The 57,671-nt window shown below is 44.7% G+C and carries 54 protein-coding genes (2 of these 54 cut by a window edge); 37 read left to right on the forward strand and 17 right to left on the reverse strand.

Annotation, left to right across the window (positions count from 1 at the left end; translation table 11 throughout):
• Both G6N79_RS00265 and ispG read left to right on the forward strand, forming a co-directional pair.
• Window positions 1–583: the 3' portion of a LiaI-LiaF-like domain-containing protein gene (locus tag G6N79_RS00265; protein WP_103907642.1), read on the forward strand. 329 nt of this gene lie to the left of the window's left edge; the window shows 583 of its 912 coding nt (coding positions 330–912); its start codon lies beyond the left edge, outside the window; the stop codon is at window positions 581–583.
• A 29-nt stretch (window positions 584–612) separates the two neighbouring features.
• Window positions 613–2,619, forward strand: a complete 2,007-nt coding sequence (gene ispG, locus G6N79_RS00270; protein ID WP_103907643.1) for a (E)-4-hydroxy-3-methylbut-2-enyl-diphosphate synthase — start codon at window positions 613–615, stop codon at window positions 2,617–2,619.
• 87 nt (window positions 2,620–2,706) lie between these two features.
• Here the strand turns inward: ispG and G6N79_RS00275 are convergent, their stop codons facing one another.
• A complete protein-coding gene (locus G6N79_RS00275; RefSeq protein ID WP_103907644.1) occupies window positions 2,707–3,492 on the reverse strand; it encodes an META domain-containing protein in 786 nt (261 codons plus the stop codon).
• Between the two features lie 240 nt (window positions 3,493–3,732).
• Here G6N79_RS00275 and G6N79_RS00280 point away from each other — a divergent pair, with 240 nt between their 5' ends.
• The 10 genes from G6N79_RS00280 (at window position 3,733) to G6N79_RS00325 (ending at window position 14,394) form a co-directional block, all read left to right on the forward strand.
• Entirely contained in the window at window positions 3,733–4,806 is a 1,074-nt protein-coding gene (locus G6N79_RS00280) for a complex I subunit 1/NuoH family protein (protein WP_103907645.1), read from the forward strand.
• Between the two features lies 1 nt (window position 4,807).
• Window positions 4,808–5,371: a 4Fe-4S binding protein gene (locus tag G6N79_RS00285; protein WP_103907646.1), complete on the forward strand. Its 564-nt coding sequence runs from the start codon at window positions 4,808–4,810 to the stop codon at window positions 5,369–5,371.
• Window positions 5,371–5,913 carry an NADH-quinone oxidoreductase subunit J family protein gene (locus G6N79_RS00290; RefSeq protein ID WP_103907647.1) on the forward strand — a complete coding sequence of 181 codons (543 nt, stop codon included), beginning with the start codon at window positions 5,371–5,373 and terminating at the stop codon, window positions 5,911–5,913. The genes G6N79_RS00285 and G6N79_RS00290 overlap by 1 nt, the downstream gene beginning before the upstream one ends.
• Window positions 5,910–6,215, forward strand: coding sequence for an NADH-quinone oxidoreductase subunit NuoK (nuoK, locus tag G6N79_RS00295; protein ID WP_103907648.1), 306 nt, complete (start codon window positions 5,910–5,912; stop codon window positions 6,213–6,215). Before G6N79_RS00290 ends, nuoK begins: the two co-directional genes overlap by 4 nt.
• 11 nt (window positions 6,216–6,226) lie before the next feature.
• Window positions 6,227–8,218, forward strand: a complete 1,992-nt coding sequence (gene nuoL, locus G6N79_RS00300) for an NADH-quinone oxidoreductase subunit L (protein WP_234993273.1) — start codon at window positions 6,227–6,229, stop codon at window positions 8,216–8,218.
• Between the two features lies 1 nt (window position 8,219).
• On the forward strand, window positions 8,220–9,824 hold the full coding sequence (locus G6N79_RS00305) for a complex I subunit 4 family protein (RefSeq protein ID WP_103907650.1): 1,605 nt from the start codon (window positions 8,220–8,222) through the stop codon (window positions 9,822–9,824).
• A 9-nt stretch (window positions 9,825–9,833) separates the two neighbouring features.
• Window positions 9,834–11,333, forward strand: a complete 1,500-nt coding sequence (locus G6N79_RS00310; protein WP_103907651.1) for an NADH-quinone oxidoreductase subunit N — start codon at window positions 9,834–9,836, stop codon at window positions 11,331–11,333.
• 134 nt (window positions 11,334–11,467) lie between these two features.
• Complete coding sequence (locus G6N79_RS00315; protein WP_103907652.1) at window positions 11,468–12,073, forward strand: DUF4254 domain-containing protein; 606 nt, start codon at window positions 11,468–11,470, stop codon at window positions 12,071–12,073.
• Window positions 12,074–12,075: 2 nt separating this feature from the next.
• On the forward strand, window positions 12,076–13,101 hold the full coding sequence (locus G6N79_RS00320; protein ID WP_103907653.1) for a glycosyltransferase family 9 protein: 1,026 nt from the start codon (window positions 12,076–12,078) through the stop codon (window positions 13,099–13,101).
• A gap of 45 nt (window positions 13,102–13,146) precedes the next feature.
• Window positions 13,147–14,394 (forward strand): glycosyltransferase, encoded by a 1,248-nt coding sequence (locus tag G6N79_RS00325; protein WP_103907654.1) that lies wholly within the window; start codon window positions 13,147–13,149, stop codon window positions 14,392–14,394.
• Here G6N79_RS00325 and G6N79_RS00330 read toward each other — a convergent pair.
• Complete coding sequence (locus G6N79_RS00330; protein WP_103907655.1) at window positions 14,391–15,215, reverse strand: glycosyltransferase family 2 protein; 825 nt, start codon at window positions 15,213–15,215, stop codon at window positions 14,391–14,393. The two genes, G6N79_RS00325 and G6N79_RS00330, sit on opposite strands and share 4 nt — an antisense overlap.
• A 107-nt stretch (window positions 15,216–15,322) precedes the next feature.
• Here G6N79_RS00330 and G6N79_RS00335 point away from each other — a divergent pair, with 107 nt between their 5' ends.
• Together G6N79_RS00335 and G6N79_RS00340 are read left to right on the forward strand one after the other, a co-directional pair.
• Window positions 15,323–16,132 carry a glycosyltransferase family 2 protein gene (locus tag G6N79_RS00335; RefSeq protein WP_103907656.1) on the forward strand — a complete coding sequence of 270 codons (810 nt, stop codon included), beginning with the start codon at window positions 15,323–15,325 and terminating at the stop codon, window positions 16,130–16,132.
• 1 nt (window position 16,133) lies between these two features.
• Window positions 16,134–16,952, forward strand: a complete 819-nt coding sequence (locus G6N79_RS00340) for a glycosyltransferase family 2 protein (protein ID WP_103907657.1) — start codon at window positions 16,134–16,136, stop codon at window positions 16,950–16,952.
• Here the strand turns inward: G6N79_RS00340 and G6N79_RS00345 are convergent, their stop codons facing one another.
• Both G6N79_RS00345 and G6N79_RS00350 read right to left on the reverse strand, forming a co-directional pair.
• Window positions 16,953–17,615, reverse strand: a complete 663-nt coding sequence (locus tag G6N79_RS00345) for a glycosyltransferase (RefSeq protein WP_103907658.1) — start codon at window positions 17,613–17,615, stop codon at window positions 16,953–16,955.
• 1 nt (window position 17,616) lies between these two features.
• Window positions 17,617–18,810 carry a glycosyltransferase family 2 protein gene (locus tag G6N79_RS00350; RefSeq protein WP_103907659.1) on the reverse strand — a complete coding sequence of 398 codons (1,194 nt, stop codon included), beginning with the start codon at window positions 18,808–18,810 and terminating at the stop codon, window positions 17,617–17,619.
• A gap of 132 nt (window positions 18,811–18,942) precedes the next feature.
• Here G6N79_RS00350 and G6N79_RS00355 point away from each other — a divergent pair, with 132 nt between their 5' ends.
• From G6N79_RS00355 to G6N79_RS00370, 4 genes are all read left to right on the forward strand, one after another.
• Window positions 18,943–19,428 (forward strand): SixA phosphatase family protein, encoded by a 486-nt coding sequence (locus G6N79_RS00355; RefSeq protein ID WP_103907705.1) that lies wholly within the window; start codon window positions 18,943–18,945, stop codon window positions 19,426–19,428.
• 20 nt (window positions 19,429–19,448) lie between these two features.
• The gene (locus G6N79_RS00360) at window positions 19,449–21,473 is read left to right on the forward strand and encodes a thioredoxin domain-containing protein (RefSeq protein WP_103907660.1); all 2,025 of its coding nucleotides are present in this window, start codon (window positions 19,449–19,451) and stop codon (window positions 21,471–21,473) included.
• A gap of 5 nt (window positions 21,474–21,478) precedes the next feature.
• Entirely contained in the window at window positions 21,479–21,979 is a 501-nt protein-coding gene (locus G6N79_RS00365) for an FKBP-type peptidyl-prolyl cis-trans isomerase (RefSeq protein ID WP_103907661.1), read from the forward strand.
• Window positions 21,980–22,184: 205 nt separating this feature from the next.
• A complete protein-coding gene (locus G6N79_RS00370; RefSeq protein ID WP_103907662.1) occupies window positions 22,185–23,660 on the forward strand; it encodes a sulfatase family protein in 1,476 nt (491 codons plus the stop codon).
• Between the two features lie 33 nt (window positions 23,661–23,693).
• On the opposite strand, the gene mnmC2 is transcribed toward G6N79_RS00370, so the two are convergent.
• Window positions 23,694–24,359 carry a tRNA (5-methylaminomethyl-2-thiouridine)(34)-methyltransferase MnmC2 gene (gene mnmC2, locus G6N79_RS00375; protein ID WP_103907663.1) on the reverse strand — a complete coding sequence of 222 codons (666 nt, stop codon included), beginning with the start codon at window positions 24,357–24,359 and terminating at the stop codon, window positions 23,694–23,696.
• 61 nt (window positions 24,360–24,420) lie between these two features.
• Between mnmC2 and G6N79_RS00380 the strand changes: the two genes are divergently transcribed.
• The 5 genes from G6N79_RS00380 (at window position 24,421) to G6N79_RS00400 (ending at window position 31,341) form a co-directional block, all read left to right on the forward strand.
• Window positions 24,421–25,653, forward strand: a complete 1,233-nt coding sequence (locus G6N79_RS00380) for a dicarboxylate/amino acid:cation symporter (RefSeq protein ID WP_103907664.1) — start codon at window positions 24,421–24,423, stop codon at window positions 25,651–25,653.
• Window positions 25,654–25,919: 266 nt separating this feature from the next.
• Window positions 25,920–26,339: a cytochrome c maturation protein CcmE domain-containing protein gene (locus tag G6N79_RS00385; protein WP_103907665.1), complete on the forward strand. Its 420-nt coding sequence runs from the start codon at window positions 25,920–25,922 to the stop codon at window positions 26,337–26,339.
• 20 nt (window positions 26,340–26,359) lie between these two features.
• The gene (gene ccsA / locus G6N79_RS00390; RefSeq protein ID WP_103907666.1) at window positions 26,360–28,834 is read left to right on the forward strand and encodes a cytochrome c biogenesis protein CcsA; all 2,475 of its coding nucleotides are present in this window, start codon (window positions 26,360–26,362) and stop codon (window positions 28,832–28,834) included.
• On the forward strand, window positions 28,831–29,610 hold the full coding sequence (locus G6N79_RS00395) for a Rossmann-like and DUF2520 domain-containing protein (protein WP_103907667.1): 780 nt from the start codon (window positions 28,831–28,833) through the stop codon (window positions 29,608–29,610). The genes ccsA and G6N79_RS00395 overlap by 4 nt, the downstream gene beginning before the upstream one ends.
• Window positions 29,611–29,787: 177 nt before the next feature.
• A complete protein-coding gene (locus tag G6N79_RS00400; protein ID WP_103907668.1) occupies window positions 29,788–31,341 on the forward strand; it encodes an FMN-binding glutamate synthase family protein in 1,554 nt (517 codons plus the stop codon).
• A 6-nt stretch (window positions 31,342–31,347) separates the two neighbouring features.
• Here G6N79_RS00400 and G6N79_RS00405 read toward each other — a convergent pair whose 3' ends face one another.
• Window positions 31,348–31,788, reverse strand: coding sequence for a MarR family winged helix-turn-helix transcriptional regulator (locus tag G6N79_RS00405; protein ID WP_103907669.1), 441 nt, complete (start codon window positions 31,786–31,788; stop codon window positions 31,348–31,350).
• Window positions 31,789–31,910: 122 nt separating this feature from the next.
• Here G6N79_RS00405 and G6N79_RS00410 point away from each other — a divergent pair, with 122 nt between their 5' ends.
• Window positions 31,911–32,354, forward strand: coding sequence for a hypothetical protein (locus G6N79_RS00410; RefSeq protein WP_103907670.1), 444 nt, complete (start codon window positions 31,911–31,913; stop codon window positions 32,352–32,354).
• Between the two features lie 650 nt (window positions 32,355–33,004).
• Here G6N79_RS00410 and G6N79_RS00415 read toward each other — a convergent pair.
• Complete coding sequence (locus G6N79_RS00415) at window positions 33,005–33,787, reverse strand: amidohydrolase (RefSeq protein ID WP_103907671.1); 783 nt, start codon at window positions 33,785–33,787, stop codon at window positions 33,005–33,007.
• Between the two features lie 64 nt (window positions 33,788–33,851).
• Complete coding sequence (locus tag G6N79_RS00420; RefSeq protein ID WP_234993274.1) at window positions 33,852–34,847, reverse strand: polyprenyl synthetase family protein; 996 nt, start codon at window positions 34,845–34,847, stop codon at window positions 33,852–33,854.
• Window positions 34,848–34,936: 89 nt separating this feature from the next.
• On the opposite strand from G6N79_RS00420, the gene G6N79_RS00425 reads away from it, so the two are divergent.
• Together G6N79_RS00425 and G6N79_RS00430 are read left to right on the forward strand one after the other, a co-directional pair.
• Window positions 34,937–36,100: a glycosyltransferase family 4 protein gene (locus tag G6N79_RS00425; protein WP_146060670.1), complete on the forward strand. Its 1,164-nt coding sequence runs from the start codon at window positions 34,937–34,939 to the stop codon at window positions 36,098–36,100.
• Window positions 36,100–36,429, forward strand: a complete 330-nt coding sequence (locus tag G6N79_RS00430) for a metal-sulfur cluster assembly factor (RefSeq protein WP_103907674.1) — start codon at window positions 36,100–36,102, stop codon at window positions 36,427–36,429. The genes G6N79_RS00425 and G6N79_RS00430 overlap by 1 nt, the downstream gene beginning before the upstream one ends.
• 3 nt (window positions 36,430–36,432) lie before the next feature.
• Here the strand turns inward: G6N79_RS00430 and uvrC are convergent, their stop codons facing one another.
• Window positions 36,433–38,241, reverse strand: a complete 1,809-nt coding sequence (uvrC, locus tag G6N79_RS00435) for an excinuclease ABC subunit UvrC (protein WP_103907675.1) — start codon at window positions 38,239–38,241, stop codon at window positions 36,433–36,435.
• A gap of 65 nt (window positions 38,242–38,306) precedes the next feature.
• Window positions 38,307–40,571, reverse strand: coding sequence for a penicillin-binding protein 1A (locus tag G6N79_RS00440; RefSeq protein ID WP_103907676.1), 2,265 nt, complete (start codon window positions 40,569–40,571; stop codon window positions 38,307–38,309).
• Between the two features lie 217 nt (window positions 40,572–40,788).
• Here G6N79_RS00440 and G6N79_RS00445 point away from each other — a divergent pair, with 217 nt between their 5' ends.
• Window positions 40,789–42,009, forward strand: a complete 1,221-nt coding sequence (locus G6N79_RS00445; protein WP_103907677.1) for a TCR/Tet family MFS transporter — start codon at window positions 40,789–40,791, stop codon at window positions 42,007–42,009.
• Here the strand turns inward: G6N79_RS00445 and ispF are convergent.
• Both ispF and G6N79_RS00455 read right to left on the reverse strand, forming a co-directional pair.
• On the reverse strand, window positions 42,006–42,485 hold the full coding sequence (ispF, locus tag G6N79_RS00450; protein ID WP_103907678.1) for a 2-C-methyl-D-erythritol 2,4-cyclodiphosphate synthase: 480 nt from the start codon (window positions 42,483–42,485) through the stop codon (window positions 42,006–42,008). The genes G6N79_RS00445 and ispF overlap by 4 nt on opposite strands.
• Before the next feature lie 169 nt (window positions 42,486–42,654).
• Window positions 42,655–43,476: a glycogen/starch synthase gene (locus G6N79_RS00455; RefSeq protein WP_103907679.1), complete on the reverse strand. Its 822-nt coding sequence runs from the start codon at window positions 43,474–43,476 to the stop codon at window positions 42,655–42,657.
• Between the two features lie 149 nt (window positions 43,477–43,625).
• Here G6N79_RS00455 and panC point away from each other — a divergent pair, with 149 nt between their 5' ends.
• From panC to G6N79_RS00485, 6 genes are all read left to right on the forward strand, one after another.
• A complete protein-coding gene (gene panC / locus G6N79_RS00460; RefSeq protein ID WP_103907706.1) occupies window positions 43,626–44,474 on the forward strand; it encodes a pantoate--beta-alanine ligase in 849 nt (282 codons plus the stop codon).
• A gap of 44 nt (window positions 44,475–44,518) precedes the next feature.
• Complete coding sequence (gene panD / locus G6N79_RS00465) at window positions 44,519–44,866, forward strand: aspartate 1-decarboxylase (protein WP_103907680.1); 348 nt, start codon at window positions 44,519–44,521, stop codon at window positions 44,864–44,866.
• 69 nt (window positions 44,867–44,935) lie between these two features.
• Window positions 44,936–45,307, forward strand: coding sequence for a hypothetical protein (locus tag G6N79_RS00470; protein ID WP_103907681.1), 372 nt, complete (start codon window positions 44,936–44,938; stop codon window positions 45,305–45,307).
• 111 nt (window positions 45,308–45,418) lie between these two features.
• The gene (locus tag G6N79_RS00475) at window positions 45,419–47,764 is read left to right on the forward strand and encodes a TonB-dependent receptor (protein WP_103907682.1); all 2,346 of its coding nucleotides are present in this window, start codon (window positions 45,419–45,421) and stop codon (window positions 47,762–47,764) included.
• A 65-nt stretch (window positions 47,765–47,829) separates the two neighbouring features.
• Entirely contained in the window at window positions 47,830–48,237 is a 408-nt protein-coding gene (locus G6N79_RS00480; protein WP_160003809.1) for a thioredoxin family protein, read from the forward strand.
• 74 nt (window positions 48,238–48,311) lie between these two features.
• Window positions 48,312–48,917, forward strand: coding sequence for an FKBP-type peptidyl-prolyl cis-trans isomerase (locus tag G6N79_RS00485; protein ID WP_146060671.1), 606 nt, complete (start codon window positions 48,312–48,314; stop codon window positions 48,915–48,917).
• Between the two features lie 73 nt (window positions 48,918–48,990).
• Here the strand turns inward: G6N79_RS00485 and gldB are convergent, their stop codons facing one another.
• A complete protein-coding gene (gldB, locus tag G6N79_RS00490; RefSeq protein WP_103907685.1) occupies window positions 48,991–50,016 on the reverse strand; it encodes a gliding motility lipoprotein GldB in 1,026 nt (341 codons plus the stop codon).
• A gap of 58 nt (window positions 50,017–50,074) precedes the next feature.
• On the opposite strand from gldB, the gene G6N79_RS00495 reads away from it, so the two are divergent.
• Both G6N79_RS00495 and G6N79_RS00500 read left to right on the forward strand, forming a co-directional pair.
• Entirely contained in the window at window positions 50,075–51,715 is a 1,641-nt protein-coding gene (locus tag G6N79_RS00495) for an NAD+ synthase (protein WP_103907686.1), read from the forward strand.
• Between the two features lie 50 nt (window positions 51,716–51,765).
• Entirely contained in the window at window positions 51,766–52,329 is a 564-nt protein-coding gene (locus G6N79_RS00500; RefSeq protein ID WP_103907707.1) for a DUF4136 domain-containing protein, read from the forward strand.
• A 138-nt stretch (window positions 52,330–52,467) separates the two neighbouring features.
• Here G6N79_RS00500 and G6N79_RS00505 read toward each other — a convergent pair whose 3' ends face one another.
• Window positions 52,468–52,929 carry a GNAT family N-acetyltransferase gene (locus tag G6N79_RS00505; protein WP_103907687.1) on the reverse strand — a complete coding sequence of 154 codons (462 nt, stop codon included), beginning with the start codon at window positions 52,927–52,929 and terminating at the stop codon, window positions 52,468–52,470.
• A gap of 223 nt (window positions 52,930–53,152) precedes the next feature.
• On the opposite strand from G6N79_RS00505, the gene catB reads away from it, so the two are divergent.
• Window positions 53,153–53,797, forward strand: coding sequence for a type B chloramphenicol O-acetyltransferase (gene catB, locus G6N79_RS00510; RefSeq protein ID WP_103907688.1), 645 nt, complete (start codon window positions 53,153–53,155; stop codon window positions 53,795–53,797).
• Window positions 53,798–53,896: 99 nt separating this feature from the next.
• On the opposite strand, the gene G6N79_RS00515 is transcribed toward catB, so the two are convergent.
• The 3 genes from G6N79_RS00515 to G6N79_RS00525 are packed head-to-tail and all read right to left on the reverse strand — an operon-like array spanning window position 53,897 to window position 57,365.
• Entirely contained in the window at window positions 53,897–55,336 is a 1,440-nt protein-coding gene (locus tag G6N79_RS00515) for an MFS transporter (protein WP_103907689.1), read from the reverse strand.
• Between the two features lie 31 nt (window positions 55,337–55,367).
• A complete protein-coding gene (gene uxuA / locus G6N79_RS00520) occupies window positions 55,368–56,537 on the reverse strand; it encodes a mannonate dehydratase (RefSeq protein WP_103907690.1) in 1,170 nt (389 codons plus the stop codon).
• A gap of 6 nt (window positions 56,538–56,543) precedes the next feature.
• On the reverse strand, window positions 56,544–57,365 hold the full coding sequence (locus G6N79_RS00525) for an SDR family oxidoreductase (protein WP_103907691.1): 822 nt from the start codon (window positions 57,363–57,365) through the stop codon (window positions 56,544–56,546).
• 142 nt (window positions 57,366–57,507) lie between these two features.
• On the opposite strand from G6N79_RS00525, the gene G6N79_RS00530 reads away from it, so the two are divergent.
• Window positions 57,508–57,671, forward strand: partial view of a sugar kinase gene (locus G6N79_RS00530; protein ID WP_103907692.1) — the 5' end (the start) only. Its footprint extends 829 nt past the window's final position; only the first 164 of its 993 coding nucleotides appear in the window; it begins with the start codon at window positions 57,508–57,510; its stop codon lies beyond the right edge, outside the window.

Raw genomic sequence — 57,671 nt, forward strand, 5'->3', positions numbered from 1 at the left:
CGTAGAGACCGCAAAATTGACGGTCAATGGCGGCGCTTCGAAATATGCCTTCAAGACGGCAGGCGAAGGTTCCGATTTATTGCTGGCCGAAGCTACCCAAGCTCAGTCCTCCCTCAATCTAGAGAGCAAGGGCAACGAACATGTGAAGATGGAGCTGAATAGCAAAGTCCGCAACAACAAATACAACAACAGCCTGATAAATGTAACAATAAACCAAAAACCAATCTGGGACCTGGAATTCAATGTGGGTGCGGCTGCGATTTCTGGCGATTTCAGAGCCAGCAAGCTTAAAAACCTGGAAGTGAATTCAGGAGCGAGTTCGTTGGATATCCACCTTCCGGCGCCAACATTGGGCGAATCCAAAATTGAAGTAAACACGGCCGCTTCGAAGGTCATCCTGTACCTGCCAAAAGGTGCTGCATGCAGTGTGGAAACCGACGCGATCTTTTCCAACAACAAATATGAAGATGTGGATGTCGTGGGTGATGGTTATCGCAAATCAAAAAACTTTGATTCCACGGGTAACAAATATGTCATCTCTGTAGCGGGCGCTGCAAATTCATTATCCATCTTACGTTATTAACTTCCAAAAATAGCTAACTTTGTTTCCAAATGGAAAGTAAGGACATAACAACACTTGCAGGTGGCTATTGCAACACGAAGGTAGATTATTCAAGATTCGTTACCCGCGAGGTGAAGATTGGTGATATCCCCATGGGGGGATCCAATCCCATCCGAATTCAGAGCATGACAACGGTTGATACCATGGATACGATAGGTTCTGTAGAGCAGACTATCCGTATGGTGGACGCCGGCTGTGAATATGTCCGCATAACAGCACCGAGCATTAAGGAAGCAGAGAATCTGGCGAACATCAAGAAGGAACTTGTTGCCAGAGGATACCACGTGCCTTTGGTGGCGGATATTCATTTTACGCCAAATGCTGCCGAGGTAGCTGCGCGCCTGATTGAAAAGGTTCGCGTCAATCCCGGAAATTACGCCGATAAAAAGAAATTTGATCAAATTGACTATACCGATGCAGCCTATCAGGCTGAATTGGACCGTATATACAAGAAGTTTGCCCCATTGGTGAAGATCTGCAAGGAATACGGTACGGCCATGCGCATTGGGACCAACCACGGCTCCCTATCCGACCGCATCATGAGTCGCTACGGCGATACACCGGAAGGAATGGTGGAATCGGCATTGGAATTCATGCGGATCTGTGAAGATCTCAATTATTACAACTTGGTGGTATCCATGAAATCATCCAATCCGCAGGTCATGGTGCAAGCCTACCGCCTATTGGTGGAAAAAATGGTGGCCGAGAATATGAACTATCCCCTACACCTCGGTGTTACGGAGGCAGGAGATGGTGAAGACGGCCGGATAAAATCTGCGGTCGGCATTGGAACGCTCTTGGAAGATGGCCTAGGCGACACGGTACGTGTTTCCCTTACGGAAGAACCGGAGAAAGAAGCTCCCGTGGCAATTGCTCTTGTCAATCGCTACAGCAAACGGGCAGCACAGCTTGAAACCGCTCCGAAACGAGAAATCATACAATTGGCACCGACCAAGCCAACGGAAGCATACGTTTCCAAAGAAGTGAATGCTTTTATTGGCGGTTCCTTGGTCCCACGAATTATCGTGGATATATCCCAAAAGAATTTAAAAGATCCATTTATCCTGAGTGATGTGGGTTATAAATACGATGCTGTACTGGATAAGTATCATATGGGTGATCAATCGGTAGATTTTGTTTACCTCGGTGATTCCCTTCCCTCGTTTACTATGCCTGGGAACCTGAAACAGCTGTATAATTACGATACATGGTTGAAACTGGAGAATAAGACCAATATTCACCCGATCTATACCTTAGCGCAATACCAAACTGCCGAATTGAAAGATCCGTCGATGAATCTGATATACCTCAGCAATGATCTGCTCACGTCGGATGTCTTTGCAAATCTTCAGCTCGACAAAACGGTTGTTTTTCTTTTGGAAACCGATCACATCCATGGCATGGCTGACCAACGCCAGTTTTTCGCCAACCTTCAGGAGATCGGCATTGATTGCCCGGTGATCCTGAAAAGGACCTACCCTGCTTCGGAATTCTCAGGTCCTATTGGCGATGATATGAATCCGGAAGAGCCAATCTCAAAGATCCAACTGTACGCGGCTACAGATTTTGGGGCGCTGTTGGTGGATGGATTGGGATCTGGAATCTGGCTGGATTCCGTAGCGACACCTACGGATAAAATTGCTTCCGTATCCTTTGGTATCCTCCAGGCTACACGCTCAAGAATTTCGAAAACAGAATATATTTCCTGCCCAAGCTGCGGAAGAACGTTGTTTGACCTACAGGAAACAACGCAAATGATCCGCAGCCGGACCAACCACCTGAAAGGCCTGAAGATCGGTATCATGGGTTGCATCGTGAATGGACCTGGAGAAATGGCAGATGCCGATTACGGGTATGTGGGTGCTGGACCGGACAAGATCACGCTATACCGCGGAAAGGAAGTCGTGAAAAGAAACGTGACATCTGCAAAAGCCTTGGACGAACTGATTGAGATCATAAAATCCGATGGTATGTGGGTTGAAGAAAATAATGCTTAGTGCATTGCGCTATAAAAAAGAATAGGGACGAAATATTTCGTCCCTATTCTTTTTTATTCTATAACTCTTTCCCCTAAGGGGGGGTATTTATTTCACCTTTTTAAAGCGCATGATAGCGATATCGCCCACGATCAACGTAAGGTTATCTCCATTAACACTCTGAACATTCACTTTGTCCAACGACTGGAAGAACAACGGTTCTCCTTCACCCGGACATGCCATGCGTGTAGAAGCTACAGGTCCGAAATTGATGTTACGTCCATGGATTTCAACCGTACTGTTGAAGTTATTGCAACCACCATTTCCGTGTACTTTATTGGATCCCGCCTCAAAGATCAATGTAGGCTTTTTCTCCGGATATAGGGAATCGAAGGAAGCTCCTTTGGAATCGATGTAATCAAGTTCCCAGGTTCCTACCAATTCATTTGACGCATTGATTGCTCTGAATTTTGCCAACGGGGCCTTGCGTCCCTGTGCTAAGGTCAATTCATCGCCGCTCAGGATATAACTGTTGGTTTTCGCGAATACATCTTTCAATCCGGTTTCAATCTCCATATTTTCACAAGCCATCATGGTCGACATTCCGGTCTTGAACGTGATTTTGCCCAAACCACCAAAAAGGAATTCACCACCCAGCATATTACAGCCACCATTTGCTGAAAAACGACTTCCATCGTTCATAAAGTCCAATGTCGGCATTTTCCCGTTGATTTTCTCCGCAACAGGTTTTCCACCCAACTCAACCAATTGCCATCGCTTACCCGTAATCTCTGTAAAATCAGAATCCTTATTACCTGTCGTGTTTTTCGATCCTGCACAGCTGGCGAATAATATGGTAATTACTGCGAGCATACTAAACATTGTTTTTTTCATATCTACTTATTTATTCTATTGTTTAAACGTATTTTTTTCAAAAAGGTTTAAAACCCTTCGTTTTCGGGAAGACTTTTGTTGGCAGCATATCCAAAAACCATGCTACCTTATATGTCCTTGCCCTTGATTTTCAATTTCCCAAAATTCCGTGTCTTTTAAGCGGCAATTCACAATAATTATGCTTTTTACATACGTTTTATGTATGTTTGTAGCTAATTAAGAATTAATCTAAAAAGCAACTTGGACAGCTTCACCCTGTATATCCTTACCCCGGTGGCAATATTTGGATTTATTGCCCTTTTTACGCTTTTCGCTGTGTATGCGGAGCGCAAAATCGCGGGTTTCGTACAGGACCGCTTAGGTCCAATGGAAACCGGAAAGTTCGGTCTACTACAAACGGTTGCGGATATCATAAAGCTACTCCAGAAAGAATTTATTTCCCCAAAAGCATCCGATAAAATCCTATTTGCCTTAGCACCAGTGGTGATATTTGTGGCCGTATATGTCGGATATAGTGTCATTCCTTGGGGACCAGACCTGATTCCTGCGAACACACATACGGGATTATTCCTGATCATGGCCGTCGTGTCCATAGATGCCATTGGGATTTTGATGGCCGGTTGGGGATCCAACAACAAATATTCCCTTCTGGGATCCATCCGTGCCATCGCGCAGATGATCTCCTATGAATTGCCTGTCGGTCTTTCCCTGATTGCGGCGGTCATGATTACACAGACTTTAAATCTCAACGATATTGGGTTTAATCAAGGGGTTTGGGCAACATCGGATATTTATGCCTTTGGTTTCTGGCAGGTGAATAATATAGGCGGAATCTTTGCCTGGAATATTTTCCAAGCACCGCATCTCTTGGTATCCTATGTGATCTTTTTCATTGCGTCACTTGCCGAATGCAATCGGGCGCCTTTCGATATTCCAGAAGCAGAGAGTGAGCTGATCGGCGGTTTCCATACCGAATATGGCGGTATCCGCTTTGCATTTATTTTCCTAGCGGAATATGCGATGATGTTTTTGGTCGCCATGCTGGGTGTTGTCATCTTCTTGGGTGCATGGAATACTCCATTGCCCAATATCGGCGGTATACGATTAGCGGATTGGACCACCGGTCCTTTCTGGGGAGTGTTCTGGACCTTAGCGAAATCATTGGTCATCGTCGCTGTACAGATCTGGATCCGATGGACATTGCCACGCTTCCGAGCGGATCAATTGATGACGCTTTGTTGGAAAATCCTGATTCCTGTAGCCTTCTTATGCATGGGCATTTCCGGAATCTGGCGAATATTAATCATGCTTTAACGTGCTATTAAAAACAACCATACAAGGGCTGGCAACAGCAGTGAAAGGACTTACGCTTACCGTGAGGCACCTTTTCTCTGCCCGAAAATCCCGAGAGCAACTGGACATCAAGCAAGCGGATTATTTCGACAAGCAGGACGGGGTGACAACCGTTCAATTTCCGAATGAAAAGATGCCAATCCCTGAGGTAGCGCGGTATCAATTGGATGTGGAGATCGACGATTGTATCGTTTGCGACCTTTGTGCCAAAGCATGCCCTGTGGATTGCATTACCATTGAAGCTATAAAATCACCTGAGGCCATCGGGAAAACATCGGATGGATCGGTGAAGCGCTTATATGCTGCGGAATTCGATATTGATATGGCAAAATGCATGTACTGCGGCCTTTGCACCGTCGTTTGCCCTACAGAATGTATCACGATGACCGATCAATACGATCGTGTGACCACAAACCTTGCGGATCTTACCTACACCTTTGCTGACATGAGCGAAGCGGAAATAAAACAACGCAAAGAGGAATGGACACGATTCCAGGCTGAGAAGGAGGCAGCAAAGAAAAAATAATGGAAACAGCTTTATTTTATGCCTTTGCCGCTTTGGCGCTGGGATCCGCCCTGCTGGTGGTCAGCCTGAAGAATACTGCCCGGGCTTTGTTTTTATTTTTTATCGTCCTATTTGCGATGGCTGGCCTTTTCATATTCGCCCTGGCGGATTTTGTGGCCATCACGCAGATCATGGTCTATGTGGGTGGCGTACTGATCTTGATGATCTTTGCCTTTATGCTCTCCAATAAGGAGCTCCTAACAGACCTGCAAAATAGCAGCGCAAAATTCCTGGCCTTACCAAACTGGCAATCTCTACTGTTAGCTTTGGGATTTCTGAGTGTCATGGTGTACGGGATTGTGGAGTGGCAAGAGCAACTCCCTATCTGGATCACAGAAAATATGGCCGATGGTCAAGTGATCAAATCTACCGACAATAATATTCAGGCTTTAGGGATTAAGTTTATGACGCAATACTTATTGCCTTTTGAGGTGATATCCATCTTTCTCCTTGCGGCATTAATTGGCGCAGCCCATCTATCCAGAAAGGAGATCAACCCATGATCGGATTGACGCATTTTCTCCTTGTTTCGGCCTGCCTATTTTGTATCGGATTGTATGCCATCATCGCGAAGCGGAATGCGATCATGATATTGATCGGCATTGAATTTATCATCAATGCAGCGATCCTAAACTTGGTTGCTTTCGGACGTTACGATAAACTGAATTATGGCGGACAGGTTTTTGCACTATTCGCGATCGTCCTTGCCGCTGCCGCAGTAGCCGTCGGACTTGCGATTATCCTGAATGTCTACAGAAAATACAAATCCATCAACCCGGATAACATTACGGACCTACGCGACTGATGAATGGCTTTATGAACATATCGACCCCTTCTGTCAGTTTACTTGTAGTAATACTGCCTTTCTTGGCGTTTCTCATCCAAGCCATGCTCGGACGGAGATCGCAAAGCGGCATGATCAGTTTAGTGGCCATTGGATTGAGCACGGTCCTCTGTGCCCTATTTGTCTTTGCCGAAGTGTGGCAGGACCAACCACAGCATGAATCTGTGGAATGGTTCCGCATCGGAAATCACAGCTTCCAGATCGGCGTGATGTTGAATAACCTCACGGTGTTGATGCAGCTCATTGTTTGTGTCATTGCCCTTCCCGTACACATCTACTCCAAGGCGTATATGAAAGGTGATCCCGGCATTCACCGGTACTGGATGTACCTCAGTCTGTTCTGCTTTGCGATGTTGGGACTGACTATTGCCGACAACCTCCTCATGATGTACATTTTCTGGGAACTTGTCGGATTTGCCTCCTACCTGTTGATTGGTTTTTGGTTCACCAAGGACTCGGCTGTTCAGGCCAATAAGAAAGCATTTATCATCAATCGCATCGGCGACCTTGGTTTTCTTTTGGGGATTGCTACCGTGTATTCACAATTTGGAACCTTGAACCTGATCGATATTTTTGGAAAAGAAGGATTATTGCCTACATTAAACGCTACTTCGGAAGGATTGATGACCTTTGCAGGCATTTGTTTCTTCGTGGGTGCCATGGCGAAATCCGCGCAGTTTCCCCTACATGTCTGGTTACCGGATGCGATGGAGGGACCAACAGCCGTTTCTTCCCTGATCCATGCGGCTACCATGGTAGCTGCTGGGGTATTCCTGATGAGTACGGTTTTTCCGCTATTCAACGAAACAGTCCTCGCCGTAATTGCCATAATCGGCACGATTACGGCCTTATCTGCCGCTTATTTTGCCTTGGCACAACGTGATATCAAACGTATTTTGGCTTTTTCTACCATATCCCAATTGGGCTATATGATGGTAGGCATTGGCATTGGTGCGTGGGACGCGGCCATGTTCCATCTGGCCACACATGCATTCTTCAAATGTCTCCTGTTCCTTTGTGCTGGCGCGGTAATCCATGAAATGGCCCATCTCAAGGATGCCAACAACACTGATTTTGACCCACAGGATATCAACAATATGGGTGGCCTTCGGAAATGGATGCCAAAAACAGGTGTATTGATGGTCATTGCCTCGCTGGCGCTGGCAGGATTTCCACTTACGTCGGGCTTCCTTTCAAAGGATGCCATCCTGGTTTCCGCATTCGAATGGGGTTTACACCATGGTAATGTAACACTGCTCATTCCGATAACCTTGACAATCGTTAGCTTAATGACTGCTTTCTACATCGGCAGGCTTATTTTTAAAGTCTTCTTTGGAAAGTTCAGGTTAAACATTGCGCATCCTCACCTGCACGAAGCGCCAATAACCATGTTGGCTCCAATGTTTTTTCTGGGAATCTGCTCCTTTTTCTTTGCATTTTCCTGGAATCCCCTCACCTACCACCATGCTTACCTGTTGAAAGGGTTTCACGTTGATTACCCATTCAGCGAGGTGCACCTGTTACATATTGCTTTACCGCTTTTTCTAACGGCAGGATCCATCCTTACTTGGATAATCGGCTGGCGTTGGTATGTTCAGGAACGGTATCCATTGAATAAGGATAATCAACTGCTTGCATTTTCCCTGAATCAAGGATATCTGAATACGTTCAATCAACGGGTTTTTGTAAATGGAACCCTCGCTATAAGTAAAGGCCTCTATTGGTTTGATAGAACCATTGTGGATGGCCTTGTTAATTTATTTGGGCAGGTCACACGTAAGGTTGCGGACCTGGCTGCATGGATCGACACAAATCTGGTCGATGGGCTGGTGAATACCATTGGCGGCACGACCTATTATGTAGGCCATTTATTGCGTTGGGTCCAGAACGGAAGATTGCAAAACTATCTTGGTTTTGCCTTTACCGTTGTATTATTAGGAATAATTTATTTGATATTTAAATAAGATGGGTGCACTATCCTTACTTATATTTCTCCCTTTATTGGCCGTCGCAGCGATCCTGCTACTGCCTAACCGTCTTGGTGCCAGTTATAAATATTTGGCCCTGGCGGTTGTCCTTGTACAATTTGGATTGGCAGGGTACCTGTATGCGAATTTCTCCCCTACAGTGGGGGAATTCTCCGCTATTGAAGGTTACCAATATGTAGAGCAGTTACCATGGATCCGGATGGATCTGGGCACCATCGGCACGCTGGAAATCGATTATTTCCTTGGTGTTGACGGATTCTCACTACCGTTATTGGTACTGAGCGCCTTTGTGATGTTGATGGCTGTCGGTGCTTCCTGGAATATGGAAAAAAGTAAGAAAGGTTATTTTGCCTTATTGATGCTGCTGAATACTGCCGTGATGGGCATATTCTGTGCTTTGGATTTTTTCCTATTCTATGTTTTCTACGAAGTCATGCTGCTACCATTATATTTTCTGATCGGCATCTGGGGTGGCGCGCGAAGGGAATATGCGGCGATTAAATTCTTTATCTATACGCTCTTCGGTTCAGTTTTCATGCTTTTAGTCATTGTCGGCCTGTATTTTTCAGTTCAGAGTCCGGTGAGTGGCGCGCATACCTTTAACATGCTGTACATGATGAATCCGGAGAATTACATCCAGGGTTCTTTCTTTGATTTTCTTGGAAATTCATACGAGATATTTGGTATTCCGGCACGGATGATCGGATTTATTGTTCTGTTTATTGCTTTTGCCATTAAAGTTCCTATTGTACCCCTACATACCTGGTTACCGGATGCCCACGTAGAGGCGCCCACTCCCGTATCGATTATCTTGGCGGGAATCTTATTAAAGATCGGTGGTTATGGAATCATCCGGATCTGCTTTGGTATCTTTCCTGATGCGGCTGCGGATGCCAATTGGTGGTTGGGTCTGATCGGTGTGGTCTCTATAATCTATGGCGCTTTCAATGCCTTGGCACAAACAGATCTCAAGCGCTTGATCGCCTATTCCTCGGTATCCCACATGGGTTTTGTACTATTGGGCTTGGCATCATTTACCGCCGAAGGGATTTCTGGAGCGATGTTCCAGATGATCAGCCATGGGTTCCTTTCAGCTGCCCTGTTCTTCCTGGTAGGTGTAATCTACGATCGTGTGCACGACCGCTACATCTATAACTTTAGGGGATTAGCAGGACTCATGCCGAAATATACAGCTTACGTAGCGATTGCCTTTTTTGCTTCGCTGGGTTTACCCGGATTCTCCGCATTTATCGGTGAAGCTTTCGTAATAATAGGAACATTCAATGCAGAAAGCCTTCAAACTGGGGTTCCACGCTGGATGGCCGTATTTGGTTCCATCGGAATCTTGATGAGTGCGGCATATTTCCTCTGGACACTGCAACGCATGTTCTTCGGTCAGACCCGATTGAAAGGTGGTGAAGCATGGGCAACAGCACTTACGGACCTCACCAGCAGGGAACAGCTCATCCTTTTCCCTACATTGGCACTGGCGCTCGTATTGGGTATCATGCCTTCCTTCGTATTCAATGTATTGAATCAATCTGTCTTAAGTTTATTGAATTTAGTATCGCCATATTTATAGGATTGCTGGATGAACGATTTTGTATACCATATTACCGACAGTATCGATCATATCATTCGATCCATTCCCCTATTCAAGGTTGAACTCGCATTGGCTATAGGATTTATCCTCACCATTGCTTGTACCCTTTTCTTCGATAGGTTCTGGAAGCACGCCTCCTTCAGTATTACCCTATTGACACTTCTGGCTTCGATAGTTATGCTGGTCAGTCAGTACAACCTGGCTGACAACGGTTTCTATGGCCTATTGACCATTGACAGAACGGGGTATTTTTCCCGGCTATTGATTCTGTTCGGGCTAGTTATATCTTTACTTTTTCTTCAGCAACATTTCCAAGCGATTCAGAGCACAAAGCGTCGTGGCGATTTATTCAGTGTACTGTTAGCTGCTGGCATTGGGATGAACCTACTGACCATCACCAACCATTGGCTCATGGCTTTCCTTGCGATTGAAATGGTTTCCATCAGCTCGTATATTCTGGTCGGTTATTTCTCAGCGAATAAAAGACAGGCCGAAGCGGCCATGAAATATGCACTATTCGGATCCGCATGTTCGGCGGTCATGCTCTATGGATTATCATTGGTTTATGGATTCACTGGAGATCTTAATTTTGCAAGTGCACGTCATATCCAAGGGCTCATTGCCGCACCTGAGGTGATGACCTCCATTGCCTTTCTGTTTGTTTTTGTGGGAATAGGCTTTAAATTAAGCTTTGTCCCATTCCACCTTTGGGCACCTGATGTGTACGAGGGCGCACCAACCCCTGTTACGGCATTTCTTTCAACAGTACCCAAAATTGGGGCAATCATCTTATTTGCCCGATTGGCGAAATCCATGGTCAGTACACAGTTCTTCTTTTCCGAATTGACCTTACTGTTCATTATCGTGGTTGCGATAGCAACGATGCTGTTCGGAAATCTGATCGCCTTGCGCCAGTTGGATATCAAGCGCATGATGGCCTACTCCTCCATTGGACATACTGGCTTCCTATTGATGGCTATTATCGCTTACATCAACGGCAATCAGGACATCTTGTTTTTCTACCTCTTTATCTACACGATAATGAACCTAGCAACTTTTGCTTTCATTGATGTGTTGGAACAGAGAACCGGTAGTACCCACCTCAGCCAATTCGCAGGTCTAGGTAAGACCTTCCCCCTACTGTTCACTTGTTTTTCCATTGTGGGTATATCCCTGATCGGCTTGCCGCCAACAGCGGGATTTGTTGGAAAGTTACTTGTGTTCACGAGTATTTTTGAACTCTATCAAAATACGCCCGATCCGTTATTGTTGGCACTTCTGGTCGTAGGCGCCCTAACATCGGTAATCTCGCTGTTCTACTACTTTAAAATTCCGTTGTATGTTTTTTTGCGCAGTAACAGGACGGAGGATAATAGCGGAAAATCTCAAAGTGGTCTTCTAATGTATGGGATTGGCTTGTTATTAAGTGTTCTTGTGCTCCTATTGGGGATCTTTCCATCCCTACTCATGGACTGGTTCGCAAAATAATCAAAGAGCACCAGCATAAGCTGATTGCCGTCTATCCTTTCTTTCCAGCAAGCAGAGAAACCTGCCAAGCAGGATTCCATACCAATATTCTTCCAAGGGGCTGTTTTATCCTCTTGTATTGTTTATATTTGTATATGATTAGTGCAACAGCAAACCAGATTTTTCAAAGGGTAATTGAAGATTACCATGTTCATGATAAGATTGATCAACCTGTGGAAAACCCATTTGAACGCAGCAGCCTATCGCATTTGCTCTATTTGAAATGCTGGATAGATACCGCTCAATGGCATATGGAAGATGTTGTTCGCAATCCGGATATCGATCCACGCGAAGGCCTTTATTGGAAACGCCGCATCGATCGGCAGAACCAAGAACGTACCGATACGGTAGAATTTATTGACAGCTATTATCTGCAGCAATTTTCTCAGACCGTGCCCTTGATGGACGCCAAGATCAATACCGAAAGCCCGGCATGGGCCATCGATCGATTATCCATTCTGGCACTTAAAATCTACCACATGGAACAGGAGACCCTGCGAACGGATGTTTCCAATGCGCACTTGGTTGCCTGCCAGGAAAAACTGGCCATTTTAATGGAACAGCGCAAGGATCTTTCCCAAAGCATTGACGAGCTCCTCTTGGATATTCAAGAAGGCAGAAAATACATGAAGGTGTACAAACAGATGAAGATGTACAACGATCCCAATCTCAATCCAGTTTTATACGGAGCACAGAAATAAGTATGGAACGCATTGTGGTGACCCGCTTTTCAGCGATGGGCGATGTGGCCATGGTCGCTGCAGTTCTCAAGGACTTTCAGGAGCAACATCCCGATACCGAGCTCATCATGGTTTCGCGGCCATTCTTTGCCCCATTTTTTGCAGATATCCCGCGGGTGGTTTTCCATCCCATAGATCCTAGGGGAAATCACCGTGGAATTGGTGGCTTAATCAAACTGTTCAAGGAACTAAAAGGCTATAAAGCAAAATATGTAGCCGACCTGCATAACAACCTGCGCTCTAGATTTCTCGATGTCCTGTTTCGATCTTCCAACCATAAGGTTCAGGTGCTGGACAAAGGTCGGGCGGAGAAAAAGGCATTGACAAGGAGCAAAAACAAAATCAAGAAGCAACTCCGTACGATGACCGAGCGCTATGCCGATGTTTTCCGCAAACTAGGGTATCCCATTGAACTCAAAAATACGCTACAGAAGCAACACCGCCTTATTCCCGAGGGGATGTTAAGCTTATTGGCTTCAGACGCAAAGAAAATAGGAATTGCACCATTTGCCCAACATCCCTATAAAGTCCTTCCGATGGAAAAAATGAAGGCTGTAATCGCAGAGTTGAGTAGATCCGTAAATGTCCAGATCATGTTATTTGGCGGCGGAAAAGCGGAAAAACAAATCACCGAAACTTGGTCTGACGAATTTCCAAACGTGACCTCCCTGGTCGGTAAGTATTCCTTGGCGCAGGAACTGGATATCATCTCTCACCTGGATGTGATGGTCAGTATGGATAGCTCAGGAATGCACATGGCCTCTTTAGTAGGCACTCCATGTATTTCCATTTGGGGAGCCACGCATCCCTTTGCTGGATTCTTAGGATATGGGCAATCTGAGAACGATTGCGTTCAGGTCGAACACCCCAATAGGCCATCCTCCGTATACGGCAATAAGCCATGTTTATGTGACGATATCGAGGCAATTGACTTGATAAGCAGTGAAATGGTTGTGGAGAAAATAAAATTAAAGTTAAATTTGCAGTAGCATTTGAACAATTGTTTTACGTTTATCTGCAATTAAGGATTATCTATGGCTAAGGAAAAAATCTGCTTTGTTATCAGACAGTATGGATTAGAGGTAAATGGTGGTGCAGAATATCACTGCAGAATGCTTGCTGAGCGATTGACAACTGATTACGATGTAGAGGTGATCACATCGAAAATAATTGATTACAATACCCTCGAAGAATATTACTCCAACGATATTGATCTGGTAAATGGCGTTCGCGTTTTGCGATTTAGCTGTGCCCCATTTTCCAAGCAACGGCATGAGCAGAGCCGTAAGAACACCAAGTTTGCTCGTAAAGTTCGAAGAAACCTCTATCGCTTAGGGCTATTAAAAGGAATAGCCAATATACATACCGTTTGGGACCTAGGAATTAAGGAGGAAGAACAATTACTGCAATCCGATGGTTTCTATTCTCCCGAAGCCCTCAATTACCTCAAAGAAAACCAAGGACAATATAAAGCCATACTTCCGATTTGGTATGTTTCACCGTTTACTATTTACGGTGCACAGATTGCTCCTCAAAAAACGATATTGATCCCTGCATTACATGATGAAAGTGAGGCGTTCCGCTCCATTCATACCCATGTGTTTACCAAAGTAAACCATATAGCCTTCAACACACATGAGGAAACACAACTTGCCGAGCATATTTTTGGAAACAAGATGTCCAAAAACAGCATTGTAGCGGTTGGTGTGGAAACTGACTTCGATGAAGTAGCAACACAGGAGGAATTGACTGAAAAGTTTCATCTTCCTAGTCGATATATCCATTATTTCGGTCGTGTGTGCGAATCAAAAATGGAACAGTTAATCCCATGGTTTGTTGCCTATAAAGAAAAAAATCCGAGCGACCTCAAGTTAGTACTCACCGGAAAATTATTCCAAGAAAAAGTAGACCATCCGGATATCATATATACAGGCTTTGTCAGTGATGCTGAAAAAATCGGTTTGATTAAACATGCGACATTGGTAATCAACCCTTCAAAATTGGAGAGTCTTTCCCTGTTGTTATTGGAAGCGATGAATTTGGGAAAAACAGTTATGGTGAATGGTAAATCCGAAGTAATGAAAGGACATGCTATTCGCAGTAATCATGCAGCAGCCTATTACGATAATGAACAGGACTTCCAACAGATTATCAATAAATACCTTGAAAATCCGGCCCTAATTCAAGAAAATAAACAGAAAGCGATGGATTATGTGCAATCCCATTACGATTGGAAAATTATTCTGGACAAGTTAAAACACTTGATTCAAGAGGCTCGTTAAGCATTTTTCTCCTCCAATGCTTGGAGATAGCCATTTTCTGTACGCTGGATTCCATCCGCGCGCACTATGTCGATGGTTTTTTCATGTGTATTTTCCTGGGACCGTGCTGCTAGTGGGTGGAAAATATGATATTGTATACACCGCAGCTTGACCGATTTTTTCAGGATGCCCATATTCACAAAACGCGCAGCAAGCTCTTCGTCTTCATGGCCCCAGCCCTGAAGGTCATTGTTATACCCATTGACGTTTATAAAATCATCCAACCAATACCCCATATTACAGCCTCTAACACTATAGCTATTTGATTTCTTTTTAATCATTAGACCCGCAAGCATAGGGAGACGTAAGGCATTGAACCTATGTTTTACGCCTTTAGATAGAAAATTGAAATCAACTTTCTTATGCTTAAATAAATACGGCAGGAAGTCTTCTTCGATATGTGAGCGGGTTCCGCGGATAAAGCATCCTTTTTCTGCAACTTGGAGATGATCTTTTATGAAGTTCCTATCCAGGATGACATCGCCATCAATCTGGACGATATAGGGTGTTGAAGCTTCATGCAAGGCCTTGTTCAATATAATGCACTTCCTGAACCCTTCATCTGGATGCCAAACATGCTTTATAGCCAATTGACCATTATATTTTTCTATAATAGCTTTGGTAGCATCCTTGGATCCATCATCTGCAATAATGACCTCCGTCGGAATCACGGTTTGGTTGGCAATACTTTCCAAACATAATTCCAATGCTTCCGGCCAATTATAGGTAGAGACGAGTAAAGTGCATTTATCTATGGATGAATCTTGATCCAACTTATTCATGTTTTGAGGGTCCAATATCTCCAAATGTACTGACTATTCACTATTTTTGCACTAAAAGTGGGATTAAAAAAATTAATTAAAGCGCTAAAGAAGATCCTGCAGGCAATATGATTGAAAATTCTACCTCCTTAATTGTCGCCACGTACAATTGGCCCGAAGCTTTAAAGCTTTGTCTGCTCAGCATACAGCAACAATCTGTACTTCCAAAAGAGGTAATCATTGCTGATGACGGTTCGCGCGATGACACGAAGGAACTGATTGCGTCCTTTCAATTGACCTTCCCAGTTCCTTTGATCCATGTTTGGCAGGAAGATTCCGGATTCCGTCTAGCCGAAATCAGGAATAAAGCCTTTGCACGGGCAAGCTACGATTACCTGATCCAGATCGACGGTGATGTTTTCCTCCATGAGGACTTTATCAAAGATCATCTCAAAGCCGCCAAACCGAATACGCTACTACAGGGAAGCCGTGTGATGTTGGGGGCAGACTTTTCCAAAAAACTTTTGGCGGGACAAAAACCTGATTTCAGTTTCCTGGCAACGGATACCCAACGCCTGGAGAATGCTTTGCGCATCCCAATGCTTTCCACCTACCTCCTAAACCGGTACAAGAACCGATTTCCGGTTTACTTTGCACGTGGAGCCAATATGTCGTTTTGGAAAAAGGACATCCTAGCCGTCAATGGATACAATGAGAACTATGAAGGCTGGGGACATGAAGATAGTGACCTCACCCTACGCATGATGAATAATGGTGTCAAGAAATCCGTAATTAAGTTTTCAGCTATCATTTACCATCTATACCATCCGGAAAACAAAAATCCAGAACAGGAGGAAAAAAATAAATTAATATTGGAAAATACCAAGCAAAACCACGTAGTTTGGGTGGAGAATGGTGTAAGCCAATATTTAAAATAATATGCACGAAACAAAACCTGAAACAGTTGCGATTCTCGTTTCTACCTACAATTGGCCTGAAGCGCTGGAACGCAGTGTGTATTCCATTTTCGCCCAAGATCGGTTACCCGATGAGATTATCATCGCAGACGATGGCTCAGGTTCCGAAACCAAAACCTGCATTGAGCGATTAACAAAGCTTTCTACCATACCAATCCGTCATGTATGGCATGAGGACAGTGGTTTCCGACTTGCCGAAATTCGGAACAAAGCCATTCAAGCGAGCAGTGCCGATTATATTATCCAGATTGACGGCGATATCATTTTGGACCCTCATTTTATTTCAGACCATCTATCCTTGGTGGAGAAGGACTATTTCCTTTGCGGCAGTCGCGTATGGATAGATCAGGAACAGAGTGCTGAGATCTTTGCGAATCCGCCAGGATTTAAATTGGACAAACGCAAATTCCCATTGTCGACTGTCTTGAATAGCTTTCGATCAGCACCACTCGCCCGGTTTATGGCAGACCGTTACAAGAAAAATAAACCCACTGCGCTGCGGGGCTGTAATATGTCCTTCTGGAAAAAAGATCTGATCGCGGTGAATGGATATGACGAATCCATACAGGGCTGGGGTAGCGAAGATGCAGAATTGGCCTTGAGATTAATCAATAAAGGAATCAAAAAACGATTCCTAAAATTTGCGGCTGTAGCCTATCACCTGTATCACAAAGAAAACAGCAAGGATAACCTGGAAAACAATGAAAAAATCCTTGCCCACACACGAAATTCGGGCCTAACTTGGGCTACAAAGGGAATTCAGAAAAAAGAACAGGAATAGTTAAAAATTGCTATCATAAAAGTCCACTTGTTGCTCTTGTTTTTTGATTTGCTTGGCATGAATCAGTGACATTTCATAACTTTTTCCTTTTACACGTCCCATTTTCTTAAAGCCAAAAAGCACTTCATGAACTTTATTTTTCCATTTTATAGGATAACCTGTCTTTAGGTTAATGATCCGGGGTTGCCAATCAGGAAAATTGATATAACCATCTGCATTCATCTCCCAATTCCACTTTTTCAAATGATCTTCTGTTATCCCTTCGACCGTATTTATGCGCGAAACACTCAGGCAATCGTATTTCGACTTGAATTCCAAATAACCGGGTAATTTCTCGATCAAGGTCTGGGGCAGCATTTCATCGGCATCAATTTGAAAAAGGTAATCACACTTTGCCAAGGTAATCAGTTCATTTTTGAAGGATGCAAAATCACCATTCAGTCTGGACTCCGCTTTAACAATCCGACCTTGATACTGCTCCAATATTTCGGAAACTTGATCATCCGGATTGGTAACATCTTGAAGAACAATAATTTCATCCTTTTCCCGAATCTTTGGCACCAAATCATCCAAAAGACGTTTGATTTCCATGCGTTCATTGCAAACGGTGATGGCGTATGATATAGATGGTCGAGTACCGAAAAGATAAGATAAAATGGACATGCTATGAATTATTTTTTATGGGAGTCGATATAGAAAAACTTCTTTCTAACGGATTAAAGTTAAATATTTTCCCTGAAATATGACCTGTTTTAATTTTCGAATAATCTTTAAACAAGCTTTTCAAAGGATGTTTCATTTTTATTCTATTCCGAGAGATGATGTCGGAAAGAGCTCTGATTCTTTGATAATCCTTTTCCGTTAACTGCTTTTCATCCAAATGTACCACTACATCATGGTAGGGAATTTCATCAATGGGTTCGATTCGATCGGAAAGATCGATAGCCGTGGTATGTTGATATTTATCGATATATTCAGCTTTTGGCAAATCGGTGTATACTTTCGCGAAAAAGGGTTCAATTTTGTAGAGCCCATCGGGAGTGGCATTTTTCACCACTGCGACCAAGTCATAGGAATGTTTGAAACTTGCTTGAGGACTACATCTCCATTTTCTGTAAAAATTCCTTATCCCTAATTCGTCTATTTCTTTGCTTTTCTTTTCAAATTCCTTGGAGAATCTTGAGGTCTTGCTCACGAAGTGGTAAGCTACCGCTTTCGGTACCTGGATAAGTTCGGCGTCTTGGATATGAAATCGCATCATTAAGTCAGAATCCTCACAGAACATAGGCTGAAAAGTCGTATCCAATCCTCCCATTTCGACCAACCATTCCTTCTCGACACAAAGGAAAAAGCTTTCATCTTTTGTAACAAAAGGCTTGGCATCCGACGCCATTACACCACTTACATAATCGTTGAAAGCACCCATGTCAAATGTCTCTAGATCGGATCCAAAATCACGAATTGTCTTCCAATTTTGCTCATCTGAAACAAAGATCGGTGGTTCCACCAGCGAATAAATCAGGACAGTCCTTTTTTTCCATGCCTTCACCAATTCTTCAACAAATCCTTCACCAATAATTAGATCATTATGGAGATAACTTACCAGTTCTGAACTCGCCAATTCCACTCCCTTATTGTAGGTATGGGACAAGGACTTCGATTCATTCTCGTAATGGTATTTCACACACTCGTCCTGCAAATTATCCAGCCACTCATGTGTTCCATCTGTACTCCCATAACTCACAAAAACGATTTCCACTTGTTGATATAAAGCTCTTACCCGATTGTAAAATGCAATAGTGTAGTCTAAATTATTTCGTAAGCCCACAATAAGTGACACCCTTTTCTCAAAATCCATTCAATTACCGCTTTAGTTAAAGATTACCATCAAAGGTAATAATCTCCAACAACAATTATTATTTCTTTACAATTTGTGAACTTTATTTTAAAGATTAAATCGATATCTTGGATGCTTCATAAACATAGCAATATGAAAACACTCTATCTCATCCGTCACGCTAAAGCTGAAGAGCACAGTTTCTCAAAAGATGACTTTGACCGCGACCTCCAGGACAAGGGCATCACGCGCGCAACGCGCATTGCTCAAGAACTCAAGGAGCGCTTTCAGCAAACGGAGAACACGTTGGTGATCTCCTCCACGGCGAACCGCGCGATACAAACAGCAGAAGTATTCTGTCCGATTCTGGGCTTGGACGTTGCGGCGATCCAGCAGACACGAGATATCTATGAGGCACATTTAACGGATATATTAGCCGTCATCAATTCGGTTCCTGAATCTGTGGATCAGGTCTTGGTATTTGGCCATAACCCTGGCTTATCCAATTTGACCAATTACCTGAGTCACTCCATCATTGAATTGGCGACTTCCAATGTAGCGGTATTGCAGCTTGAAGAAGGGATAACCTTCCCCATGTTGGCTGGCGGTTCGGCCTCCCTTGCAGGGCTATTGAAATAATCTTTTTACCTTCGTAAGGTATGGCAAATAAACTGCAGGGTGAACACTCACCTTATTTAAAACAACATGAGCACAATCCGGTGCACTGGTACCCTTGGGGTGAAGAAGCACTGAACAAGGCCAAGGAGGAGCAAAAACTGATCATTGTCAGCATCGGTTATTCTGCCTGCCATTGGTGCCATGTGATGGAACGGGAGAGCTTCGAAAATGAAGCAATCGCGGAAACCATGAACAAATTCTTTGTTTCCATCAAAGTGGATCGGGAGGAACGACCTGATATCGATCAAATCTATATGATTGCTGTTCAGTTGATGACCAATGCCGGTGGCTGGCCATTGAATTGTATCTGTTTACCTGATGGCCGACCGATATATGGTGGCACCTACTTCAAACCACAAGATTGGCAGCAAGTGCTGTTACAAATTGCGCAGATGTGGGAGGAGAAGCCAGAAGTGGCCATTGACTACGCCAACCGCCTTACCGAAGGGATTCAGCAAGCTGAACAACTTCCCATTCAAGCGATTCCCGAAAAATACAGCATTCAAGATATCATCGAGGTCGTTGAACCTTGGAAGGCACAATTTGATATCCGGGACGGCGGATACCGACGTGCCCCAAAATTCCCCTTGCCCAACAACTGGGTCTTTTTTCTCCGTTACGGTTTTTTGAGCCAAGATCAACACGTGCTTGACCATGTACATTTCACGTTGGAGAAGATGGCTCATGGAGGAATTTATGACCAGATTGGCGGTGGCTTCGCCCGATATTCCGTTGATGGGCAATGGCATGTGCCCCACTTCGAGAAAATGTTGTACGACAATGGGCAATTGATCAGTCTGTACAGTGAGGCCTACCAGCAACGCCCTACCCCATTATATAAACAGGTCGTTCAAGAAACCATTGCTTGGGCAGAACGGGAAATGCGCGACCCCAATGGCGGTTTTTATTCCGCATTGGACGCCGACTCCGAAGGGGTGGAAGGTAAATTCTACACGTTCGAAGATGAAGAATTCGACCTCTTGGGAGAGGATGCTACCCTAGCCAGAAATTATTTCAATATCAGCAAGAGCGGCAATTGGACCGAAGAACAGATCAATATCCCTTTTGTCAAGGCAGAAGATGCCGGATTGATTGCAGAGGCAGGTTATACAGAAGATGAATGGCAGGTACAATTACAGGAAATTAAATCCAAACTTCTAGCGTATCGTGCTCAGCGAGTCCGTCCTGGTTTGGATCACAAGCAATTGGTGACCTGGAATGCACTATTTTTGAAGGGATTGGTTGATGCCTATCGCGTATTTGGGGATGCTCATTATTTGGAGTTGGCTCTTGAAATCGCGGCGTTCCTAGAACGTGATTGTTGCCAAAATGGCAGTCTTTTACACCAGCCTGCAGACAGCAACCGCAGCATACCCGGATTTTTAGATGATTACGCATTTACCATTGATGGGTTCATTGCGCTCTATGAAGCAACGTTCGACGATCAATGGGCCGAAAAGGCTAAAATACTAGCTGATAAAGCAATAACCAACTTTTTCGATGCCGATCAACACGCATTTTACTACACTGGCAAGGAAGCAGAAACCTTAATTGCTCGCAAAAGCGAGATCATGGATAACGTCATTCCGGCCTCATCCTCGACAATGGTAAGGCAACTTTTCAAACTCGGCTTATTATTTGATATAAATGAGTACACGGAAATTGCGGATAAAGTTTTTGCCAATGTTTTTCCACATATTAAGAGCTACGGCTCGGCATATTCCAACTGGGCAATCCAATTATTGGAACTCCATTATGGAGTCTGGGAAATAGCTATTACGGGAGATGCAGCTGAAAGCTGGCGAGAGGAACTCGATAGATCCTACGTACCGAATAAAATCACCTTAGGTGGAACAAAAAGCAAGCTTCCGTTGTTAGAGAATAAACCGGGTATGGAAGCAAAAGCATACCTTTGTCAAGATAAAACCTGCAGTCTACCACAATCGTCGATTGCACAGATCATAGAATTAATAAATAATAAACAGGGATTCGATCCCACAATCTAATCAGAATGGCAGTAGAAAACAACAACGTAGTAACGTTGAATTACGTTCTTCACACAATTGAAGATAATGGTGAGAAAACATTTGTAGAACAAACGACAGCTGAAAATCCTTTAACTTTCTTATATGGTGTAGGTATGATGCTTCCTAAATTTGAGGAAAATATCGCAGGCCTTAATGTTGGAGACAAGAAGTCTTTCGAATTGGAAGCTACTGATGCTTATGGTGAGCGTGATGACCGTGCTATCGCACAGTTACCAGCAGATATGTTCAAAGAAACTGGACTTCCTCCAGTAGGTGAAGTACTTCCTTTACAGGATAACCAAGGAAATCAATTCCGCGCTGTTGTCGTTGAGGTAACGCCTGAGGCGGTAGTTGCAGACTTGAACCACCCAATGGCGGGCAAGAAATTAAACTTCGATATCGAGATTCTAGCTTCTCGTGAAGCAACACCAGAGGAATTATCCCATGGCCATGCTCATGGCGCTGATGGAACCGAAGGTCACTAAAAAAAATAAAACTATACAAAAGCCGGATTCTTGTAAAGATTCCGGCTTTTTATTTCCCAATTATCTGGACCGCTAAACCACAGCGCTTTCCCATGAATACCGTTATTTTTCCGGATCTGTTGTTCCCATAGTTGCCGGCTCAGGCATATTTTTTCTAAATCCTCTTTCTTATTTTTCGTATTTTCATGGGCAAACCTAAAAACTCATGAAAAAATTGCTATTGCTCCTACCCCTATTGACACTTGCTGCCGCTAGTTTAGCACAGGTCAAGAAATCAACCCCAAACGTCATCTTGATCTTTATGGATGATATGGGTTATGGTGATTTGGGCGTTACTGGAGCACTGCAATACCATACTCCCGTATTGGATGCTTTAGCAAACAATGGCCTACGTTTCACTGATTTTACCGTACCGCAGGCGGTTTGTTCTGCATCCCGATCGGCCCTGCTAACCGGCAATTACCCCAATAGGATGGGCATTCAGGGGGCATATATGCCCAATGCGGGGCTTGGTCTGGCCCCTGATGAATATACACTGGCGGAATTGATGCAGGATCAGGGGTATACTACCCAAATGATCGGCAAATGGCACTTGGGCAATGAACCGCAATTCCTTCCCACCAACCAGGGGTTTTCGGCTTATTTCGGGCTACCCTACTCCAATGACATGTGGCCCGTGGAATTTGACGGCACGCCGGCAAAAAAAGACAGTCCGTATGCCAAGTATCCGGCTCTCCCATTATTGCGCATGAAGGCTGGACAAGTCGTTCCAGATACGGTTCAAATAATCGAGACCCTCGATGATCAGGCTGCCTTGACAGGACTGTACACTGACAAAGCAGTTGATTTTATCCGCGAGAATCGAAAATCGCCCTTTTTCCTTTACCTCGCCCATAGCATGACCCATGTGCCCATTGCGGCGTCCGCGGCATTCAAGGGCCAATCGGAACAGGGCGTATTTGGCGATGTCATGATGGAAGTTGATCATGCCATAGGTCGAATCATCAGTGAACTGAAGAAACATGATCTTGAAGAGAATACGCTCGTAATTTTTACCAGTGATAATGGCCCCTGGCTTAATTTCGGCAACCACAACGGTTCTTCAGGAGGCTTCAGGGAAGGAAAGGGTGCCAGCTGGGAAGGCGGTGTCCGTGTACCGTGCATCATCTCCTGGCCCGCTAAAATCCACGAACCCATAGTGAACAACAACCTGGTAAGCAGCATGGATATCTTTGCCACCATTGCGGAAATTTTAGGCAATCCTAAAACACCTCATAAAATTGACGGCATCAGCTTCCTCAAGCAATTGGGTGACCCCATGGCGGCGGCAGACAGAAAATCACTGTATTATTATTACAACAGGAATGATCTGGAAGCGGTACGTTTCGAAAATTGGAAACTGGTATTTCCCCACACCTACCGTTCATATGAAGATGTCCTTCCGGGAAATGATGGATTTCCTGGAAAATACAATCACAAACAGGTGGAGGCTATGGAACTTTATGACCTGCGTAGAGATCCGGCAGAACGATACAATGTCATCCAACAGCATCCGCAAGTGCTGGAAAAATTATTGGAAATTGCAGATGAAGCAAGAAATGACCTAGGCGATAATCTACAAAAACAAGAAGGTAAAAACAGAAGACCCGTTGGACGTATCATCCGGGGAGAAGAAAAGTAAAGGGCGAGAATCTCCTACCCGCCCTTTGATCATTTATAATTTCGTTGCGCGCAGCATCTCCCGTTTCCCTGGAGCACCGGGGGCTTTTTCGATCTGAAAGCCCAATGCTTTCATGGTACGCTTTAAATTTCCAGTGATGGCATACGTTACGAAAACACCGCCAGGTTTCAGGAACGAACAGACGTGCGCTAAGGTCTCCGGAGTCCACATCTCCGGCTGATGTACTTCTGCAAACGCATCGAAGTAAATGACATCGTAACGATCGGTCGTCTGAAAGTCCATAACCTTTTGATTGGCAATCCCCCACCCCATCTGACGATTGAATTTGACTTGCTCCTGCAGCGCAATTGGATATTTATAGACAAACTCCAGCCAGATCTCACGGGACACGTAAGCATCATACCCCGTTTGTTCAATGACCTCTTTCGCCAAAGGATAAGCCTCTATTCCCATATAATGGAGCACTATTTGCTCTTTGAGGCAATAATCTGCCGTCATCAAGAAATTCAAGCCCGTCCCGAAACCGATTTCCAGAATTGAAGCGTCCTTTTGTGCATCTCGTTCCAGGAAGTGCTTCAGCCCTGTATTCAAGAATACATGGACACTTTCCTGTTGCGCACCATGCTTGGAATGGTAATGCTCCCCGACCTCCGCATTAAAAAGCGTTTTCGAACCATCTGCTGTTGTAACAAATTCCATTATTATTTTTTTGACAAAGCTAAGAGAAAAACAAGTATTTTAGCCTGAACAAATTACTTTAATGAAAGAGGTTATTAAAAATTATGGAAGTATCATCCTCCTCCTGATCGGTATTTCGATCGGTAGTTTAGTTGGTATTTTCCTTCCCGACCTGGTGGACATTCTAAAACCGATAGGCGATATTTTCCTGAATCTATTGTTCGTATCGGTTATCCCTCTGCTATTTTTTGCGATTTCTTCCTCCATTGCGAATATTGAGGATAGCAATAAATTGGGAAAAACCATAGGCATCATGACCGCTGTGTTTGTCGGCACGATCGTGATTGCGGCCATTGCGACCATTGCCGGATTATGGGCATTTCCCGTTACAGCGACTACGGATGGATCTGCGGTGAACGAGGCCCTATCCACCAACGCTGATGAAACCTGGGGAGACCGTATCGTGCGTTTTCTCACGGTTGATGAGTTTGCCAACTTACTCTCCAGAAAAAATATCCTTGCCTTTGTGATCTTTTCCCTTTTGGTGGGAACAGCAACGCGTAAATCCGGCGAGATGGGCAAGCAGTTTACCAATTTCCTGAACGCAGGAAACAAGGTAATGGAGAACCTCCTGATCTTGGTGATGAAAGCTGGGCCGATTGGACTAGGTGCTTATTTTGCTTATCAGGTGAAGACATTAGGCCCTGAATTATTTGGTTTTTACGCGAAACCGTTAGGGTTCTATTATGGCTTCGGAATTCTATTTTTCTTTGTGTTCTTTACACTGTATGCATTCATCGCAAAGGGAGGTGCCGGCGTAAGTTCCTTTTGGAAACACAACATATCCCCTTCTCTGACCGCACTCAGTACCTGCAGCAGCCTAGCAACCTTGCCAGCCAACCTGATTGCTGCGAATCGTATCGGTATACCCAAAGAAATAGCCAGCATTGTCATTCCCATCGGGAATACCCTGTATAAAAATGGATCATCGATATCCTCCATTTTAAAGATATATGTAGCCTTCTCCATTCTGGGGTGGGACTTTTTCGAACCGAGCACGTTGATTACCGCTGTTGGCATTACGGTGTTGGTATCCATGGTCGCTGGTGGAATACCCAATGGTGGGTTTATCGGCGAGATGCTCATGATCTCCATCTATGGTATCCCAAATGAGGCCGTTCCTTCCATATTGATCATTGGTGCGTTGGTGGACCCTTTGGCGACCGTTCTGAACGCTACGGGAGATACTGTTGCCGCCATGCTCGTCACGCGATTTTCCGGCGAGAAATTCAATCCAGAACAAGCAGAAGCATAAGCTTTTACTCCGCTTATCGCTTACTTTGAGCAACCGACAGCCGCATTAGAAAAAGGATGGGCTATCGGTTGCTCTATGTAAAAATAACAATACCACTCCTGTTCACAGCGCCTTCCAGCAAGAATAATAAACTGAAAGGCAAGTGTTTAACGCCAACTAAGCGTTTAAATTAGAATTGTTCTAAATAACTCTAAATCTTTGCGAAATTCATTCCTTGCCTTTGTATTTTGTAATTTTGTAGTTGATTTAAAATTTATTAAACGGCAATGAAGAAAAGTTCGATCATTTTAATTGTAATTATCGCGGTTGCTATCGCCATGATACTTGTGATCTACACCGATTCCAGCACGTATTCAACCTTCACAGAAGCCAAGGAAAAGAACACCGAGCTTTACGTGGTTGGGGTATTGAATAAGCAAAAAGAATTGCATTATGATCCTGTGAAGGATGCTAACCACTTTTCCTTCTACATGTACGACAACGACAGCACGGAATGTCAGGTAGTCTTCAATGGTTCCAAACCACAGGATATCGAGCGCTCCGAGCAGATTGTATTAACGGGTAAGATGGATGGCAATGTCTTTCATGCGAGCAAGATCTTGATGAAATGTCCTTCAAAATACAATCAAGATCAGATGGAAGTTATTGAAACGACTTCCAGCCCTGCTACTGCATCAATAAATTAATTCCAGATACCACATATTTTATGGACGTCAATTTTGTGGGCGAAAATCTGCTTCCTGGGCAGATAGGTCAATTTTTCGTTGTCCTTTCCTTCGGAGCAGCATTATTATCCCTTATTTCTTATTTTTTTGCAACCAAATACCCTGAAGAGAAATCCTGGAAACAACTGGGACGGATCGGATTTTGGGTAAATGCGATATCGATCGTTGTAATCGGTTCCACGTTATTTTATATCATCTACAATCACCTTTTTGAGTACCATTATGCTTGGGCACACTCTTCCATGACGCTGCCTACGCATTACATTATATCTTCCTTCTGGGAGGGGCAAGAAGGTAGTTTTTGGCTATGGATGTTCTGGCAGGTAGTGTTGGGTGCAATCTTGCTCTTCAAAGCGAAAAGCTGGGAAAGTCCGGTGATGACCTTTGTCATGCTCTGTCAGGTATTCCTGGCGTCTATGCTGATCGGGGTTGAGATCTTTGGCTCCCGCTGGGGAAGCTCGCCTTTTATCCTGTTCCGCGATGCCATGGATTTCCCTTTCCTGAAAGACCCAAATTACCTATCGATGGTTAAGGACGGTCGCGGCTTGAACCCCCTATTGCAGAACTACTGGATGGTTATCCACCCACCGACCCTATTCTTGGGCTTTGCTTCCATGATCGTTCCTTTCGCCTATGCAGCGGCTGGATTGTGGACCAAACGCTATAAAGAATGGATCAATCCGGGTCTACCTTGGGCACTCTTTGCGGTGATGATCCTTGGTGCCGGTATTATCATGGGTTCTTTCTGGGCGTATGAGGCCTTGAACTTTGGGGGCTTCTGGGCATGGGATCCCGTGGAAAATGTATCCATTATTCCTTGGTTGACATTAATTGCGGCTGTCCATGTGATGGTTGCCTATAAAAATACCGGACATGCCTATTTTACGGCATGCTTCCTGAGCTTGATCAGTTTCGTATTGGTGATCTACGCATCGTACCTGACCCGTAGTGGTATCTTGGGTGAAACCTCCGTACACTCCTTCACGAGCTTGGGTATGTCAGGCCAATTGATCGCCTTCAACATCACCTTCCTGGTCTTAATGATTGTTCTCTTGGTGGTTCGTAAAAAAGATATGCCATCCACCAAAAAGGAAGAAGAAATCTATTCACGTGAATTCTGGCTTTTCATCGGCGCCCTGGTCCTTACCGTTGCCTGCGTGCAGATGATCGCTACGACGTCCATTCCGGTATTCAATGCCCTATTTGGCACCAAGGTAGCTCCGCCGATCGACCCTATCCCGCATTATAACAAATGGCAGGGTGCTTTTGCGGTCGTTGTGATGTTACTTACCGCCTTTACGCAATTCCTGAAATACAAACGTACGGATGGCCGGAAATTCTGGGCTGCGACATTAGCATCCTTTATATTCGCCTTATTGATCGCTGGTGCAATCGTCTATTTCACCAATATCTACACGAATATCATGTATATCCTGATCACGCTGACATCGGTATTCTGTATCCTGGCAAACTTGCGAATCCTGGGTGATTCCTTCAAGGGCAAATGGCGCTTGGCAGGATCTGCTGTATCGCATATCGGTTTCGGATTGCTATTGATCGGTGCGTTGATCGCAGCTGCGACCAACGAGGTCATTTCTGTAAACAGCAGCAATTACATTGCTGTTGCCGGCTTCGATCAGGTTGAAAAACCTGGCGACAACCTATTCCTTTCTGAAGGTGAACCGGTAGATATGGGTAAATACCGTATCACATACGTCGGTGACAGTGTGGCCAAGCCCAATGTTTTCTACAAGATCAAATACGAAGAAATTGATGAGGAGTCCGGAAATGTTAAATCATCGTTTATCCTAAAACCGTTTGCACAGAACAACCCGCAAATGGGTGGTCTGATCGGTACACCGGGTACTAAACATTTCTTGACCCATGACATCTATACGCTGATCACGGCAGCAGCTTCAGATTCACAAGCTCCAGCGCAGCATGAGCAGCAGGCTGCATCTGCAGGATTTGATGACTATGAAGAGCCAGCAACCTACCTGGTATCGATAGGTGATACCCTACGGTACAGAAATGGATATTATGTGATCGAAGGATTGAACAAAGATGCCACGCTAAAGGATATGCCGAAAGCAGAAGGCGATCTATTCGTCGGTCTCAAGATCAAGGTGGTTTCTGCGGATAACAAAGAATATCATGCCGAACCTGTCTTCTTGATCAAGGGAGGAAACACATTCGATTTCCATAAAGATGTAAACGAACAGGGATTACGCTTCAGATTCTCGAAGATCGTTCCTGATCAGAATAAATTGGAATTGATTGCCTATCAGAAACCACTACCTGAGAAAAAATGGGTGGTATTCAAGGCCATTAAATTCCCGTATATCAACTTCTTCTGGGTAGGAACCATTGTGATGACGATTGGATTCTGTATGGCGATCTACCGCAGGGTAAAGGACGGTAGGCGCAACCCGAAAACAAAAGAACAGACCGCATGAAAATAGTCTTGATCGGCAGTGGTAATATAGCAACCCATATGGGTAAAGCCTTTATGCACACTGGCCATCAGATCGTACAAGTATACAGCAGAACCTTAGCCAATGCACAAGCATTGGCTAAGCTGTTGAATAGCACCGGTACCGATTCGTTGGAAGCGGTAGTCGATCATGCCGATTTATATCTATTGGCTGTCTCCGATGCCGTTATTCCGGAGGTTGCAGCCCAGCTTCCGCAAGAACTGGAAGGCTTGGTGGTTCATGCTTCCGGTGCGACCCATATCGATGTACTGGACAAGTTTCGGCACGCTGGCGTTATTTATCCCATACAGACCTTTTCGAAATCCGTGGATCTCGAATTAACAGAGACACCTTTTGCCGTGGAGGCGCGCGAGCCTGCCGACACCAGCACGCTGATCACATTCATGTCGGCAATTTCCAACCGCGTCTTTGAAGGCAGTAGCGAACAGCGCATGGCCATGCACCTGGCAGCTGTCTTTGCCAACAACTTCAGCAACGCCCTGTTTCAGGTAGCATACGACCTGCTAGCGCAACATGACCTACCCTTTGACCTCATCCGCCCGATCATCCTGCAGACGGCAGAAAAAGTGCAAAATAATGAACCTCGAGCCGTTCAGACAGGCCCTGCCAGCAGAAATGACCAGAATACGATAAATAAGCATTTACAGTTTATTAGTTCCAATCCAGATTGGCAATCTATTTACCAAAAAATATCAGACCTTATTGTTAAAAGGAAAGAGAACAATTCAGAAAATTAAGAATTCAGCAATTCTTTAAAGTTGATCGTTATTTTTTCTTAATCCTCTTTTAACTTGCTAATTTTGCAACCAAATAACCATTAGTAGGTTCCCGCTGTACACTATGGCACATTTATAGCGAGGAATACACGACGGTAAATAAAACAGAATTATACAATATTATATAATCGTAAGATCATGCCTGTAAGAAACCTCATCCTAGGGATAATGGTTGTTATCAACCTCATTATTATCTCCTTTGGTTTAATCTTCACCCCAAGATGGTTCTGGTTGCTGTTAATACCATTTCCATTGTTAATTATCGCATTGTACCATAGCTTTCAAAATAGCCATGCGATCCTTCGAAACTACCCTTTGGTGGGGTATTTCCGCTATTTCTTCGAATCAATCCGTCCGGAATTGAGACAGTATTTCTGGGAATCGGACACCGATGGTAGACCATTCAACCGCCGCCAACGTTCCATTGTGTACCAACGTGCAAAGAACCAGCGCGAGACGGTGGCTTTCGGTATGCAGAGTGATCCGCAAGCCGTAGGTAACGAATGGGCAGCGCACAGTATTTTCCCCGTTCACATCGAAGATCACAACTTGCGTACAACCGTAGGGAACAGCAGCTGTAAACAACCTTACAGTTTAAGTGTTTTCAATATTTCAGCGATGTCCTACGGGGCGTTGAGTAGAACTGCGATCACAGCATTGAATAAAGGTGCTGCTCTGCAGAACTTTGCCCACAATACTGGTGAGGGTGGTATCTCACAGTACCACATCTCTGGTGGTGACTTGATCTGGCAGATCGGTACGGGTTATTTCGGTTGCCGTAATGAACACGGTTTCTTCGACCCTACCCTTTTCCGTGAAAAATCAACACGTCCGTATGTAAAGATGATTGAGTTGAAGCTTTCCCAAGGTGCAAAACCTGGTCATGGTGGTATCCTTCCTGCGGCAAAAAACACCCCGGAAGTAGCGGCCATCCGTCACGTCGTGCCTGGAACCGATGTAATGTCGCCTCCGGCACATAGCGCATTCAAGACACCTGTGGAAATGATGAACTTTATCCAACAATTGCGTGAGCTTTCCGATTACAAACCTGTAGGGTTCAAATTGTGTATTGGTGACAAGCAAGAGTTCATTGATATCTGTCAAGCGATGCAGGAAACACAGATTATGCCTGACTTTATTGCTGTGGATGGATCTGAAGGTGGTACGGGTGCGGCGCCATTGGAATTTACGGATAACTTGGGTATGCCGCTATACGATGCCTTAGCTTTCGTAACAACCACATTGATCAACTTCGGTCTGAAGAAACATATCAAAATCATTGTATCCAGTCGTATTGTCACTGGGTTTGATATCCTTAAAGTAATTGCTTTAGGAGCTGATGCTTGTTACAGTGCACGCGGAATGATGTTCGCTTTAGGTTGTATCCAAGCCTTGAAATGTAACGAAGACGTTTGTCCGGTAGGTGTGGCAACACAACAACCTCACCTGTACAAAGGATTAAATGTCGAAGATAAATACGTCCGTGTGGCCCAATTCCACCGTAACACCCTTCGTGCTACGGTAGAAATCATGGAAGCCTGTGGATTCAATAGTCTGGATGAAGTTTCGGCCGATAAATTCTTCCGTAAGGTAGACAGCCAGAATACGCTATCTTTCCAGGATATTTATTTTAAAAATACCGGTAAGTTAGTGAATAACCGCAGCGATTTTGCTCCGGAAGTATTTGACTAAATAGACTTACTTTAAGTTATTGAAAACTATCTCCAAAAGCTGTTGAGCTTGGGCCATCGAATTTTTATCGACCCCTTTCATCGCTTCGGAGATAGTTTTTTCTGCTTGTAGCATACACTTATCCCGAAGTTTATGGCCTAGGGCCGTTAGGTAAATCTGATTGGCGCGCTTATCTCCTTCCGAATTCACTCGGATTAATATCTTTTGTTTTTCCAAATTGGAAATCAACCGGGAAACGCTGGGTTTATCACGGTAGGTCAGTTTCGCAATCTCCTGTTGACTGAGGCCTTCCGATTCCCATAGGAAATACAAAACGCTCCACTGTTCAGCGGTAATATTCAGTCCGCTTTCCTTGAAATTACGCTGTAAACGCCTCCCGATAGCCGTGGAAACACGCCCCGTTAAAAAAGAATAGAATTCGCTAGCATAGCTGGTTTCATTGATCATCACAAATAAGGTTAATGTGGTAAGGATTAGTTGTCACTGCAATTAAAAAATAAAATAGCACTTTTGCAAATAATTTACCGTCAGAAGGATTTATACCTTGAAAAATTAATTAACTTTAGGCTATGGAGAATCCGATTCTGATTATTCTGATAGTTGTTGCCAGCTTTGCCTATAAGATTTATGATAATTTTAAAAAGGAGCAGGAAGCAGCGAAAAAACGTCTGGAGCAGCTCAAGAAGCAGCAACAGATGTCATCCTATCCGGATACTCCAAAACCAGCGCCCGTTAAATCGAAACCCGCTAACCGGAAAATAAATCCGCCGCTCCCGGAGATTCCTAAAAAGACCTATGAACATGTGCAGGAACAACGGCCTGAAGTGGTTGCGGAGGTTGAAAATTTTCAACGGATGAAAGAAGAACAACGACGTCGAGCGCTCTTGGACCAACAGAAAAAGGAAATGAAACCTGTTTTGGAGAAAACCGAAGATCAATTTACCCCTCAGCAATTTGACCTCCGAAAAGCAATTATCCAACAGGCGATATTGGAACGGCCATACAAAGACTAAACCGGCTCTTCTTGTTTGGATTTTGATCTTCTAGGGATAGAATCCATCTATTTCTGTAAAATTCACCATCATTTTACCTGCTTTATATCTTGGATATTCTTACCGAACATCCATTTTTTAGACCAAATGGCACCTCGTTAAAATTGAGAATCGGAAAAAAGGTTCACTTGGTCGAAATCCCCTACCTTACCCCCCAAAATAAACGCTTAAAGCCAAAATTACGAATTTCGCAAAATAGAAATCAATAATCTGAAAATCAACACGTTATCACGAAATATACTAACTTTTATGCTAAAATGGGACTGTTTTTTCCCTAGACCTTGTCTGAGGTGAGTCCGAGGTGAGAGCGTGGTGAGAGCGTGGTGAGAGCGTGTATATAGCACGTGTGCACCACGTCTAAACCACGGTCGCACCTCGCTAGCATGTCGGACAAGGTCCAGCCCATGTAAAAGCGGGCACTGACCATGCGCAGCAATTCGGAAAATTCAAGAAAAGGGGAGATAGCAGGCAGGCCTCGAGATGGGAATACGAGTGGAGAGGCAACCAATGTTAAAACTTAAACAACCAGTTTTGTGCAGCTCAAGTTCAAATTGGCTTAAAGATTTATTAACTAATTTTTTAATCTGTGTTGGGTATCCTGTTGGTCCAGCTTACAACAATTTAAATTGATCCTGGTCCTGTAGAAAAGGGAAATGTTCTCGATTTTCTTCGAGGTCTTTCGGGTTAAGCGTAAAGGTATAGAGATCCTCATCTTCTGGTTTGTAATAAACCACGTCGCCATTCGGCGATATACACATGGATCCACCTGAATAGTAAACTTCCTTACCATCGTGACCAACACGGTTGACACCGATCACGAAAGCTTGATTTTCGATGGCACGGGCAGGAATCAAGGCCCGCCAATGTGCAGATCGTTTATCTGGCCAACTTGCGGTATAGACCAATAGATCGTAGGCACCCTGTTGGTTTCTGGACCAGATTGGGAACCGAAGGTCATAACATACCATTGGACAGATTTTCCAACCTTTCAGTTGAAAAATAATTCTGGAATTGCCTTCTGAAAAGATTTTATCTTCGCCAGCCATGGAGAATAAATGGCGTTTATCGTAATGGGTATAGCTTCCATCCGGCGACATCCAGACAAAGCGGTTATAATATTTCCCACCTTCTTCAATGATCAATGAACCTGCAACCACACATTCATATTTCTTGGAGGTCTCAAACAACCAATGCATGGTCTTCCCGGACATGGTCTCGGCACATTTCTCCACGTTGGTGGTGAACCCTGTGTTGAACATCTCCGGAAGAATGATCAAATCCGTTTTTTCCCGTAAAGAAGATAGCCGTAGCCCAAGATTCTGTAGATTCTTGTCGATATTTTCCCAAAAAAGATAAGCTTGAAATATGGTTACTTTTAATGGCTCTCTTTGCATGCTATCCTCAAAATTTTCTTTAGTGTATTTTACCAAATTAGGAAAAACTAAGCAATAATCATAATTAGCGCTTGCGGTGCATTAATGTATCTGCAAGTATTCTTAATTCTGTTTTCTGTGCATCTGAAACGGCGATTTCATCTAATTTATTGTAGGCCAACTCGGTATATCGCTGCTTTATATCCTCGGCATATTGATCTACAGCCAATTGGGCATATAGTTTTTTCATACGGAAGACTTTTTCATCGTCGGAAATGTCACTCCCCTGAAGCAATAGGTCCAATTCTGACCGCGAATCTGCTGTTGCCAATTCTTCGGTTTTTATGCGGAGGAAGGTTTTTTTGTTGCATAGGATATCACCGCCAACCTGTTTCCCGAAGGTCTCCGGATCGCCATAGACATCGAGGAAATCATCCTGCAATTGGAAGGCAATCCCCAGGTTAACGCCGAAGTCATACAGTAATTGCTGTTGTACCTTATCGGCATTGGCCAAGATCGCTCCCAACTGGAGCGCACCGCCCAACAATACGGAAGTCTTCCGACGGATCATTTCGATATAGTCACCTTCAGCCACATTATCCATGGTTTCGAAATCCATATCCATTTGCTGACCCTCACAAACTTCCAAGGCTACCTGATTGAACACCACCAATAATTCGCCAATTTTGTCTGCCGGGCATTTCCCTAATTCCTGATAGGCTTTCACCAACAAGGCATCTCCCGAAAGAATGGCCACATTATCGTTCCACTTCTGGTGCACGGTGTCCTTTCCACGGCGTAAAGGCGCCTTGTCCATGATATCATCATGAATCAAAGAGAAATTATGGAAATATTCGATGGCGATACTTGCCGGAAGTACTTCTGCGGTATCTTCCTTCCCGAATAATTTTGCTCCCATGAAGACCAGCATGGGTCTGATGCGCTTGCCGGAAAGGGATAGGATGTATCGAATGGGATCGTAAAGATCAGAAGGCCTGTCAGGAAACTCTGCCTGATCAATATAGGCACTGATCAACTTGCCATATGGATGCTGTTCAAACATATCTTCTAATATTAGCACGAAGATAGCAATTTGAGGTGGAAACGACTGCGGAATTGGATTTGATTTTAGCCATTATCTATGTAAATTGCGGCAAACAATCGAAATCTATGCGTATACTCATTATCCATAATCAATACCAACATATCGGCGGCGAAGATTTTGTAATGAGTCAGGAAATGGAAGCGCTAAGGAAGAACCATGAGGTCGACCTCTATACGGTACGAAATGTGAAAGGATGGAAAGGCTATTTGCAATACTTGCAGTATCCGATGAATTGGCCACAGGTGAAACTCCTGAAGGCTAAAATCGAGGAATTTAAGCCCGATATCATCCATATACACAATATGCACTATGCCCTTGGCCCTCTTTTCATTCTCCACATCAAGAAAATGGGAATCCCCATGCTGATGACCCTGCACAACTTCCGGTTGATCTGCCCGTCAGCAACACTTTTTGATAAAGGCAATATCTTTTTGGACTCCATAAAACAGGATTTCCCTTGGAATGCAGTAAAAAAGAAAGCGCTGGAAAATTCCTATTTTAAGACGTTCTGGACAGGGTTCACCTATTGGATCCACCGCAAGCGGGGCACCTTTCAACACATCGATCGTTTTATCGTACTTTCCGAATTTGCCAAGGGGATATTTTCCAGGTCAAAATTTGGCGTTTCCATGGAGAAGTTTGTGGTCAAACCGAATTTCGTGAAAGAGGAGTTTGTTGAAGATCCGGTCGAAGGGGATTACTTTGTGTATGTAGGTCGATTATCCGAAGAGAAGGGCATTGTCCCTCTGTTGCATGCGTGGCGCGCGACGAACCATAAGATCAAGATTTTTGGGACCGGCCCACTCCAACATGAGGTTGAACAGATTGCTGCAGGCAGCCCGCATATCCAATACATGGGTTTCCAGAATAAGCAGACCCTAAGCAAGCAGATTGCGCATGCTTCAGCGGTCGTCGTCCCTTCCATTTGCTACGAGTCCATGCCGCTATCCGTACTCGAGGCCTATGCGCTCAAAACACCGGTACTGGCCAGCAACATTGGTATTTTAAGCGAAATGGTCGTACCTTTGCATACAGGGTTGCTGTTCGACCCCCATAACCACATCGATGTGGTACAGAAACTGAACGAATGGACCTCCCTAACGAAGGAAAAAAAGGTGGCAATGGGTGAACATTGTTACCATGAATATGTCAAAAAATATAGCCAACCCGTTGTTATGGATCAATTGGAACAGATCTATGCCGAGGTGGCTTTAAGAAAGGAAAAATAATGAACATCATTGTTATGGATAGATTGGGCTTGGCCCCTCAGATTGAGGAAGCTTTAGCTACCGTATATGACCCTGAATTGAAACCGGCGAATATCCTGGATCTGGGATTGGTCTATGAGATTATCACCAAGGAAAACCGCCAGGCGAAAATCGTTATGACTCTAACGGCTCCGGCCTGCCCGGTTGCTGGCGAGATCATGAATGAAGTCCAGCAGAAGGTAGCTGCCATCGAGGGGATTGATGAAGCGATTGTGGAGTTGACATTTGATCCACCTTGGACCAAGGATATGATGACCGAAGAAGCGAAATTGGAATTAGGCTTTCTATAAGCCCTATTTCGTCTCGTCTGCAAAATATTGTCGAAGTGCTTGCACCTGTTTGAGGTTAAGCACTTTTTTTAGTTCCTCATCGGAAGCTTCCTTAACCTTCTTCACCGAACGGAATGTTTTCAATAATTTCTCTACAGAGACCTTCCCTACCCCTGGGATATTATCAAGGTCGGAGACAAATGTCTTCCGACTTCGTTGGTTTCGGTGAAAGGTGATCCCGAAGCGGTGTGCTTCATCCCGCAGATGCTGAATAATCTTTAAGGTTTCGGATTTCTTGTCCAGATAGAGTGGATATTGATCCCCTGGATAGAAAAGTTCTTCCAACCGCTTGGCGATACCGATCACGGTGACTTTCTTTTCAATACCCAAAAGCTTCAGGCTCTTCAGTGCAGCCCCCAATTGGCCCTTACCACCGTCGATCACGATGAGTTGGGGCAAGGACTGGTCTTCATCCAACAGTCGCCTGTAGCGCCTGAAAACTGCCTCCTCCATGGTCGCGAAGTCATTCGGTCCTTCCACGGTTTTTACGTTGAAATGTCGATAATCTTTTTTGGACGGCTTGGCATCCTTAAAGACCACAACTGCCGACACCGGATAGTTCCCTTGGATATTCGAGTTATCGAAACATTCGATATGCCGTGGTAAAACGGGAAGGCGTAAATCCTTCTGCATCTGCTTCAGGACGCGTTCCGTCTTGATCTCCGGATTCAACTTCTCATACTGCAGCAGTCGTTCCTTTTTGAAATAGGCAACATTCTTTAGGGATAGCTCCAAGAGCTTCTTCTTATCCCCCAGTTTGGGCACCAGGAATCGCATATCCTCATTCCCCTCGATATCCAGTTCAAAAGGCACAATGATTTCACGGGAGTGGCTTCTGAATTTGCTGCGGATCTGGGGAATTGCTATAGCCAACAGCTCGGCATCCGTTTCATCCAAACGTTTCTTCAATTCTACCGTCTGCGTCTGGATCACGACCCCATTGACCACTTTCAGGAAGTTTACAAAGGCGTAATTGTCCTCCGAAGCGATACTGAATACATCCACATTGGTAATGGATGAACTAACGACCGTAGATTTGCTCTGGTAATTGGATAATTTATCCAGCTTGACCTTGCTCTTATGCGCCGCTTCGAAATCCATGGCTTCCACCGCAGCATGCATCTGTTCTTTCAATCGATTCGTGACCATGGAAATCTTACCATTCAGGATATCCTTGATATCGGCTAGATTCTGATCATAGTCTTCCTCGGATTGGTAACCTTCGCATGGCCCCTTGCAATTGCCAATCTGATATTCCAGACAGACCTTGTACTTCCCTTTGGCAATATTCTCTGGGGCAAGGTTCAGGTTACAGGTACGCAATGGAAAGAGTTCGCGGATCATGTCCAGGATGATGTGCATCATCCCGACCGAAGCATACGGACCGTAATACTTGGATCCATCCTTGATGTATTTGCGGGTCCAGAATATTCTAGGAAAATGCTCCTGTTTGATGACAATCCAAGGATAGGTTTTATCATCCTTGAGCATCACATTGTATCGTGGCTGGTGTTTTTTGATCAAGTTGTTTTCCAACAACCAGGCATCGATCTCCGTATCCACGATGGTGAATGCGATCCGGTTGATCTTGCGCACCAACACACGGGTCTTGCTATTCAGTTGGGTCTGGTTTACAAAATAGGAACCTACCCGATTCCGCAGATCCTTTGCCTTACCGACATAGATCAGCGTATCGTCCTTATCAAAATATTGATAAACCCCAGGTTTGTGTGGGATTTTCGTCAGTTCTTTCCTGTAATCAAATTCCATCATAGCAAAAAAAACCAGACCAATCTAGGTGTAGATCTGGTCTGGTAATAAATTTATCAAAGTTCAGGCTAAAAACCTAACCTATCCTCTTCCAATGTTTCCGTTTCGCCACCCCTAGCCGGGTCATTACCCCAGAACTGCGAATAGTTGGAGCAGTTCATTTCAAATCGGGTGATGCCTCCTGGCGGTTTCGGGAAGTCCTCTTGTGTATAGTTGAGGTCCTTATCCTTGTATACTTTGTTCATGAAGAGTCCGAACACCGGCATCGCCGCTGCGGCACCTTGCCCGTACTGCATACTGCTGAAACTAATACCACGGTCTTCCGCACCAGTCCATACACCGGTTACCAATTCAGGTGTAACACCGATAAACCACGCATCGGAGTTATCGTTTGTGGTACCCGTTTTACCACCGATTGGATTTTTCAAACCACCGAAGTTCGGGTCCCAGCGTAAACGGGATCCCGTACCGCCGTCCACAACACCTTTCAGCATATCCACCATGGCGTAGGCCGTTTCACTGTTCAATGCTTTCAATACCTTAGGCGCTTTCTCATAGATTGGCGAACCATTCTTATCTTCAACACGAAGGATCATGGTCGGCTCAACCCAAGTACCCTGATTCACGAAGGCCGAATAGGCACCCACCATATCAAATAGGGAGGCGTCATAGGAACCCAGCGCAATGGACAGGTTATTTGGAATATTCGAGGTAACCCCCATACGCTTGGTCAAATCAGCGACATTGGCAGCACCGACCTCACTGATGAGGTATGCGGACGCATAGTTCTGCGAATATTTAATAGCATTCCGTAATTGGATCGGGTCACCACCTTGCACGGTACCCTTTGGCGTCCAATCACCGTATGTACGCATATGGTTCGGGATGGAAACACATGGTCCATATCCGTTATCGATCGCATAGGCATACACGAATGGTTTCGCAGTTGAACCCACCTGGCGTGTACCCAGTTTAACCTGGTCATATTTAAAGTGCTCGAAGTCGATACCACCGACCCAAGCCTTGATATATCCGGTCTGTGGCTCCATGGACATCATCGCATTACGCAGGAATAGCTTCGTGTATTTGATGGAGTCCATCGGGCTCATCACCGTATCCACGCTACCTTTCCAGGTAAAGAGGTTCATAGGCACTTTCTTGTCAAATTCTTTGCGGATCTGTTCTTCGGATAACCCTTCGGCCTTCAGCACCCGGTATCGGTCGGAACGTTTCATCCCCGTACGGAGTAGGTTTGCATTTTTACCCGTAAAGGCATTTTTGCGGCGCCATTGCTTATCAAATTCGTTCTGTAGGCGCTTCATCCATTCCTTTTGTGCTTCTTCAGCATATTGCTGCATCTTGTAGTTGATCGGCGTATAGACCTTCAATCCATCACGATCCAGATCATAAGGGGTTCCATCCGGTTTGGTAATCGCCAAACGCTGGAATTCCTTTTTGATTTCTTCTTTCAAAACCGCCCGGAAATATGGAGCAAGACCTTCGCCGTAGTTGGAGATGGTCAACTTCAAACCAAGAGGTTTTTCTTTAAATTTCTCGTATTCTTCGCTGCTGATAAAGTTTTGACTGAACATGTTGTGCAACACCAGATTTCTCCGGGTTGTTGCATTCTCGGGATAGCGTACTGGTGAATAAACACCTGGACCCTTTAACATTCCCACCAATAAAGCTGCCTGCTCGGCAGTTAGTTTATCAGGTGTGGTATTGAAATAGGTCCTTGCCGCGGATTTAATACCAAATGTATTGTAGGCACCGAAATCAACCGTGTTGAAGTACATCATGATGATTTCCTCCTTGGTATAGTTTCTTTCCAAACGAACGGCCGTAATCCACTCCTGCAATTTCTGCATGATACGCTTTAGGGAATTCCGTTCGCGCTTTTCGGCGAATAAATTCAGGGCCAATTGCTGGGTAATGGTACTACCTCCCTGCTTATTCCCGGAAAGGGTCAATAACACAGTGGATAGTGTACGGGAATAATCAATCCCTGAGTGCTCATAAAAACGCTTATCCTCCGTGGATACAAGCGCCTGCACCAAATACGGGGATAGCTCGCTGTACTTGACATTCGAACGGTTGTGGACAAAATAGGTACCTAATACCTTATTGTCTTCAGTTAAGATTTCTGAGGCTAAGTTACTTTTTGGATTTTCAAGATCCTTGAATGTAGGAAGTTTCCCAAATAAGCCAATCCTCACACTCAATAAGAACACTACAACAAACAACACCAACCCTATTAAAACTTTCCAAAAAAGGCCGGAATATCGTTTTACGTCCTCTTCGGTCAGTTTACTACTTTTTGATTCTCTCTTCATTTGTTAAATTAATGAAACTACGAATGGTTACCCATGAAAATGTAATTCTGCTATTATCAGTAAATGTGCCAAACATTTTTTAACAACAACAAAAATACCATAAATTTCCCGATGTCAATAATTCTAATTTTTTATCCTACGAAAAACATGCGAAATCAACCTTAAATCTGTAGTATGCAATTATTTTCACAGGGATTTTATACCTTAGTTTTTGCATATGCCTAACACGAAATCAAAAGCTGGACTTTTATTTATTTTCATCACCGTTGTTCTGGATTCGATCGGTCTTGGGATCATCATTCCTGTGATGCCGGCCTTGATCCAGGAGCTGATCCATGGCGACCTTAGCAAGGCCTCCTCCTACGGCGGATGGCTGACGTTCAGTTATGCATTTACGCAATTTTTCTTCGCTGCCGTCCTTGGCAACTTGAGCGACCATTACGGTCGTCGGCCCGTGCTCCTTTGTTCTTTGTTCGGATTTACCATCAATTACCTGATTATCGGATTTGCTCCGTCCATTTTCTGGCTATTCCTTGGGCGATTGGTGGCGGGAATTACCGGCGCCAGTCATACGGTTGCCGCAGCCTATATTGCCGATGTATCCACAAAGGAGAATAAGGCACAGAATTTTGGTCTACTGGGTGCAGCCTTCGGTTTGGGATTCATTATCGGTCCCGTGCTGGGCGGGGTTATTGGCCACTACGGCCCAAGGTATCCGTTCTTTGCCGCCGCGGGACTCACCTTCCTGAATTTCCTGTACGGTTATTTCATCATTCCAGAGTCGTTACCCAAGGAAAATCGACGGAAATTCCACTGGCGGAATGCCAATCCAATCGGCAGTTTCCGTCACCTCAACCGCTATCCGCAGATCTTACCCTTGGTTGTCTGTATCTTTCTGCTCAATGTAGCGGCGCATGCTGTACAGAGTACATGGTCGTATTTCACCATGGAGAAGTTCCAATGGGATGAACGGATGGTTGGCTATTCTTTAGGTTTTATTGGCGTGTTATTGACCATCGTTCAGGCCGGCCTGATCCGGTTGATCATCCCGAAATTCGGCATCGCAAAGAGTATTGTTCTGGGGCTGTTGCTGAATTGCTTCTCCCTGTTTGCAATGGGGACTGTCCAATCCACGGAGATGTTGTTTGGCGTGAGTGTTTTTTACGTTTTTGCCGGAATTGCCGGTCCAGCAATTCAAAGCTCCATTTCCAATCAGACACCGGCAAATGAACAGGGGCAAATCCAAGGAGGCTTGACCTGCCTGATCAGTCTGACGGCCATCATCGGCCCATTGATCATGACCTCGCTATTCTCCTATTTTACGCAAAAAAATGGCCCGGTATATCTACCGGGCGCACCTTTTTATCTTGGAGGTCTCCTTGCATTGATAGCCGCATTAATCGCTATCAATTACTTCAGGAAAACAAAATCAACTTAATCTTTCTGCAATAGGCATACGGCATAGGCAACAACGCCTTCTTCCCGACCGATAAAGCCCATCTTTTCGTTCGTCGTGGCCTTTATGGAGATATCATCCACAGAGATTCCAGCCGCGCGGGCCAGATTCTCCTTCATTTGGGGAATGTAGGGTTTAATCTTTGGGGCCTCCAGGCACAGCATTCCATCGATATTGCCGATAGACCAGCCTTTATCTTGGATGAGTTTAACACAGTGTTTTAACAGCTCCAAGCTATCCGCACCTTTCCACCGCTCATCGGTATTCGGAAAGTGGTAGCCAATATCCTCCAGGTTCGCAGCACCCAAAAGAGCATCACAGATGGCATGGGCCAGCACATCGGCATCCGAATGGCCAAATGCCCCGGAATGATGGTCCAAGGTTACACCGCCAACAACAAATGGATGTCCCGATTTCATTTGGTGGACATCAAATCCAAATCCTACTTTAATTTTCATATCGTTACGAATATACGCAGTATTCAACTAGCTAAAAAATGAATTTACCTTTGGGACGAAGGTTCGGTTCGGCCCAAAAAAATCCGCCGAGCAAAATATTCGCTCGGCGGATTGTACTTCTTATCAAAAGTCTCTCTCGTGCTGCTTTAATCAAGCCGCTCGGTGTGCTTTACGCGGAGACTTCTTCATTCACGAACTCATCATACAGTTCGCCAAATGCTTCATAGTCATCATCTGCGGAAGGCGCAAAGGTACGGATGTTATTATCCTTGATATAGGCCAATATTTCCGGGTTGATGTCAGCGTCCGATTTTATAGCTACGTCCGTAAAGGAAAGTGCTCCCTTATAGATGTCTACATAGCTACCTGACCCATACTCCTTCAATTTGTCGGCTTCGATATCTTCCTGTGCTGCCAATTCAGCATACTTGGTACCCAAGGATTCGCCATTGAACTCTTCGTTGTACAACGAGAAGAACACTTTCGCATCCTTGAATGTAGGATCGTCCTGGTAAACGGTTTTCAGGTATGCTGGTACCATCGCTGTAAACCAGCCGTGGCAATGTACCACATCCGGTGACCAACCTAACTTCTTAACGGTTTCCAAGGCGCCTTTACAGAAGAACAATGAACGTTCGTTATTGTCTTCAAATGCTTTTCCAGACTCATCACGAAATACTTTTTTCCGCTGGAAGTACTCTTCGTTATCCAAGAAGTACACTTGCATTCTTGCCGCTGGCAAGGATGCCACTTTAATAATTAGCGGATTATCATTATTGTCCACCACAATGTTCATTCCCGACAACCTTATCACTTCATGTAGACGATTTCTGCGCTCATTGATATTACCAAAACGAGGCATTAGAATCCGAATCTCGAATCCTTTTTCCTGCATTGCATGTGGTAACTGGCGTGTAATTTCAGAAATTTTACTAAGTTCAAGGAAAGGCGACATTTCATGGGTTATAAACAAGATTTTCGTTTTTGCCATCTCCAACTGTTTTTTTTTATTTTATTGAATAGTAAAATCGGTCTACAAAGATACAAAGAATATCTCAATTTTACAATTGATTAAAAATCATCGTTTTATAATTCAAAGATTATTCCTCACTTTTGTAGCTTATTTCATAATTTTTGCCAGTGAAAATAGTTCGCACCAAGCAGGAGCTCCAAGATGTCTTGGAACCCCTACGTCAACAGAAAAAGGTCATCACCCTGATCCCTACCATGGGCGCCCTGCATGAAGGACACCTTTCCCTAATCAACTTCGCGAAGCCACGCACCGACATTACAGTCTGCAGCATCTTCGTCAATCCCACACAGTTCAACGACCCCAAGGACCTGGAGAAATACCCACGTCCCATTGAGAACGATATCGCATTGCTAGAATCTGTAGCCTGTGATATCTTGTTCCTGCCTGAGGTTTCCGAAATGTATCCCGCAAACGATACGCCATGGCATATCGACTTGGGCCAATTGGACCACATCTGGGAGGGCGAACACCGTCCCGGTCACTTTCAGGGCGTAACCCAGATTGTCTATAAATTGTTCAAGCTGGTGGAACCGGATCAGGCCTGTTTTGGACAGAAGGATTTTCAACAGGTTATGGTGATCCAACGCATGGTGGAAATCAAGGAACTGCCTGTACAACTATTGATCTGCCCGACGGTCCGCAGTGAAAAAGGATTGGCACTAAGCTCCAGAAACGCTCGCCTTTCCGAACAGGGCAAAGCAGATGCCTTGACCTTATCCGCCGCCTTGCGGTACATTAAGGAACAGATCGGCACGAAGGAGATTCCCGAAATATTGGAAGAAGCCAAGGGGTTGATCGCGGCGAATCCCAACGTGGAACTGGAGTACCTCGGCATTTGTGAGACGAGTACGCTGGAACCGGTAACCAGCTTGACCCCAAATAAAGAATATGTTGCCCTTATTGCGGCATGGGTAGAAAAAGTACGTTTAATAGACAATATATTACTTTCCCATTAGAGAAAAATTAAAGTCATTTTATATTAAAAGATTAACTTTGCACCATGATGATAGAAGTAATGAAATCAAAAATTCATAGAGCCCGTGTTACGCAGGCTGAATTGAATTACGTAGGCAGCATCACGATCGATCAAGACTTAATGGATGCCGCTGATATAATTGCTAATGAACGAGTACAGATTGTAAACAACAACAATGGGGCGAGACTGGAAACCTACGTTATTCCCGGCGAACGCGGCACAGGTACCATCTGTTTGAATGGTGCAGCAGCACGCTTGGTCCAGGTTGGCGATATCGTGATCATAATTTCTTACGCGCTTATGGAGCGTGAAGAAGCTAGAGCGCATCAGCCCCTTCTTGTATTCCCGGATGAGCACAATAAAATTGTATAAAATTAACCTTAAAATAATTTGGTTTCAATCATATTCCCTAAAAATTAGCTAATTTTAGGGAATATTTTTTTGAAAGCATTGCATAAATTATTGACATATCGCCAACTTGTCGCCAACTTCCTACTCGTTTGGATGCTGGCCATCATTACGAGCGGTGTTGTCTTTATGCACAAGGAGGTTACTTCAACCGGGGAGATCGTTACCCACATTCACCCGTACAACCTCGGCGAAAAGAATCACCACAAACATCACTCCGATGCCGAAATCCGCATCTTGGACATTGTCTACCAAGGGACCTACCTGAATTGGAGCCCAGTCACTTTCCAAGCAGCCATCCAGCCGGAATTCGCTATTATGGAATTCCAGGTCAGCACCATCCAGGTCTTTTCCATTGACCTCGACATCCCCAGCGGAAGGGGACCCCCGAATTTCTTAGCATAACCCCGATTTATTTTTTATGTAGTGATCGTATGCCCCCATGAGCATGCCATATCCTGCATCATCCCCATTTGGGATGAAAATCACGTATGTATTTATTGCTAAGAATTCTTTATGAAACTTCACTTCATCAGGGTTACCCTGATCATTATATGCTTATTTATGGGCGGCGAATTTGCTATGGCCCAAATTCAAGGACATGTCGTAAACGACAAAAAAGAGCCCATTGCGAACGCTACAGTGCAATTGGAGGGCACCAAAGTCGGTACCTCAACCGATAGCTTGGGTTATTTTAATCTAGATTTACATGGACAACAGGCGAAGAACCTATCCATCCGAGCAGTCGGGTACCAACCCTTAAGAAAGGGAATGCAGGACATCAACCCGCAAGAACCCCTACAGTTCATGTTATACGAGGACAACCTCAACCTCAACGAGGTGGTTGTAAGCGCCAGCCGCTACGGGATGGAGCGCAAGAAAGCGCCTGTCATTGTCAATGTACTGAGCCCGAAACTGTTCAATGCAACGCAGTCCGTGGCAATGTCGGAAACATTGAATTACCAACCTGGTGTGCGCGTCGAGAACAATTGCCAGAACTGTGGATTTACGCAGGTACGATTAAACGGCATGGAGGGCGCTTATTCCCAAATCCTGATCAATAGCCGATCGGTTTTCAGTGCGCTGAACAGCGTCTATGGTTTGGATCAGATTCCCACCAGCATGATCGACCGCATCGAAGTCGTGCGCAGTGGAGGTTCTGCCCTATTCGGTGCTAATGCCATCGCCGGGACCATCAATATCATCACCAAGGATCCGGTGGAAAATGATTGGCAGCTGAAATCAACAAATTCCATCATCGATGGACAATCCTGGGACAATACCATCGACTTCAACACTTCCTACGTGGATAACGACCTGCAATCGGGTGTGACCTTCTATGGTATGCACCGCAAGCGTGAAGCTTACGATGCCAACGGAGATGGGTTTTCGGAGATGACCAAACTGAAGAACCTCACCTTCGGTACAAAGGCTTTTTATAAACCGAATGATTACAACAAGATCACGTTGGACTTGAGTGTGCTGAACGAGTTCCGTCGTGGTGGTGACAAATTGGATGAGGCGCCACATTTTTCCGAAATTACCGAACAATTGCGCACCAACTCTTTTATCGCTGGATTGACCTATGACTTGTATTCGAAGGATTTCAAACATAAGTTGTCCCTTTACAGTTCAGCCCAATTTACCGACCGGGAGAGCTACTATGGGGGCCTCGGCGGCGGAAGAACCCATCTGGACAGCCTAACAGCGGCCAATGCCTATGGAAATACGGATGATTTCGCGATGGTTGCCGGTGCGCAGTACACCTATAATTTTGAGCGGGATGTTATCACAGCCGGCTTGGAATACAGCAACAATCATACAAAGGATAAAATTCCAGGCTATCAACGACTGATCGACCAAAATACGCAAGGATTGGGCGCGTATGCGCAGTATGAATGGAATTTATTGGATAACCTAAAGTCGCTACTGGGGGGCCGTTATGACTACATCTACGTGGATGGCACCTATAAATTGGCCGGACGCGACCGCAGTTCTACAGAGAGTTTCGGAACATTCAGTCCACGATTCACTTTGCTCTATGATATCACGGACTATCTTCAATTCCGTGGTGGCTATGCACGAGGATTTCGTGCACCGCAGGCCTTTAACGAGGACATGCACGTCACGTCCATTGGTGGACAGCAAGTATTCGTGCTGATTGGTGAAAACCTGAAAACAGAATATTCTAATGCCTATACGGGATCACTGAACTTTACCAAAAATTTCGGGTCGGTACAGACCAGTCTATTGGTAGAAGGTTTCTACACCGACTTGAAAAACCCATTCACGACCATTATGACTTCTGAGGAAGAAAGCCTGATCATCAAAGAAATGCGGAACGGTACAGGAGCCAAGGTATATGGATCGAACATCGAGCTGAACGTGGCACCATCTGCCAAATACAGCTTCCAAATGGGCGGAACGATCCAAAGATCGGAATATAAGGATGCTCAACTGCTCTATGAAGGAGAAACAGCAGCGGAAAACATCAGCAGTAAACGATTTGTCCGCACGCCCAACAGCTATGGCTACTTAAACGCCAATTGGAAACCGATCACGGCTTTTTCGCTGGACATCACCGGAATCTATACCGGTAGCATGATCGTACCGCATCTCTTTGAGGGAGAAAATATGACCCTAAAAAACTCACCGGAATTCTTTGAAGCCAATTTCCGCTTGGGCTATACGTTCGCGCTGAAAAAAGATCTGAATGTCGAACTGTTTGGTGGCATTCAGAATGTGTTCAATGCATTCCAGAAAGATTTTGATCGGGGTGCGCTACGGGATTCCGATTACATTTATGGACCTTCAAAACCGCGGACATTTACCTTCGGTGTTAAAATTGGCCACTTTCACTAATGCGCTTGTTACAATACCATATTATATTCATCCTTTTGACTCTTGGGTCGGTCCGGGCACAAACCATGACCGAACCAAGGGTGAATTGGTTAACGTTTGAACAGCTTGAAGACAGTTTGGCGGTGCAACCCAAACCCGTTCTCTTGTTCTTTCATACCGAGTGGTGCAGCTATTGCAAGAAGATGATGCGGGAGAACTTCACTAATGAAAGCGTAGTGAACAGCATCAACCAAAACTATTATGCGGTAGAATTTGATGCGGAATCGGTCCAAGAGGTGGCTTTTGAAGGACTTGTCTTAAAAAACGAAAGCAGGCAAAAAAGAACCGGTCAGTACCATGATCTAGTAAAATTGCTCTTGGGGAAAAATAAAAGACCAACCTTTCCGTTTACAATCCTCTTAAACGCAGACTTCTCCGTAAAATCCACAAATTTTAATTACCTAAGTGTTAAGCAAATATTAAAAATTTTATAAATTTAACACCTGATATGTAGCGTATCCCTTTCATGGAACGTTATCAAGCTTAAATAAACAGATACTTAAAATTTATGAAAAACATCAAATTACTCGTAGTGGCATTATTGGCCGTATTCACTGTTTCATCGTGTATGGATAATAATGATGTTGGTCCGACTGGCCCAACGTACGAACAGGAAATGAAACGTAGGGACTCTACTTTAAACGCTCAGAAAGACGATCTAGAAGCATATGCAAAAGCAAACTTTACCAATCCAAAGGAGGATACTACATACGGGATCTGGTACGAAGTGATTAATACACCGGAAAAAACATACGACTATGTGAAATCTGGACAAGGTTGGGTTCCAGTAGTTGCACAATTGAAATATAAAGGTGAGCTTATGGACAAAACTGTTTTTGATGATGAGCAAACAACCACGCAGTTTTTGATCGTTAATCCTTCATCTACAACTGGTGGTGTGATTCCTGCATGGTTGATCGCTTTCTACCCACAATCTGATAATAAAAGTAATATTCAGGGATTATTGAAAGATGGTTTGCAACCGGGTCAAAAAATCAGATTCATCACTTCATCCATTTGGGGTTATGATAATGCAACTGGGATTGATAAAATTCCTGCAAACTCTCCACTGGTTTTCACATTAGATGTATCTTCAGTAAAGAGCCAATACTAGAAACTCAAAAAATCAATAATATTTACGGAAAGCGGGCAATGCACATTGCTCGCTTTTTTTGGTCTTCAGTATTTTATTTTCTTCCGTAATCTGATCCCTGCAGGATCACCAGCGCATCATCCATGGTGAACAGTCGCTTCAGGCTAACGTCTGGGTGCTTTTCCATGTACCGACGCACGATCTGCCAACCGATGTAACTCCCCAATTTCGGCGCCGATTCTGCACCAAATTCCGGCGTATTTTCGGCCTCCGCAAAGTAGGGCTCCAATGCTGGGATCTTGTTGTTATCAAGTACTTTCTGTTTTACAAAATGGGCCCAGATTTCATCCTCATGACTCTTTGCCCAAGTCAACTGTGCTTCCGTATACCCAATTTTCACTTCTTCCGGCCGATCCAATAGCGCATCCAATGCGTAGAGCACCTTACCTTCGTAGATCATCAATTGCAGTCCCGTCACATCTTTACTGCTCTCCTGCAGTAACTCCTCCCGAATTACGGTTTCCATCACACGGGGCACGATATATTCCGGCGCAAAACGCCGAATGACGTATTTGGGAATCACAGTTTCCAATTCCGGGTAAAAGCGTGCATTCTCTCCCAGGAACATATCCAATCCAATGCCAATGTAATCTTCGCCGATCGGCAATTGGATAGAGAAACCTGAAAAGAAGGAAATGATACGTGGGACTTCGTAATCCGGAAAATCATGCTTCAGGTATTTGAAAGCTTGGGTAAGTTCTTCTTCCTGCGGCTTCATATCCGGGTATTTCTCCCCTACTGCGGCGGCCAATGCCTTAAAGTCCTCTTGAGCAATGAGACCTTTCAATAACTCACCCATATACAGCGTGTCGATCGGACTGCCGACCTGCAACATATGGATCATGTAGTCTGAATAAAATGAACCATATTTCTTGATCCATTCCCGATTCTTTGCCCCGATGGATGCCACGTTCAATTGAGCAAACTCCCGATCAAACCGTTCAATCTGAATATCAAGTTCAATTTCGGAAACATCAGGTTTTTTGTTTTTCGATCCACAGGAGGAAAAAAGAAGGGCAAATACGAGGAATAATGAGGTAAAAACAGTATATTTTATCATGGGGTGTGCTATAGTGATAGCCAAAATTAATTATTAAATTTACAATAAATACAGCTACATGAAAATTGCCTTATCACAGTTAAACTACCATATCGGAAATTTCGAAGAGAACAATCATAAAATCATTAGCAGCATCCAGGAAGCAAAATCTGCCGGCGCCGAGCTGATCGTATTCGCGGAGCTGGCTGTTGCGGGGTACCCGGCGAAGGATCTGCTCCGTAACAACCATTTTTTGCAACGCTGCTACGATAGCCTTCAGGAAATAGCTGCAGCATGTCAGGATATTGCCTGTATTATCGGTGCCCCCGTGCCGAATGCCGATGGCGAAGGGAAACCGCTCTATAATACGGCCGTACTACTCGAAAGTGGGGCTGTACAAACCATTGTCAAGAAAAGTCTCTTACCGGATTACGATGTGTTTGACGAATATCGATACTTTGAACCGAATAAACAGGTCAGTTGCATCAATTTCAAAGGAAAAACCATTGCGCTGACCATCTGCGAAGACCTTTGGGATGATGATGGCCCCAACTCCTATGTAGGGGATATCATGCAGGAACTGGCCAAGGAGCACCCCGATTTGATCATCAACATTGCCGCCTCTCCGTTTTCCTATACGCATTTCGACAGCCGAAAGAATGTTTTGGGCAGGAATGTGATTAAAGCAGGAGCACCGCTACTCTATGTGAACCAGGTAGGTGCACACGCAGACATCGTTTTTGATGGCCGATCTCTAGCCTTCAATAAAAAAGCAGAACCTATTCTGGAAATGGCTCCCTTTGCGGAGGATCTAGCCTATGTCCATTTTGACAATAACGACCTGCAAGCGGATCAGCCGTATGTCAGTCGCGAAACAACAGAAATATCGTTGATTCATGATGCCTTGATCTTGGGGTTGAAGGATTATTTCCGCAAGTCCGGATTCAAGACTGCGGTTTTGGGATTATCGGGTGGTCTGGACTCGGCCTTAGTTGCTGCTTTGGCTTGTGAAGCATTGGGCCCTGAAAATGTTTTGGCGGTTTTGATGCCGTCCATTTATTCTTCTGACCATTCCCTAAAGGATGCCCTCGATTTGGTCAACAATACGGGATGTAAGCACCATATCATTCCTATCAAAGATATTGCAGCTTCCTTTGAAGGGACTTTATCGGAGATCTTTGCCGGTCGCAATCCCGATACCACCGAGGAAAATATTCAGGCGCGGACGCGCGGAACGCTGTTAATGGCTATTTCCAATAAATTCGGTAATATCCTGCTCAACACATCCAATAAGAGCGAAGCAGCTGTCGGATACGGCACGTTATACGGCGATATGGCCGGCTCCCTATCCGTCATCGGCGATGTATATAAAACGCAGGCCTTCGAATTGGCCCGATACATGAACAGGGAAAGGGAAATCATTCCGATCAATACCATCGTAAAACCACCATCCGCAGAGTTACGGCCAGACCAGAAGGACTCCGATTCGCTACCTCCTTATGATCTGTTGGATGCCGTTCTATTCCAATTGATCGAGATGGAGAAATCCAAGGAAGAAGTGGTTCAAATAGGGTTTGATGAGGCTTTAGTATCGCGCATCTATAAGATGCTCGGCAATGCGGAGTTTAAGCGTTTCCAAGCCCCTCCTATTCTGCGGGTTAGCCCGAAAGCCTTTGGGCCGGGCCGGTCCATGCCTTTGGTCGCAAAATATTCATTCTAGGCTTAAACTTTTTCACGGGCGCGCTGTCTAATAAGAAATTGAAATACGTTATGAAACATATATGGTCTGTTATGCTCGTGGGGGTTCTTTTGGTTTTTGCCTCCTGTAGCGGCTACAAATACAATACAACAAAAGTCCAAAGCTTGGATTTTTCGCAATATAAAACCTACGGATGGTTGCCACCGGTAGATTCGCTATCGAAAAACTACTTTAATAACGATATCGCTCGCGACAACATTATGTCTACCGCAAATAGAGAATTAGCGGCGCGTGGTTTAACCTACAGCAAGGAAAACCCAGATGTACTCTTCCGTTACATTACGATCGTGAATAATAAAAGTCGCATGGTATATGGCCATTCAGGCTGGGGATTTGGTGGTCCTTGGGGTTATTACAGCCCATGGTGGGGCTATGGTTGGGGCATGGGTGGATCTTACCCTGTGGCTAAGGAAAAGGTCCGTTATTCACACCTGATCATCGAAGCTCGCGACCGTAGAACCAATTCCGTTGTATGGCAGGCACGTGGTTCTGGACAGATCAAAACTCCGGAAGCATCTATTAACAACCTACCGGAAGTGGTACAGGGAATCTTTAAGGAGTATCCTGCGAAATAAATACCTGCATGACCAAAACATACAGTATATACGTGCACGCCGAAAGGATGTGCATAAAAAAGCGAGCAGCACATGCTCGCTTTTCGTTTTTACTATCCGTAGGTCATCTTTTTTCGAGGAAAGCCAAGTGGAGATGGCTCAGTTAATTCCCAGCCTCATTTCCAGTACCAGCGGTTTAAATCCAACTTTCTCATACGATTTCTTGGCAGCGATATTTTCATCATACACCTCCAATCTGACCTCTTTCACATCCCTGGATTTGGCCCAGGCAAATAATTTTTCAATGATGAGTTTATTGACGCCCTTTCCTCGAAAAGAGGGCTTGACAAACATGAATCCCAAATAGGCATAGGCGGAAAATTTATTTTTAGGAGCTGCTTTCAGGATTTTTGCATACCCAGAACCAATAATTTCTTCTTGATAAGTTGCTACCACCAGCTCAGCCAGATCCGAATTGATCAGATCAAGCAGATCATAATAATGAATTTTGCCCTCTTTTAGGGTACTATCAAATGGTCTTTCAGCCGACACGACACCCTCCTCAAAGGTTAATAGCGTATCCAAGTCAGATTCCAGTGCTTTACGAATTTGTATATCCATATATAGTTTGATTGCCGTTTTTGTTTATTAACGATTTAAGAAATCAAATAGTCTATTTTCCTCCTATTCCAGCACGCAAAAAGAGAATGGAAATTCATCTTTTTTAAGGGTTATTCGTTTAATGAAAAAATCTGATTAGCAATTTTTCAACAAACTTCCCCCATTGGATAAGGCAAATTTTGCCTCCCTATCCGCTATTGTTGTACACTAAAAATTGCAAGAGATGAAAAATTACTTTGAAAGTCCCTTTAAGGGCAAGATTATTCAAGATCAGATAACAAATCCCAACATAAAAGCCGGCAAATATTCCTACTATTCAGGTTATTACCATGGCCATTCCTTTGACGAATGCGCACGCTTCTTGATGCCTGACAACGAACAGGTTGATCAATTGGTTATTGGCTCCTTCTGTTCTATTGGTAGCGGAGCCAGTTTTATTATGGCCGGTAATCAAGGCCACCGGCACGATTGGATCAGCACTTTTCCCTTTCATTATATGCCGGAAGTCGCCAGTTTTTCCGGAAGCTTAGATGGTTTTGCCCCTGCTGGTGATACCGTGGTTGGGCATGATGTATGGATTGGTACGGAGGCGATGATAATGCCCGGAGTGAAGATTGGGCATGGAGCTGTTATCGGTAGCCGCGCGCTGATCAGTAGGGATGTTGAACCCTATGCCATCATGGGTGGAAACCCAGCAAAACTCATCCGGAAACGCTTTGAAGAATCAGCTATCCAACAGCTGTTGGAAATGAATTGGTGGGATTGGCCTGAACATATCCTGCAGCAGGCAATGCCCATCCTCTGTTCTGGAAATATAGCGAAACTCTACCAGTTCTATCAGGACAACATCCAACGTAGCAAAACATAAGGTAAACTTCACAACAAGACATTAACCAAAAAGATTAGGGGCGAATAAATCCGCCCCTTTTCCAATATACTAACAACAATATGATCCAAAATTTACATCCTATATGTGCACCAGTTTCATCCTCGGCACCAAGGTTTTCATAATAATCCAAGCCAGCAGATAGGCAATGGAACAGGTCGCAAAAATGATAAAGTATCCAGATTCGATTCCTTCAAAACCCATAAATTTCATGTTCGTCTGTTCGGCATGGTCAAACAACATTCCTGAGATCTTATTGATCAGGAAAGATCCTATCCCCCCTGCCAGACCAGCAATGCCGGTAACCGTAGCGATGGCTTTTTTCGGAAACATGTCGCCGACAGAGGAAAAGATATTTGCCGACCAGGACTGGTGTGCTGCTGCTGCTATACCGATCAGGATCACCGGCCACCAATACGAGTATTCTCCCATCGGTTGGGCGAATAAAATCAATAAGGGAAAGAACGCAAAGATCAACATGGCCTTCATGCGTCCAGCATAGACCTCCATGCCCAATTTTTCCACGAAATAAGTCGGCAACCAACCGCCTATAATGGACAGCATTGTAATGGCATACAGCACAAAAATGGCAATCTGCCCTTCAAAATCGGAAGATTTGATATCATATACGGAACTCAGGTACGCTGGGAACCAAAACAGCAGGAACCACCAAACGCCATCCGTCAGGAATTTACCGAAGATCAATGCCCAAGTCTGTTTGAATTTCAGGCAGGTTAAAATCGAAACGCGCGCAGGTTTGGTGTCGCCAGTTACGATATCGCCATGGTCCAGGTCCTGTTTGATATAAGCGAGCTCCTCCGCATTCACCTTTGGATTCTCTTCTGGTTTCTTATACATGAACTGCCAGAATCCCATCCAGACAAAACCAAGTGCACCGATGATAATAAAGGATAATTCCCATCCGTAACGGGCTGCAATTGCAGGAATCGTCAGTGGTGCGAGCAAGGCGCCAATGGTCGCGCCAGAATTAAAGATACTGGTCGAAAAGGCACGGTCCTTCTTAGGGAAATATTCTACACAGGCTTTCATTGCTGCGGGGAAATTCCCCCCTTCTCCCAATGCAAGCACGATTCGTGCGAAGATAAAGACCGTGACGGAGATACTCACCACTCTACTGACATCTTCCACTCCGGCGATGATTTCCTTAGCCTCACCAAACGTCACCAACCATTGACCGGTCAGCATGCCTGAGGTAATCATGCCACAAAAAGCATGCAGGACAGCACCGATGGACCAGATCGCAATCGCCCACATATAGCCTTTCTTTGTCCCTAACCAATCGATGAATCGACCGGATAGCAACATCGAAATGGCATAGACGATGGCAAATATGGCGGCCACATTTCCATAGTCATTATTGGTCCAATGGAATTCCGGAGCGATAAAGTCCTTCCACGTGAGGGAAAGTACTTGCCGATCGAGGTAGTTGATGGTCGTTGCAAAAAACAATAATGCACAGACCGTCCACCTGTATTTTGTAGGTTGGTTTACTTGGCTCATTTTTTAGTTTATAAAGGTTGTATCTGGGGGATTAGGAACGGATGATCCCCAATTCCAATCCCCTGAGTTCTGCTAATCCACGGAGTCTACCGATGGCAGAGTATCCGGGGTTGCTGACTTTATGCAAATCGTCGAGCATCTGATGACCATGATCCGGTCGGAATGGAATCGGCATGTCCCGCGTCTGGTTTTCTGCACTCAGTGCTTTTACGATTCGGTACATATCCACATCACCATCCAAGTGATCCGCTTCATAGAAGCTTCCAATTTCATCACGTTTCACATTCCGCAAATGCGCAAAATAAACGCGGTGTTTTACTTTTTCAAAGATTGCCGGCAGGTCATTCGAAGGACCAGCTCCTAAAGATCCCGTACAGAAGCAGATGCCGTTGAATGCTTTGGGCTGTTGCTCGATCAGGAAGGTCAGGTCCTGCTCGTTGCTGACCACCCTCGGAAGACCGAGAATGGCATAAGGAGGATCATCGGGATGAATGGTCATCTTGATCCCATACTCCTCACAGACATCGGCTATCGACGCCAGAAAGTACAGCAGGTTCTGCTTCAACCCATCGCGGCCAATGGCCTTGTAGATTTCAATACTCTGGGTCAGGGAATCCAAGGAAATATCGGCTTCACCAGGAATCCCCATAAGCACGTTGATCTCCAGATCCTTCTTCGCTTGCTCATCCATTTCCGCATAGCGGGATTCGGCCGCCACCTGGATCTGTTCAGAATAATCTGCACGAGCGTCTGCTCGATTCAGGATGTAGATATCAAAGATGGCCAGATCAATCCAATCGAAATACAAGGCTTTCGATCCATCCTTCATTTCCAGATCCAACTGCGTTCTGGTCCAATCCAACACCGGCATAAAATTATAGCATACGGTCTTAATGCCGCATTGGGCAAGGTTGCGTAACGATTCCCGATAATTTTCAAGGTAATGCTCTGCCTCTGCCGATCTCGTTTTGATCGCTTCGTGAACCGGCACCGATTCAACGACGGACCAGCGCAATCCAGCGGCTTCAATTATTTGCTTGCGTTCCTGTATATCCGCCAGTGGCCACACTTCCCCATGGGGTATATGGTGCAGCGCACTCACAATTCCGGTTGCTCCGGCTTGTTTCACATCTTGAAGCGTCACGCCATCCTTTGGTCCATACCAACGCCAGGTCTGTTCTAAAAATCTTTTATTTTCCATAATCCATTAAACACCACACCAGGAATTAAAACCACCGTCCACAAATACCGTTTCGCCTGAGACGAAAGCGGAAGCCTCGCTCAAAAGGTAAATCAAGGTCCCTTCCAGTTCCGAAGGGTCACCCAATCTACGGTATGGCGTTCCATTAATGAACTTTTGCGCGCGATCGGTATAACTGCCGTCCGTATTGGTCAATAGGGTTCGGTTCTGTTCTGTCAGGAAAACGCCGGGAGCAATGGCATTGACACGTACCTTATCACCATAACGCAAGGCCAATTCCGTGGACATCCATCTCGTAAAACCATCAATCCCATGTTTCGCAACGGTATAACCCAAAACACGTGTCAAAGGTCGTGATGCTGCCAGGGATGAAATATTGATGATGGACCCCGCCCCTTTCTCAGCGATCACCTCACCGAAGATCATCGTAGGGATCATCGTGCCATATAGATTCAGTTCAATGGCTTTGATGGTATCTTGAATTTTATTATCAAATATATTCTGGTCATCACCAATGGTTGCACCCGGTATATTGCCACCTACAGCATTCACCAATCCATCAATGGTTCCATAATGCGCCAATACCGCGCCTCTGGCTGCTTTGACGGACTCTTCATCCATGACATCTGCAACCAGACCAATCGCTTCGGCACCAATTTCCCGTGCCGTTGCTACACGTTCATCAATCTTTTCCTGATTTCGGCCCAATATGCACAGTTTTGCCCCTGCCTCAGCAATAGCTTTGACAAATGATTTACCAAGGATTCCAGTACCTCCGGTAATAACAATGACCTTATCCTGCAGGGAAAACTTCGAAAGAATACTCATAGTTTAAGTTTGATTAATATTCAATATTAGTGATTTTTCCATAAACCATGGGTAAATCCAGCGAGTATAATTACTCAAACGTTTTCGAAGAATATTCACCGGATTCGTTTTAAAAGCCTTAAATTGGATCAATTATTCACCTATGCCACACGTATTAACATTCGGAGAAATATTATTGAGACTGCAAGGCAGCAGCGAGCAACTTCTGGCTCCTGGCGCGAACGACCTGAAAATCTATCCGGGCGGTTCGGAAGCCAATGTTGCTGTGACGCTTGCCAAAATGGGCAATCCGGTATATTATAGCAG

Source organism: Sphingobacterium lactis (assembly GCF_011046555.1).
Classification (GTDB): Bacteria; Bacteroidota; Bacteroidia; order Sphingobacteriales; family Sphingobacteriaceae; genus Sphingobacterium; species Sphingobacterium lactis.

Bases quoted from the DNA above. Each gene is read 5' to 3' on its own strand.
- ispG (WP_103907643.1), top strand. From the start codon at position 613: ATGGAAAGTAAGGACATAACAACACTTGCAGGTGGCTATTGCAACACG.
- G6N79_RS00275 (WP_103907644.1), bottom strand. From the start codon at position 3,492: ATGAAAAAAACAATGTTTAGTATGCTCGCAGTAATTACCATATTATTC.
- G6N79_RS00290 (WP_103907647.1), top strand. From the start codon at position 5,371: ATGGAAACAGCTTTATTTTATGCCTTTGCCGCTTTGGCGCTGGGATCC.
- nuoK (WP_103907648.1), top strand. From the start codon at position 5,910: ATGATCGGATTGACGCATTTTCTCCTTGTTTCGGCCTGCCTATTTTGT.
- nuoL (WP_234993273.1), top strand. From the start codon at position 6,227: ATGAACATATCGACCCCTTCTGTCAGTTTACTTGTAGTAATACTGCCT.
- G6N79_RS00305 (WP_103907650.1), top strand. From the start codon at position 8,220: ATGGGTGCACTATCCTTACTTATATTTCTCCCTTTATTGGCCGTCGCA.
- G6N79_RS00310 (WP_103907651.1), top strand. From the start codon at position 9,834: ATGAACGATTTTGTATACCATATTACCGACAGTATCGATCATATCATT.
- G6N79_RS00315 (WP_103907652.1), top strand. From the start codon at position 11,468: ATGATTAGTGCAACAGCAAACCAGATTTTTCAAAGGGTAATTGAAGAT.
- G6N79_RS00320 (WP_103907653.1), top strand. From the start codon at position 12,076: ATGGAACGCATTGTGGTGACCCGCTTTTCAGCGATGGGCGATGTGGCC.
- G6N79_RS00325 (WP_103907654.1), top strand. From the start codon at position 13,147: ATGGCTAAGGAAAAAATCTGCTTTGTTATCAGACAGTATGGATTAGAG.
- G6N79_RS00330 (WP_103907655.1), bottom strand. From the start codon at position 15,215: ATGAATAAGTTGGATCAAGATTCATCCATAGATAAATGCACTTTACTC.
- G6N79_RS00335 (WP_103907656.1), top strand. From the start codon at position 15,323: ATGATTGAAAATTCTACCTCCTTAATTGTCGCCACGTACAATTGGCCC.
- G6N79_RS00340 (WP_103907657.1), top strand. From the start codon at position 16,134: ATGCACGAAACAAAACCTGAAACAGTTGCGATTCTCGTTTCTACCTAC.
- G6N79_RS00345 (WP_103907658.1), bottom strand. From the start codon at position 17,615: ATGTCCATTTTATCTTATCTTTTCGGTACTCGACCATCTATATCATAC.
- G6N79_RS00350 (WP_103907659.1), bottom strand. From the start codon at position 18,810: ATGGATTTTGAGAAAAGGGTGTCACTTATTGTGGGCTTACGAAATAAT.
- G6N79_RS00355 (WP_103907705.1), top strand. From the start codon at position 18,943: ATGAAAACACTCTATCTCATCCGTCACGCTAAAGCTGAAGAGCACAGT.
- G6N79_RS00360 (WP_103907660.1), top strand. From the start codon at position 19,449: ATGGCAAATAAACTGCAGGGTGAACACTCACCTTATTTAAAACAACAT.
- G6N79_RS00365 (WP_103907661.1), top strand. From the start codon at position 21,479: ATGGCAGTAGAAAACAACAACGTAGTAACGTTGAATTACGTTCTTCAC.
- G6N79_RS00370 (WP_103907662.1), top strand. From the start codon at position 22,185: ATGAAAAAATTGCTATTGCTCCTACCCCTATTGACACTTGCTGCCGCT.
- mnmC2 (WP_103907663.1), bottom strand. From the start codon at position 24,359: ATGGAATTTGTTACAACAGCAGATGGTTCGAAAACGCTTTTTAATGCG.
- G6N79_RS00380 (WP_103907664.1), top strand. From the start codon at position 24,421: ATGAAAGAGGTTATTAAAAATTATGGAAGTATCATCCTCCTCCTGATC.
- G6N79_RS00385 (WP_103907665.1), top strand. From the start codon at position 25,920: ATGAAGAAAAGTTCGATCATTTTAATTGTAATTATCGCGGTTGCTATC.
- ccsA (WP_103907666.1), top strand. From the start codon at position 26,360: ATGGACGTCAATTTTGTGGGCGAAAATCTGCTTCCTGGGCAGATAGGT.
- G6N79_RS00395 (WP_103907667.1), top strand. From the start codon at position 28,831: ATGAAAATAGTCTTGATCGGCAGTGGTAATATAGCAACCCATATGGGT.
- G6N79_RS00400 (WP_103907668.1), top strand. From the start codon at position 29,788: ATGCCTGTAAGAAACCTCATCCTAGGGATAATGGTTGTTATCAACCTC.
- G6N79_RS00405 (WP_103907669.1), bottom strand. From the start codon at position 31,788: ATGATCAATGAAACCAGCTATGCTAGCGAATTCTATTCTTTTTTAACG.
- G6N79_RS00410 (WP_103907670.1), top strand. From the start codon at position 31,911: ATGGAGAATCCGATTCTGATTATTCTGATAGTTGTTGCCAGCTTTGCC.
- G6N79_RS00415 (WP_103907671.1), bottom strand. From the start codon at position 33,787: ATGCAAAGAGAGCCATTAAAAGTAACCATATTTCAAGCTTATCTTTTT.
- G6N79_RS00425 (WP_146060670.1), top strand. From the start codon at position 34,937: ATGCGTATACTCATTATCCATAATCAATACCAACATATCGGCGGCGAA.
- G6N79_RS00430 (WP_103907674.1), top strand. From the start codon at position 36,100: ATGAACATCATTGTTATGGATAGATTGGGCTTGGCCCCTCAGATTGAG.
- uvrC (WP_103907675.1), bottom strand. From the start codon at position 38,241: ATGATGGAATTTGATTACAGGAAAGAACTGACGAAAATCCCACACAAA.
- G6N79_RS00440 (WP_103907676.1), bottom strand. From the start codon at position 40,571: ATGAAGAGAGAATCAAAAAGTAGTAAACTGACCGAAGAGGACGTAAAA.
- G6N79_RS00445 (WP_103907677.1), top strand. From the start codon at position 40,789: ATGCCTAACACGAAATCAAAAGCTGGACTTTTATTTATTTTCATCACC.
- ispF (WP_103907678.1), bottom strand. From the start codon at position 42,485: ATGAAAATTAAAGTAGGATTTGGATTTGATGTCCACCAAATGAAATCG.
- G6N79_RS00455 (WP_103907679.1), bottom strand. From the start codon at position 43,476: ATGGCAAAAACGAAAATCTTGTTTATAACCCATGAAATGTCGCCTTTC.
- panD (WP_103907680.1), top strand. From the start codon at position 44,519: ATGATGATAGAAGTAATGAAATCAAAAATTCATAGAGCCCGTGTTACG.
- G6N79_RS00475 (WP_103907682.1), top strand. From the start codon at position 45,419: ATGAAACTTCACTTCATCAGGGTTACCCTGATCATTATATGCTTATTT.
- G6N79_RS00480 (WP_160003809.1), top strand. From the start codon at position 47,830: ATGACCGAACCAAGGGTGAATTGGTTAACGTTTGAACAGCTTGAAGAC.
- G6N79_RS00485 (WP_146060671.1), top strand. From the start codon at position 48,312: ATGAAAAACATCAAATTACTCGTAGTGGCATTATTGGCCGTATTCACT.
- gldB (WP_103907685.1), bottom strand. From the start codon at position 50,016: ATGATAAAATATACTGTTTTTACCTCATTATTCCTCGTATTTGCCCTT.
- G6N79_RS00495 (WP_103907686.1), top strand. From the start codon at position 50,075: ATGAAAATTGCCTTATCACAGTTAAACTACCATATCGGAAATTTCGAA.
- G6N79_RS00500 (WP_103907707.1), top strand. From the start codon at position 51,766: ATGAAACATATATGGTCTGTTATGCTCGTGGGGGTTCTTTTGGTTTTT.
- G6N79_RS00505 (WP_103907687.1), bottom strand. From the start codon at position 52,929: ATGGATATACAAATTCGTAAAGCACTGGAATCTGACTTGGATACGCTA.
- catB (WP_103907688.1), top strand. From the start codon at position 53,153: ATGAAAAATTACTTTGAAAGTCCCTTTAAGGGCAAGATTATTCAAGAT.
- G6N79_RS00515 (WP_103907689.1), bottom strand. From the start codon at position 55,336: ATGAGCCAAGTAAACCAACCTACAAAATACAGGTGGACGGTCTGTGCA.
- uxuA (WP_103907690.1), bottom strand. From the start codon at position 56,537: ATGGAAAATAAAAGATTTTTAGAACAGACCTGGCGTTGGTATGGACCA.
- G6N79_RS00525 (WP_103907691.1), bottom strand. From the start codon at position 57,365: ATGAGTATTCTTTCGAAGTTTTCCCTGCAGGATAAGGTCATTGTTATT.